Source organism: Burkholderia sp. GbtcB21, from assembly GCF_019091065.1.
In the GTDB taxonomy this organism is placed as follows: domain Bacteria; phylum Pseudomonadota; class Gammaproteobacteria; order Burkholderiales; family Burkholderiaceae; genus Burkholderia; species Burkholderia pyrrocinia_C.
Map to the genome: position 1 here is coordinate 1 of NZ_JAGXKA010000017.1, position 56,058 is coordinate 56,058.

General features: G+C 67.3%; 54 protein-coding genes and 4 pseudogenes (1 of these 58 only partly in view). 31 read left to right on the top strand and 27 right to left on the bottom strand.

Annotated features, from left to right (window positions below; translation table 11 throughout):
* The first annotated feature begins 159 nt into the window (after positions 1–159).
* The 7 genes from KVT39_RS29800 (at position 160) to KVT39_RS29830 (ending at position 8,082) form a co-directional block, all read left to right on the top strand.
* Positions 160–969 (top strand): hypothetical protein, encoded by an 810-nt coding sequence (locus KVT39_RS29800; RefSeq protein ID WP_175749596.1) that lies wholly within the window; start codon positions 160–162, stop codon positions 967–969.
* 109 nt (positions 970–1,078) lie between these two features.
* Positions 1,079–1,672, top strand: coding sequence for a hypothetical protein (locus tag KVT39_RS29805; RefSeq protein WP_175749595.1), 594 nt, complete (start codon positions 1,079–1,081; stop codon positions 1,670–1,672).
* Positions 1,673–1,705: 33 nt separating this feature from the next.
* Complete coding sequence (locus KVT39_RS29810; protein WP_217590816.1) at positions 1,706–3,001, top strand: hypothetical protein; 1,296 nt, start codon at positions 1,706–1,708, stop codon at positions 2,999–3,001.
* Positions 2,998–6,540 (top strand): ImcF-related family protein, encoded by a 3,543-nt coding sequence (locus KVT39_RS29815; protein WP_217590817.1) that lies wholly within the window; start codon positions 2,998–3,000, stop codon positions 6,538–6,540. The genes KVT39_RS29810 and KVT39_RS29815 overlap by 4 nt, the downstream gene beginning before the upstream one ends.
* Before the next feature lie 16 nt (positions 6,541–6,556).
* Entirely contained in the window at positions 6,557–7,072 is a 516-nt protein-coding gene (gene tssJ, locus KVT39_RS29820; RefSeq protein WP_217590818.1) for a type VI secretion system lipoprotein TssJ, read from the top strand.
* A gap of 321 nt (positions 7,073–7,393) precedes the next feature.
* Positions 7,394–7,618, top strand: coding sequence for a hypothetical protein (locus KVT39_RS29825; RefSeq protein ID WP_175749592.1), 225 nt, complete (start codon positions 7,394–7,396; stop codon positions 7,616–7,618).
* A gap of 176 nt (positions 7,619–7,794) precedes the next feature.
* The gene (locus KVT39_RS29830) at positions 7,795–8,082 is read left to right on the top strand and encodes a PAAR domain-containing protein (RefSeq protein WP_175749591.1); all 288 of its coding nucleotides are present in this window, start codon (positions 7,795–7,797) and stop codon (positions 8,080–8,082) included.
* A 79-nt stretch (positions 8,083–8,161) separates the two neighbouring features.
* Here the strand turns inward: KVT39_RS29830 and KVT39_RS29835 are convergent, their stop codons facing one another.
* The 3 genes from KVT39_RS29835 to KVT39_RS29845 are packed head-to-tail and all read right to left on the bottom strand — an operon-like array spanning position 8,162 to position 10,762.
* Entirely contained in the window at positions 8,162–8,341 is a 180-nt protein-coding gene (locus tag KVT39_RS29835; protein ID WP_034181658.1) for a hypothetical protein, read from the bottom strand.
* A complete protein-coding gene (gene cydB / locus KVT39_RS29840) occupies positions 8,313–9,320 on the bottom strand; it encodes a cytochrome d ubiquinol oxidase subunit II (RefSeq protein ID WP_034181659.1) in 1,008 nt (335 codons plus the stop codon). The genes KVT39_RS29835 and cydB overlap by 29 nt, the downstream gene beginning before the upstream one ends.
* Before the next feature lie 29 nt (positions 9,321–9,349).
* Positions 9,350–10,762: a cytochrome ubiquinol oxidase subunit I gene (locus KVT39_RS29845; RefSeq protein ID WP_217590819.1), complete on the bottom strand. Its 1,413-nt coding sequence runs from the start codon at positions 10,760–10,762 to the stop codon at positions 9,350–9,352.
* 485 nt (positions 10,763–11,247) lie between these two features.
* On the opposite strand from KVT39_RS29845, the gene ltaE reads away from it, so the two are divergent.
* Entirely contained in the window at positions 11,248–12,261 is a 1,014-nt protein-coding gene (gene ltaE / locus KVT39_RS29850; protein ID WP_217590820.1) for a low-specificity L-threonine aldolase, read from the top strand.
* Between the two features lie 31 nt (positions 12,262–12,292).
* Here the strand turns inward: ltaE and KVT39_RS29855 are convergent, their stop codons facing one another.
* Positions 12,293–13,195 (bottom strand): HTH-type transcriptional regulator ArgP, encoded by a 903-nt coding sequence (locus KVT39_RS29855; RefSeq protein WP_243712189.1) that lies wholly within the window; start codon positions 13,193–13,195, stop codon positions 12,293–12,295.
* A gap of 401 nt (positions 13,196–13,596) precedes the next feature.
* Between KVT39_RS29855 and KVT39_RS29860 the strand changes: the two genes are divergently transcribed.
* Positions 13,597–14,667 (top strand): rhodanese-like domain-containing protein, encoded by a 1,071-nt coding sequence (locus KVT39_RS29860; protein WP_034181824.1) that lies wholly within the window; start codon positions 13,597–13,599, stop codon positions 14,665–14,667.
* A 126-nt stretch (positions 14,668–14,793) separates the two neighbouring features.
* Positions 14,794–15,453: a glutathione S-transferase family protein gene (locus KVT39_RS29865; protein ID WP_034181666.1), complete on the top strand. Its 660-nt coding sequence runs from the start codon at positions 14,794–14,796 to the stop codon at positions 15,451–15,453.
* A gap of 100 nt (positions 15,454–15,553) precedes the next feature.
* On the opposite strand, the gene KVT39_RS29870 is transcribed toward KVT39_RS29865, so the two are convergent.
* Positions 15,554–16,246 carry a phosphatase PAP2 family protein gene (locus KVT39_RS29870; RefSeq protein ID WP_217590821.1) on the bottom strand — a complete coding sequence of 231 codons (693 nt, stop codon included), beginning with the start codon at positions 16,244–16,246 and terminating at the stop codon, positions 15,554–15,556.
* Positions 16,247–16,676: 430 nt separating this feature from the next.
* Positions 16,677–17,909, bottom strand: a complete 1,233-nt coding sequence (locus KVT39_RS29875) for an MFS transporter (RefSeq protein ID WP_217590822.1) — start codon at positions 17,907–17,909, stop codon at positions 16,677–16,679.
* A 101-nt stretch (positions 17,910–18,010) separates the two neighbouring features.
* Between KVT39_RS29875 and KVT39_RS29880 the strand changes: the two genes are divergently transcribed.
* Positions 18,011–18,994, top strand: a complete 984-nt coding sequence (locus KVT39_RS29880; RefSeq protein WP_217590823.1) for a LysR family transcriptional regulator — start codon at positions 18,011–18,013, stop codon at positions 18,992–18,994.
* 24 nt (positions 18,995–19,018) lie between these two features.
* Here KVT39_RS29880 and KVT39_RS29885 read toward each other — a convergent pair whose 3' ends face one another.
* From KVT39_RS29885 to KVT39_RS29910, 6 genes are all read right to left on the bottom strand, one after another.
* The gene (locus KVT39_RS29885; protein WP_200882407.1) at positions 19,019–19,735 is read right to left on the bottom strand and encodes a Crp/Fnr family transcriptional regulator; all 717 of its coding nucleotides are present in this window, start codon (positions 19,733–19,735) and stop codon (positions 19,019–19,021) included.
* Complete coding sequence (locus KVT39_RS29890; protein WP_034181670.1) at positions 19,728–20,366, bottom strand: 2-hydroxychromene-2-carboxylate isomerase; 639 nt, start codon at positions 20,364–20,366, stop codon at positions 19,728–19,730. The genes KVT39_RS29885 and KVT39_RS29890 overlap by 8 nt, the downstream gene beginning before the upstream one ends.
* Complete coding sequence (locus KVT39_RS29895) at positions 20,363–21,070, bottom strand: 3-oxoacid CoA-transferase subunit B (RefSeq protein WP_217590824.1); 708 nt, start codon at positions 21,068–21,070, stop codon at positions 20,363–20,365. The genes KVT39_RS29890 and KVT39_RS29895 overlap by 4 nt, the downstream gene beginning before the upstream one ends.
* A gap of 37 nt (positions 21,071–21,107) precedes the next feature.
* Complete coding sequence (locus KVT39_RS29900) at positions 21,108–21,881, bottom strand: CoA transferase subunit A (protein WP_034181672.1); 774 nt, start codon at positions 21,879–21,881, stop codon at positions 21,108–21,110.
* A 151-nt stretch (positions 21,882–22,032) separates the two neighbouring features.
* Complete coding sequence (locus KVT39_RS29905; RefSeq protein WP_105391099.1) at positions 22,033–22,671, bottom strand: 2-hydroxychromene-2-carboxylate isomerase; 639 nt, start codon at positions 22,669–22,671, stop codon at positions 22,033–22,035.
* A gap of 143 nt (positions 22,672–22,814) precedes the next feature.
* Complete coding sequence (locus KVT39_RS29910) at positions 22,815–23,633, bottom strand: IclR family transcriptional regulator (RefSeq protein ID WP_131945999.1); 819 nt, start codon at positions 23,631–23,633, stop codon at positions 22,815–22,817.
* A gap of 172 nt (positions 23,634–23,805) precedes the next feature.
* On the opposite strand from KVT39_RS29910, the gene KVT39_RS29915 reads away from it, so the two are divergent.
* From KVT39_RS29915 to KVT39_RS29930, 4 genes are all read left to right on the top strand, one after another.
* Positions 23,806–24,792 (top strand): hydroxymethylglutaryl-CoA lyase, encoded by a 987-nt coding sequence (locus tag KVT39_RS29915; protein ID WP_217590825.1) that lies wholly within the window; start codon positions 23,806–23,808, stop codon positions 24,790–24,792.
* Positions 24,789–26,081 carry a CaiB/BaiF CoA-transferase family protein gene (locus KVT39_RS29920; RefSeq protein ID WP_131946001.1) on the top strand — a complete coding sequence of 431 codons (1,293 nt, stop codon included), beginning with the start codon at positions 24,789–24,791 and terminating at the stop codon, positions 26,079–26,081. Before KVT39_RS29915 ends, KVT39_RS29920 begins: the two co-directional genes overlap by 4 nt.
* An 82-nt stretch (positions 26,082–26,163) precedes the next feature.
* Entirely contained in the window at positions 26,164–27,471 is a 1,308-nt protein-coding gene (locus tag KVT39_RS29925) for an MFS transporter (RefSeq protein WP_217590826.1), read from the top strand.
* 1 nt (position 27,472) lies between these two features.
* Complete coding sequence (locus KVT39_RS29930; RefSeq protein WP_217590827.1) at positions 27,473–28,603, top strand: amidohydrolase; 1,131 nt, start codon at positions 27,473–27,475, stop codon at positions 28,601–28,603.
* A 27-nt stretch (positions 28,604–28,630) separates the two neighbouring features.
* On the opposite strand, the gene KVT39_RS29935 is transcribed toward KVT39_RS29930, so the two are convergent.
* From KVT39_RS29935 to KVT39_RS29950, 5 genes and pseudogenes are all read right to left on the bottom strand, one after another.
* Complete coding sequence (locus KVT39_RS29935) at positions 28,631–29,107, bottom strand: SRPBCC family protein (RefSeq protein ID WP_034181826.1); 477 nt, start codon at positions 29,105–29,107, stop codon at positions 28,631–28,633.
* A gap of 143 nt (positions 29,108–29,250) precedes the next feature.
* Entirely contained in the window at positions 29,251–29,736 is a 486-nt protein-coding gene (locus KVT39_RS29940; protein WP_217590828.1) for an SRPBCC family protein, read from the bottom strand.
* A pseudogene (locus tag KVT39_RS38115) lies at positions 29,708–29,926 on the bottom strand (transcriptional regulator); the annotation flags it as partial. The pseudogene KVT39_RS38115 and the gene KVT39_RS29940, both read right to left, overlap by 29 nt.
* A gap of 18 nt (positions 29,927–29,944) precedes the next feature.
* A pseudogene (locus KVT39_RS38695) lies at positions 29,945–30,037 on the bottom strand (hypothetical protein); the annotation flags it as partial.
* Positions 30,038–30,190: 153 nt separating this feature from the next.
* Positions 30,191–30,340: pseudogene (locus KVT39_RS29950) on the bottom strand (ArsR/SmtB family transcription factor); the annotation flags it as partial.
* Between the two features lie 193 nt (positions 30,341–30,533).
* Here KVT39_RS29950 and KVT39_RS29955 point away from each other — a divergent pair.
* Together KVT39_RS29955 and KVT39_RS29960 are read left to right on the top strand one after the other, a co-directional pair.
* A complete protein-coding gene (locus KVT39_RS29955) occupies positions 30,534–31,064 on the top strand; it encodes a GNAT family N-acetyltransferase (protein ID WP_217590829.1) in 531 nt (176 codons plus the stop codon).
* Positions 31,065–31,308: 244 nt separating this feature from the next.
* A complete protein-coding gene (locus KVT39_RS29960) occupies positions 31,309–31,887 on the top strand; it encodes a hypothetical protein (protein ID WP_217590830.1) in 579 nt (192 codons plus the stop codon).
* A gap of 58 nt (positions 31,888–31,945) precedes the next feature.
* Here KVT39_RS29960 and KVT39_RS29965 read toward each other — a convergent pair whose 3' ends face one another.
* A complete protein-coding gene (locus KVT39_RS29965; protein ID WP_217590831.1) occupies positions 31,946–32,530 on the bottom strand; it encodes a TetR/AcrR family transcriptional regulator in 585 nt (194 codons plus the stop codon).
* 340 nt (positions 32,531–32,870) lie between these two features.
* Between KVT39_RS29965 and KVT39_RS29970 the strand changes: the two genes are divergently transcribed.
* Positions 32,871–33,575, top strand: a complete 705-nt coding sequence (locus tag KVT39_RS29970; RefSeq protein WP_217590832.1) for an SDR family oxidoreductase — start codon at positions 32,871–32,873, stop codon at positions 33,573–33,575.
* A gap of 46 nt (positions 33,576–33,621) precedes the next feature.
* Here the strand turns inward: KVT39_RS29970 and fabV are convergent, their stop codons facing one another.
* A complete protein-coding gene (gene fabV / locus KVT39_RS29975) occupies positions 33,622–34,824 on the bottom strand; it encodes an enoyl-ACP reductase FabV (RefSeq protein ID WP_217590833.1) in 1,203 nt (400 codons plus the stop codon).
* 160 nt (positions 34,825–34,984) lie between these two features.
* Here fabV and KVT39_RS29980 point away from each other — a divergent pair, with 160 nt between their 5' ends.
* The 6 genes from KVT39_RS29980 to KVT39_RS30005 all read left to right on the top strand — a co-directional run bounded on the left by KVT39_RS29980 (position 34,985) and on the right by KVT39_RS30005 (position 40,551).
* A complete protein-coding gene (locus KVT39_RS29980; RefSeq protein ID WP_034181686.1) occupies positions 34,985–35,518 on the top strand; it encodes a GbsR/MarR family transcriptional regulator in 534 nt (177 codons plus the stop codon).
* An 88-nt stretch (positions 35,519–35,606) separates the two neighbouring features.
* Positions 35,607–36,926 (top strand): SDR family oxidoreductase, encoded by a 1,320-nt coding sequence (locus KVT39_RS29985; protein ID WP_217590834.1) that lies wholly within the window; start codon positions 35,607–35,609, stop codon positions 36,924–36,926.
* Positions 36,923–37,393 (top strand): DUF2269 domain-containing protein, encoded by a 471-nt coding sequence (locus KVT39_RS29990; protein ID WP_034181687.1) that lies wholly within the window; start codon positions 36,923–36,925, stop codon positions 37,391–37,393. Before KVT39_RS29985 ends, KVT39_RS29990 begins: the two co-directional genes overlap by 4 nt.
* A gap of 96 nt (positions 37,394–37,489) precedes the next feature.
* Positions 37,490–38,359, top strand: coding sequence for a thiol-disulfide oxidoreductase DCC family protein (locus KVT39_RS29995; RefSeq protein WP_217590835.1), 870 nt, complete (start codon positions 37,490–37,492; stop codon positions 38,357–38,359).
* The gene (locus KVT39_RS30000) at positions 38,356–39,855 is read left to right on the top strand and encodes a TIGR01777 family oxidoreductase (protein WP_217590836.1); all 1,500 of its coding nucleotides are present in this window, start codon (positions 38,356–38,358) and stop codon (positions 39,853–39,855) included. Before KVT39_RS29995 ends, KVT39_RS30000 begins: the two co-directional genes overlap by 4 nt.
* A gap of 72 nt (positions 39,856–39,927) precedes the next feature.
* Complete coding sequence (locus tag KVT39_RS30005; RefSeq protein ID WP_217590837.1) at positions 39,928–40,551, top strand: glutathione S-transferase family protein; 624 nt, start codon at positions 39,928–39,930, stop codon at positions 40,549–40,551.
* 91 nt (positions 40,552–40,642) lie between these two features.
* On the opposite strand, the gene KVT39_RS30010 is transcribed toward KVT39_RS30005, so the two are convergent.
* Together KVT39_RS30010 and KVT39_RS30015 are read right to left on the bottom strand one after the other, a co-directional pair.
* On the bottom strand, positions 40,643–42,043 hold the full coding sequence (locus tag KVT39_RS30010) for a serine hydrolase (protein WP_217590838.1): 1,401 nt from the start codon (positions 42,041–42,043) through the stop codon (positions 40,643–40,645).
* A 191-nt stretch (positions 42,044–42,234) separates the two neighbouring features.
* Positions 42,235–43,416: a hypothetical protein gene (locus tag KVT39_RS30015; RefSeq protein WP_217590839.1), complete on the bottom strand. Its 1,182-nt coding sequence runs from the start codon at positions 43,414–43,416 to the stop codon at positions 42,235–42,237.
* 285 nt (positions 43,417–43,701) lie between these two features.
* Between KVT39_RS30015 and KVT39_RS30020 the strand changes: the two genes are divergently transcribed.
* The 5 genes from KVT39_RS30020 to KVT39_RS30040 all read left to right on the top strand — a co-directional run bounded on the left by KVT39_RS30020 (position 43,702) and on the right by KVT39_RS30040 (position 47,902).
* Positions 43,702–44,121, top strand: coding sequence for an HIT family protein (locus KVT39_RS30020; protein ID WP_034181692.1), 420 nt, complete (start codon positions 43,702–43,704; stop codon positions 44,119–44,121).
* Positions 44,122–44,379: 258 nt separating this feature from the next.
* The gene (locus KVT39_RS30025; protein ID WP_162836114.1) at positions 44,380–44,544 is read left to right on the top strand and encodes a hypothetical protein; all 165 of its coding nucleotides are present in this window, start codon (positions 44,380–44,382) and stop codon (positions 44,542–44,544) included.
* Between the two features lie 150 nt (positions 44,545–44,694).
* Positions 44,695–45,354 (top strand): isoprenylcysteine carboxylmethyltransferase family protein, encoded by a 660-nt coding sequence (locus tag KVT39_RS30030; protein WP_034181693.1) that lies wholly within the window; start codon positions 44,695–44,697, stop codon positions 45,352–45,354.
* A 378-nt stretch (positions 45,355–45,732) separates the two neighbouring features.
* Entirely contained in the window at positions 45,733–46,188 is a 456-nt protein-coding gene (locus KVT39_RS30035) for a hypothetical protein (RefSeq protein ID WP_034181694.1), read from the top strand.
* 877 nt (positions 46,189–47,065) lie between these two features.
* On the top strand, positions 47,066–47,902 hold the full coding sequence (locus tag KVT39_RS30040; protein WP_034181695.1) for a bifunctional allantoicase/(S)-ureidoglycine aminohydrolase: 837 nt from the start codon (positions 47,066–47,068) through the stop codon (positions 47,900–47,902).
* A gap of 86 nt (positions 47,903–47,988) precedes the next feature.
* On the opposite strand, the gene KVT39_RS30045 is transcribed toward KVT39_RS30040, so the two are convergent.
* Positions 47,989–48,783: an aminoglycoside phosphotransferase family protein gene (locus KVT39_RS30045; protein WP_217590840.1), complete on the bottom strand. Its 795-nt coding sequence runs from the start codon at positions 48,781–48,783 to the stop codon at positions 47,989–47,991.
* A 238-nt stretch (positions 48,784–49,021) separates the two neighbouring features.
* On the opposite strand from KVT39_RS30045, the gene KVT39_RS30050 reads away from it, so the two are divergent.
* Positions 49,022–51,139 carry a penicillin-binding protein 1A gene (locus KVT39_RS30050; protein WP_217590841.1) on the top strand — a complete coding sequence of 706 codons (2,118 nt, stop codon included), beginning with the start codon at positions 49,022–49,024 and terminating at the stop codon, positions 51,137–51,139.
* Positions 51,140–51,147: 8 nt separating this feature from the next.
* Positions 51,148–51,759, top strand: coding sequence for a trimeric intracellular cation channel family protein (locus tag KVT39_RS30055; RefSeq protein ID WP_217590842.1), 612 nt, complete (start codon positions 51,148–51,150; stop codon positions 51,757–51,759).
* Between the two features lie 21 nt (positions 51,760–51,780).
* Here KVT39_RS30055 and KVT39_RS30060 read toward each other — a convergent pair.
* From KVT39_RS30060 to KVT39_RS30080, 5 genes and pseudogenes are all read right to left on the bottom strand, one after another.
* Positions 51,781–52,165: pseudogene (locus KVT39_RS30060) on the bottom strand (VOC family protein).
* 105 nt (positions 52,166–52,270) lie between these two features.
* Positions 52,271–53,101, bottom strand: a complete 831-nt coding sequence (locus tag KVT39_RS30065; RefSeq protein ID WP_131949145.1) for a heme ABC transporter ATP-binding protein — start codon at positions 53,099–53,101, stop codon at positions 52,271–52,273.
* Between the two features lie 19 nt (positions 53,102–53,120).
* On the bottom strand, positions 53,121–54,209 hold the full coding sequence (locus KVT39_RS30070) for an iron ABC transporter permease (protein ID WP_217590843.1): 1,089 nt from the start codon (positions 54,207–54,209) through the stop codon (positions 53,121–53,123).
* 15 nt (positions 54,210–54,224) lie between these two features.
* The gene (locus KVT39_RS30075) at positions 54,225–55,142 is read right to left on the bottom strand and encodes a helical backbone metal receptor (protein WP_217590844.1); all 918 of its coding nucleotides are present in this window, start codon (positions 55,140–55,142) and stop codon (positions 54,225–54,227) included.
* Positions 55,139–56,058, bottom strand: partial view of a hemin-degrading factor gene (locus KVT39_RS30080; RefSeq protein WP_217590845.1) — the 3' portion only. The gene runs 172 nt beyond the window's last position; 920 of the gene's 1,092 nt are visible here — the last part of the coding sequence; its start codon lies beyond the right edge, outside the window; the stop codon is at positions 55,139–55,141. The genes KVT39_RS30075 and KVT39_RS30080 overlap by 4 nt, the downstream gene beginning before the upstream one ends.

A 56,058-nucleotide genomic window follows, 5' to 3' on the forward strand; every position in this document is an offset into this window, starting at 1 on the left:
TACCGGCGAACCGCTGTCTGGCGTTCAGTATCGTGTCCTCGAGCCGGACGGCACGATTCACAACGGCGTCACGGACGCCGCCGGCAAGACCAAGGTCATCAAGACCAGCTACGCGCAAAGTGTGTTGAAGCTGCAATTTCTGGCAAAGGACGAATAATAATGGCCGATATGTGGATCGATTTGGGTTCGGGCGTCTCGCATGCGGCCTCCGAAGCCAGCTACACGTTGCGGCACTTTCCGCGCCGACTCGACATGATTCGCATCATGCGGATTCCTTTTTATGGCACAAGCGGGGCCATGATGGAAGCAGAACCCGGTCACTACTGGCTGGAGATTGATCACGGTGATCCAAAGATCCAGGAAAGCTATGGCTGGTATCCGGCAACGGACATCACCAATTCCGGGACCACCGACAAGATCAAATCCGGTGTGTCGATGTTCTCCTCTTTCTTCGAGGTCGAAGGGTGTATTAACGGCGATTCGCCGGCAAGGCGAAAATCTCAGGAAAAAAATAAGCAAGGGCCACGTATCGCAGGAGGCGGGATTGGCACAGAGCCCTTTCCGTGGGATCCTCACCACGGCGCGCCTGACGTGCGCACAATTCGTCACCCGTATGTGGGGGTTGGGGACGATCGTTCCGAAGACGAAATCGTGACGGCGATTCGCGATTACACCGCCGGGTACAAGCAGACATCGAACGGGAGATGGACATTCAAGTTCGACGATCCGGCAGAAAACAACTGCCACACGTTTGTGTGGCAAACCCTGTACCACTGCGGGCTTATCGATGTCGACATTCTTGATTCGTCGGTCGACCCACATTTCGCCTCGATCTCGATGGGCGGGCAACACACAAGCGCTATTGGCAAGGTTGTCGGATACATCCAGCGCCCGGAGTTCGTTGACTACCTGTCGTCAAAAGCGAAGGTCATTCAAGGGGTGCTGAGCAAGTATGGGCAGGCTAGGTGACACTTTGACATCCCGATTCGCCGCGAGAGTAGGCATTGTGACCTTCGTCGTGGTCGCTGCATTGGGATACCCGATTCTCAATATGTGCAGGTTCACGGGCTATTGCTCGATGAACGGCCTCAAATGGATGTGGCATATGACACACAAGGACGAGTATGGATTGATCGGTCAGCACCTGGTGCCGGACAAGGAATATTACTTTGAGGTTCGAGCGGCATATTTTGATCGAGACTACCCGCAATATCCTCCTGTTTCTGCGACGCAGATCGAGCCTCAGGAAGAAGTGATAATTCGCGCAGTTCGATCGGATCAGAAGATTGACTGGGGTGTATATTTCAAGCGAACGCGTGATTCGTACCATCATTCCATCGATCTTTCGAGATATGGGGTAATTGTAAATGGAGATTATTTTTTTTCTATTGATGCAAATGGGTTGGTGGATAAGCGAATCACAATTGACGAGGCGTTGCGCATGCCGGCCTATGTCAAAGTAAAGGCATATCTACAGAAAGTAAAAGAAGTTGAGATCGTACGCCGCGTCGAGGAAAATAGAAATCGCTTTACGTACTGGACCACAACGGGCTATCGCAAGGAGATGATCGGGTTTGATATCCAAGATGGCAAGCGAGAAGATTGGCGCGAATGCTACGCGGAATCGAACGGCGATCACACGCCGTGTCCTGATGCGTCGAAAGAGCCCTGATACATTGCACCGCGACCCGCCTCGCTGATCCGTATGCCTGTTGATTTCTCGACATTGCCGCCTGAGGTAGTCTCAGACGCAAAACCGCCGCGGCCGATTGTCTGGTTTCTGCTGGCTATGATCATCATCGGCGGTGGTGTAGCGTTGGTGTTGTGGTTGTGGCCCAAGGGAAAGTCAACACACGATTGGCAGTTCTGGACGTGGGTGATCGCAGTGCCCTCGCTGGTGTATGCGTTGCTTTTCGCCGCGCGATGGCATCTTTACGAACAGGCGCTCGCGCAGGTTGAGGCGTTCAACCGCCAGCGCAAGAGCGTCGTCGTTCACAACACCGCGTTCGCGCAACGGCCGCTCGCGTTACTAGCATCCGCCTACGTTACTGCGATGGGCGAACGGGATGTCGCAAAACGTATTATCCAGCACGAGTCCATGCTGGGATTCCGGCCTGTTCGTGGGATCGGTTCATCGGTCAGTCATACGGCAATCGTCGCGCAGAAACGGGAAGGACGCGAAACCGAGCAACGCCGCACGCGCCGTGATGCTTTTCCTCTTACCAACGACGACCTTCTCGAGTTGTTTGGCAAGCTGATAACGCGTATGCAGCCGACGCTTGCGGCATTGCCGTCGCAAATCGTGCTGCCTGTTCAACTGGTCGTTACGGGGAGCGAATATCCGCTCGATATCGCCAAACAGTGGGAAACAGCATGGCGCGCTTTCGGTTTAGGGGAGTTCGTGCTCAGCTCCCAGTCTAATGAGCAGGGGCTGATGACATTGGACGCGTGGCTTGACGAATCCGATGGTGCGCGACGCAACCGAGTCGCGCTATATGTCAACGTTCAGTTTCGCGATGACCCGCCAGACAACGGTGCGGAAGCCGCGACTGCAATGCTGGTCGCATGGCCGGACATGGCCCATCGCCTGAAGCAACCTGTCCTAGCCTGGCTACACCGTCCTGTACGTTCGATAGCGGACGGATTCGGCATGACGCTTGGAACAGCGTTGATGTGGGGCGCGGTTTCGTTTGTGAACGAAACCCACGCATGGGCAAGCGGGCTCGAAGCCGATGGCCGGGAATGTCTGGCACATGCATTCAAACAGTCGGCGACAGAACCGACGAGCGGCGACGAAAACGCGGTGATGACAGCAAATATCGACACGTCACTGGGAATCACGGGACACGCTGCCGGTTGGCTTGCATGCGCATTAGCGGCTGAAAACTTTGCTGCTACGGATCGACCGCAATTGATCGCCACCCAAGATGGCAACGGTCTGGTTTATGCGGTCGTGCGCAAATCTTCCCTTCAACAACCAGAAGCCATGCAACAGTCATGAGTGAGCAGTCAACCCCTCGTCGAACCAAAGGCTTCCGCGCATTCGTCATTCTCTTGACGATTCTTGCCAGCGTACTGGCGCTGCTGATGGCTGACCAATGGCGCCTGTCCGGCAACGGGCGACTTGGATGGGCGTTTGCGCTAATTGCTGTCGTGGCCCTCATCCTGATCCTCATCGAGCCCTTGATCCATTCATCCTGGGACTGGATTTACGGACGCGCATTTCAGAGTGAGAAGCGTGGCCTTGAGCCGCAACGGAAAAATCTGAAGCGCGACGCGCGTCTTCAATACCTGTGTGACGAATTGCGGGCATCGCGCGGCTGGTTCTGGCGTTACCGTATGCCGTGGCTGATGGTATGTGGCGCGGACGATCTGACAGCTTCGGTGGCGCCCGGGTTGAAGCAGGCTGGTGTTCTTCCCGTCGGCAATGCAATTCTCGTTCACCCTGCGCCGGATGGCGTCGAGGTGTTTCAGTGGCGGAGGCAGATCCGGAAACTGCGCCGACGTCGGCCTGTCGACAGCGTAATTCAGGTCTTGCAATTGGACGGAGATGGCCGCCCTGACAGCGAACTGCCGCACACGCTCGCCACGCTGGCGACGGATTTCGGCTGGGCCGCGCCCGTCACGTTTCTGCATCCGGTGCAGGCTGAGGGCGAGCAGCCCGATACATTTGAGGTGATCGGTGCATTCGGCGGTACGTCACGCAAGGGCGGGGAACAGACGAGAGTGTTGCGCGATCAGCTTGCCATGATCGAAGTGAATACGGCCGATGTGGGAATCCGGTTGGGCTGTGCGCCCACGCGCATGACCTGGCTCTTGAAGGTGTCCGCCTACATCGGCCAGCAGCGCGAGCACATCGTCGCGGGATGGGAAGTGCTGATCGCGTCGCACCGGCTGCGTGCGCCACTATCTGGCGTCGTGTTCGTGCCAGTGTTTGGTACTGAAAAGCTGGAGAGACAGGCTCTTCAACGGGGCGCAACGGAAAACCTGCGATCGCCGACAACGACAGCTCCTGGAACGTGGCCCGATTTTGCGACGAGCCAACCGGTCGCGCTACTCCCCGTGTGGCATGCGATCGCCGGCCGGCGCGGCGTCGGCCGCCGGGTCGGGTTCTACTGGCCCAACGCGCTGGCGAAGCTCGTCGCGGTCGCAGCGATCGCGTGGTGTGTCTGGATGACCGTCTCCTTCATCGGCAACCGGCAGTTGATGCGGGAGGCGCGCGCCGCTGCGGACGCGGCAGTCGATGCTCGGCCACAGACAGCGCAGGCATGGCGCGCCCAAGTGGTGCTGCAGCAACTGATGGAAAAGCTCGAATACCGCCAGCAGCACGGCGCACCGTGGTACTTGCGCGGCGGCCTGTCGCGCAACGACGAAGTCCTCGCGGCACTCTGGCAGCCGTACCGGATTGCCGCGACCCGCAACCTGCAGGCACCGGTGGTGAAGTCAACCGAAGACCTGCTCAAGTTTGCGGGCGAGGCGCGCGCCGATGCGCTGCAATCGCAGGACGCGCGCAGCAGCACCTATAACGCGCTCAAGACCTATTTGATGCTCGCCGATCCGCGGCGCGCTGATCCTGCGTTCCTGAAACGCCTATTCGTGGCGCTGTGGCCGAAGCCGGTCGAGATTCCGGTTGGCGAGCGTGACGATACCGGCCGGCGGCTAGCCGGCTTTTACGCGGATCACCTGAAAGCGCATCCCGAATGGCGGATCGCGCTGGACGACGGCCTCGTGACGTCGACCCGCAACATGCTGGTCACGCAGATGGGTCTGGCTTCGGCCGACGATACGGTGTACCAGCGCATCCTCGACGAGGTCAAAGGCAAGTACGCGGACGCGTCGCTCGACACGCTGCTGAATCGCGCCGACGCCCACGGACTATTCACGACGTCGCAGACCGTGCCCGGCATTTACACGCGCGCCGCGTGGGACGGCATGATCGCCGCGGCGATCGACAAAGCGTCAAGCGAGCGCCGCGTGAGCAGCGACTGGGTGCTGACGGACGCGCAGTCGACACAATCGATCGACAACACGCCATCATCCTCCAACGGAGCTTCGTCCGGGGCACCTGGCGCGATTCGCGCTCAGGCGGCCATCGACGAAAAGCACGCGGCCGACGCACTGAAACAGCGGTTGATAACCCGTTACTTCGCGGAGTATACGGCTGCCTGGCAACGCATGCTCAACAGCCTCCGGTGGCAGCCGGCGTCGAACCTGACCGGTGCAATCGAACAGCTTGCCAGGCTGGCCGACGCGCAGACCTCGCCGCTGATCGCGCTGATGAAATCGGTGCAATATCAGGCACAGGCGGGTCGTCCGTCGCAGGCGCTGACCGACACGCTGGTGCGCAAGGCGCAAAGCCTGATCGGCAACGACGATTCAACAGCCGTATCTGCCGTCAACCCACTCGACAAGCCGTTCGGCCCGCTGCTCGCACTGATGGGCGACACCGGTGCCACACCGGTGAGCGGTAATGACAAGGGCAACGCGACGGCCGATATCGCACTGAACGGCGTGAGCCTGTCGCGCTATCTGACAGCGGCGACGACGATGCGTTTGAAGTTGCAGCAGATCGCAAGCGGCGCCGACGCGCAGGCGATGGCTCGCTCACTCGCGCAGGCGGTGTTCCAGGGCAAGCTGTCGGAACTGTCGCAGGCCCGCGACGACGCAGCGCTCACGGCCGCCAGTCTTGGCTCCGCGTGGTCGGGCTTTGGCGATGCCGCATTTGCGCAGCCGCTCGAGGCCGCGTGGCAGACGATCCTGCAGCCGGCCGCGGCGAGCCTGAACGACGCATGGCGCGCGAGCGTCGCCGCGCCGTTCAACGCGGCGATGAGCGGTCGGTACCCGTTCTTCGACACGCAGTCCGATGCGTCCTTCGCCGAGCTCGGCCGCTACGTGCGGCCCGATACCGGCCTGATTGCGCGCTTCGTCTCGACGCAACTGGCTGGCGTGCTGAAGCTCGAAGGTGATCACTGGATACCGAGCGAACTGGCGCCGCAGGCGCTGCAATTCGATCCAAAGTTCCTGGCCGGCATCAGGCTGCTGTCGACGGTCGGCGCGCAGCTTTATGCACGCGGCGACGCGGGCGAGCGCATCGACATGATGGCGCTGCCGGTGCCAAACGTGACACGCTCGGAGTTGTCGGTCGACGGCAAGCAGATCGTCTATTTCAACCAGCAGGAAAGCTGGACGCCGTTCACGTGGCCCGGCAATGGCTTGACCGGGCGCGCCAGCCTGACGTGGCAGACTGTCGATGTCGGCTTGCGGCAGGCGTTCGATGCGACGGGAGACTGGGCATTCCTGCGACTGCTGAGTAAGGCCGACGTCAAGCCACTTGACAGTACCCGCTACCAGCTTGCATGGAACGTGGCGAACGGCGAACCGCTGCGATACGTGCTGCGCACGCAGCTCGGCGCTGGCCCGCTTGATCTGCTCAAGCTGCGCGGTTTCCGGATGCCCGAGCTGATCTTCACGGTCGGCAAGACCGGCGTCATGCCGGCGTTCCCGTCCCTTCCCCCTTTGCCGCCTGAGTTTCAGCCATGAAAGGAGAGCAAACCTGATGAATGGCGTACGTACAACCCTGCGCCTGCTGGCTTGTCTTCCGCTGGTGGCACTGGTGTCGGCCTGCGGCGCATGGCAATCGGTAAAGGATACGACCGTCGACGCGACGCGTGCGGTGTTCATCGCCAAGGTCAAGCAAATGAACCTCGTGATCGTGAGCCGCAGTGCACTCAATCCGGATGAGCGCGGAGTGGCGCTGCCGGTCGTGATGCGCGTCTACCAGCTCAGGGATTCGAAGGCGTTCGAAACGGCCACCTATGCGCGTTTGCTCGACGGCACGAGCGATGCGCTGAAGGCAGATGTGCTCGCCGAGGCTGAAGTGATGCTCGGTCCAGATGCGACCGTCAAGCTGTCCGAACCGATGGCCGACGACGCGAAGTTTGTGGGTGTCGCAGTGTTCTTTCGCAATCAGTCGAACGCCGAGTGGCATGTGCTGGTTCCGAAGTCGCTATGGAAGAAAACTGATCCCGTCAAGCTTGTCGTGACGGGCAACCGGATGGAGCTGACGCAATGAAAAAGGTGCTCTTCGACCCGGAAATGGCCAGTGCCGTTGACGCCGCGCTTTGGGCGCATGTCGGTGGTTGGTCACCACGGTCTGCGTGTATCTGTTCGACACCCGTGTCGGATTGCGGCACGACCTCGTGTTCATTCCGGTTGACGTAGGCACGGATACACGTCCCGACCAGTGCGATCTTCCAGTCATGGTCCGGCTTATTTTTAACGACAAGAAGGATTCGTTGATGGCATATGTGGCCAATACGTCGGGGGAGGCCGAGTTAGAGGCCGACGATTTGAAGCCGGTGATGGAGATGTGCATCAAGGTTATGCCGGCGCCGTGCAGATCGACGAGATGCGCGGTGACGACACGATGGCGCGCCTGACGCGCTTCGGTAACCGAAAAGCCTTACGCCTCGAGCGTCGGCTCGCGAGCCGCTACAACCGGATCATCATCGGTCCGGCGCGCATCGAGCAGTGCCGGGCGGCGCAGTTTCACCGCACTGGCGACGCGGGCATCTGCGCATGCGGCCGCATGGGCCGCAAAACAGTCTGCGCAAGCTGATCTTCATCCCGCCACACTGATCCGGGTGAATCGGCTGGGGCACGACGCGCGGCGTGCTACGGAAGTCTGACCCGATATCCTTGGGAAGTGCTGCCGGATCGGGCATCCCGGCGCTGATCAACTGCGAACTGACCAATCCGCGGTGGCAGTGCAATGTAACTGTCTGGAGAAAGGGAATGAGGCGTTACGACATTCGGCGCGGCGATACGACGACGGGCAACGGCCGCGTTGAAACCCACCCGGAATCCGACACGATCGACGGGCTCCTGGTCGCTTATGAGCGTGACCGGGTGTGGTGCAACGCCTGCAAGACCATGGGATACATCGAGTGCGTCGGCCCACGCGTCGCCACGACGGGACCGGACGGACGGCAGCAGGCGCTCAGCGATGATCTGTGTCGTTGCAAATGCACCCCTAGCCCAAGACTGATTGCGTCGCAGACACGCTCGTACTGCGATGTGTAACCGTCGCGCGCGGTACACGGCCCCGTGTCTTCATTGGCAGACGGTCCATGCTCGAACCCGGGCCTGCCTGCAGCCGGCTTCACTTCACCGCAAACAGCGTCAGGTTCATGAAGATCTTGAACGCATAACCGAGCGTGACGGCGCCGACCACGCCGCCCGCCCACAGCACGACGAACCACATCCAGCCGCGCATCCGCGGCCGGGGCGCCTCGGGCGGGCGATCGGCGGAATCAGTGGTGGTAGTAATGCTGGTCTTCATGGCGCACCTTGCCTCGGAATACCCAATAACCCATCGTCGTGTAGGCGATGATGATCGGGAGGATAACCGCTGCGCCGACCAGCGTGAAGGTCTGGCTGGAACGCGGCGCCGCCGCTTCCCAGATCGTCATCGTCTGCGGAATCGCATACGGGAACAGCGTGACGAGCAGGCCGACGTAGCCGAGCAGCACGAGCGCCAGCGCGAGCACGAACGGCGTCATGTCGTGCCGGTCGCGCACCGCGCGACGCATCCACACTGCGCACCCGGCGACCAGGAACGGCACCGGCAGCAGGCGCCAGAACAGCCCCGTATCGAACCAGCGCTGCGCGATGGCCGGATCCTGCAGCGGCGTCCACAGGCTGACGACCGCGATGAAGCCGAGCAGCACGACGGTCAGCGGCCACACCACGCGATGCAGCCGGCGCTGCAGGTCGCCTTCGGTCTTCGCGACGAGCCAGCAGCAGCCGAGCAGCGCATAGGTCACGATCAGGCCGAGGCCCGTCAGCAGGCTGAACGGCGTGAGCCAGTCGAACGCGTCGCCCGCGAACACGCCGTCCTTCACGGTGATGCCCTGCAGGAACGCGCCGAGCGCGATCCCCTGGAACAACGTCGCGCCGGCCGAGCCGCCGATGAATGCGAGATCCCACAGCTGCTTGGTGCGTCGCGCCTTCGCGCGGATCTCGAACGACACGCCGCGGAAGATCAGGCAGACCAGCATGAAGATCAGCGGCAGGTACAGCGCCGACAGCACGGTCGAATAGACGATCGGGAACACCGCGAACAGCCCGGCGCCGCCGAGCACGAGCCAGGTCTCGTTGCCGTCCCACACGGGCGCGACCGTGTTCATCATCAGGTCGCGTTCCTTCTCGTCCGGGAAGAACGGGAAGACGATGCCGATGCCGAGGTCGAAGCCGTCGAGCACGACGTACATGAAGAGCCCCAATGCGATGATCGCGGCCCAGATTACGGTGACGTCCATAGGTTTTCTCGATTGCGGATGGGGTGGGCTCAGACGGTCTCGATCAACTCGTCGACGGCCGACATCGGGCGGCGCGCGGTGTGATCGGGGCGCGTGTCGGGCGTGTCGTCGTGCTTCGCGTCGGGCAGCGCGGGGCCGGCCTTCATCAGCTTCAGCATGTAGTACACGCCGGTGCCGAACACGAGGAAGTACACGATCACGAACGTCATCATCGACAGGCTGACCTGCTGCACCGACAGCGGCGACACGGCCTGCGCGGTGCGCATCACGCCATACACGACCCACGGCTGGCGGCCCGCTTCGGTCGTCACCCAGCCCGCGAGCAGCGACACGAAGCCGGTCGGGCCCATCACGAGCGCGAAGCGCTGGAACCACTTCGATTCATACAGGCGGCCGCGGCGGCGCAGCAGCCACGCGAGCGCGGCGAGGCCGATCATCGCAAAGCCGAGGCCGACCATGATCCGGAAGCTCCAGAACACGACGGTCGAGTTCGGACGGTCCTCAGGCGGGAATTCCTTCAGCCCGCGGATCTCGCCGTCCCAGCTGTGCGTGAGGATCAGGCTGCCGAGGTGCGGCACCTTCACCGCGTAGCGGGTCGCTTCCGCCTTCATGTCCGGAATGCCGAACAGGTTGAGCGGCGTGCCGCCCTTCTCGGTTTCCCACAGCCCTTCGATCGCGGCGATCTTCGCGGGCTGGTGCTTCAGCGTGTTGATGCCGTGCTGGTCGCCGATCAAGGCCTGCAGCGGCGCGAGTACGAGCAGCAGCCACAGCGCCATCGAGAACATCTTCTTTACGCCCTTGTCGCGGCGGCCCTTCAGCAGGTGCCACGCGCCCGTCGCGGCCACGACCAGCGCGGCGACGATGAACGCCGCGATCGCCATGTGGAACAGGCGGTACGGGAACGACGGGTTGAAGATGATCGCGAACCAGTCGGTCGGCACGACGCGGCCGTCGACGATCTCGAAGCCCTGCGGCGTCTGCATCCAGCTGTTCGACGCGAGGATCCAGAACGTCGAGATCAGCGTGCCGATCGCGACCATCAGCGTCGCGCCGAAGTGCGCGCGCGGGCTCACGCGGTTCCAGCCGAACAGCATGATGCCGAGGAAGCCGGCTTCGAGGAAGAACGCGGTCATCACCTCGTACATCAGCAGCGGGCCGGTGACCGAGCCGGCGAAGCTCGAGAAGCCCGACCAGTTGGTGCCGAACTGATAGCTCATCACCACGCCGGAGACGACGCCCATCCCGAACGCGACCGCGAAGATCTTCGACCAGAACAGACAGAGGGTCTTGTAGTACTGCTTGCCGGTCTTGAGCCAGCGATATTCGAGCACGGCGATGAAGCTGGCGAGGCCGATGCTCAGCGCCGGAAAGACGATGTGAAAGGAGACGGTGAACGCGAATTGCAGGCGGGCCAGATCGAGGGCCGAAAGTGCGGTGTCCATACCAGATGACCGAAGCTGACGATACCCGCCGGCGGGTGCCGGCGGACCCCGGCCGACAGGCGGCGGGGTTGGCTGGAGTATGTGCCGCGATGTTGCACCGCGAAATGCGCCAACTCGTCGCAGATGTCCAGCCTGCCGCGCGCGATTCCGGGATAAATCGTTGATTCGTATCAAGAAGGCCGTTCGCGGCGCGTGCGGCCGCGGCGTGGCGGTCTGACGCACGTGCGGCAATATGGCGCGTCGCGTCATCGGAACGGTTCGATCCGCACGCCCGTACCGTGCGGAACCCCCGGCGTGCCGCCGTGCGCGGCCGATCCGTTTCGACGCGTTAGCGTGTAACGCGGGCGACCGCGCGGGAGGGGCGTGGCGGGTGGGGGCCGCGGCTCGACCGTCGGCACGCGCTGCGTGAATTGCGTACACTCTGAGTCTCGTTTCGGCAGGGCCGGGCGCATCGGTTCCGGTCCGCGTTCACTCAGGGCACGAAGATGATCGATTTACGCAGCGATACCGTGACACGTCCGAGCCAGGCAATGCTGGCCGCGATGACTGCCGCCGAAGTCGGCGACGACGTATGGGGCGACGACCCGACCGTGCTGCGCCTGCAGGCGGCCGTGGCCGAGCGGACCGGCAAGGAGGCCGGCCTGTTCTTCCCGAGCGGCACGCAGAGCAACCTGGCCGCGCTGATGTCCCATTGCGAGCGCGGCGACGAGTACATCGTCGGCCAGCTCGCGCACACCTACAAGTACGAAGGCGGCGGCGCGGCCGTGCTGGGCAGCATCCAGCCGCAACCGATCGAGAACGCGCCGGACGGCACGCTGCCGCTCGCGAAGATCGCCGCGGCGATCAAGCCGATCGACAATCACTTTGCCCGCACGCGCTTGCTCGCGCTCGAGAACACGATCGGCGGCCAGGTCTTGCCGGAAGGCTATATGCAGGAAGCCGTCGCGTTCGCGCGCAGCCGCGGGCTGTCGACGCACCTCGACGGCGCGCGCGTATGCAACGCGGCCGTCGCGTCGGGGCGCCCGATCGCCGAGTTGTGCGCGCCGTTCGATACCGTATCGATCTGCTTCTCGAAAGGGCTCGGCGCACCGGTCGGCTCGGTGCTGGTCGGCAGCCGCGCGCTGATCGAGCGCGCGCAGCGCTGGCGCAAGGTGCTCGGCGGCGGGATGCGGCAGTCGGGCATTCTCGCGGCGGCGTGCCTGTATGCGCTCGACCACAACGTCGAGCGGCTCGCGGACGATCATGCGAACGCCGCGCATCTCGCGGCAGGCCTCGCGCGCATCGAATCCGTGAAGGTGCTGTCGCACGCGACGAACATGGTGTTCGCGCAATTTCCCGAAGCCGATTGCGCGCCGCTCGAGGCGTGGCTCAAGGAGCGCGGGATTCTCACGCAGATGCTGTACGCGTCGCGCTTCGTTACCCACTGTGATGTGTCGCGCGCGGACATCGATACGTTCGTCGGCGCGGTCGGTGCGTATTTCTCGCAGCGGCGCGCGTAACCGCCGCGAGCCGGGTCGTCACCGGCTCATGTCATTTCGGCAGCGGCGCGAGCAACCGGCGCGCCGCTTCGACCACCCGCGCGGACAGCGACGCCATCGTCGGCGACTGCACGGTCCACGCGTGCCAGTACAGCGTGACGTCGGTCGGATGCGCGGGCGCGAGATCGACGAGCCCCTGCGCGTCGAGCGGCGCGGTGCCGATCAGCGGCTCTGGCACCATCGCGTAGCCGAGCCCGTGCCGCACCGCCGCGAAGTGCGAATGGGTGCCCGGCACGTAATGGCACGGGTATGCACCTTCCGGCAACCCGAACTTCTCCTTCAGGAACGACGACTGCAGCGTGTCGCGCCGCGAATACGCGACGACGGGCGCGTTGCGTGCGCTCGTGCGGTTCAGCCCGCGCGGAAACCAGCGCGCCGCGAACGCGGCGGCCGCGAGCAGCCGGTAGCGCATCGTGCCGAGCGGCGTCGCGATGCAGCCGCGCATCGGCTTCGGCTCGGTCGTCACGCAGCCGACCGCCATTCCGCTTTCGAGCAGCGCGAACGTGTGGTCCTGATCCTCGACGATCAGCTCGAACAGGATCCGCTCGCCCGCGAGCACGGACGTCAGCGCGGGCAGGAACCACGTGCCGAGGCTGTCGGAATTCAGCGCGATCGTCACCGAGATCGGCGATTCGCGCTCGGTCGCGAGCGTGCTTTGCAGGTCGGCCTGCAGCAGCGCGACGCGCCGCAGGTGCTGCAGCACGCGCTGCCCGGCCACCGTCGGGCGGCACGGCCGCGTGCGCAGCACGAGCGGCGTGCCGAGGCTCGCCTCCAGCGCGCGGACCCGCTGCGTGACGGCGGATGCGGTCACGTGCAGGCGCACGGCCGCCTGCTCGAAGCTGCCCGTGTCGGCGACGGCCAGCAGCGCGGCGGCCTGCTTCGGATCGATCGTCAGCGACATGTCGACGGAATTCCTGTGAACGGGGACGAGAACAGGCCGTAGTGTAAGGCAGCGCGCGCCGCCGTCCGGACGCGGCGAATCGTCCCGCCGCGCGTCATTCGTCGTCGGAATCGGTTGCCGCGTATGGGATGCCGGCGGCGCGTGCATTTTGATCTACGCTATATGGATGTGTGAAACGCGGCAGGTGCGATGCCGGTTGCCCGGCGTCGATGTCATCATGCCGACGCCGGTGCCGGACGACGATGCGCAACAGACGCAGCCGCGAACTTCTGGGTCATGCGGCGCGGCAGGCATACGGACGGGGCGGCACTCGCATCCACTTGCCCGCGCGTCGACGACCCACGGCACGTGGTCCGCACAACACCAACCTGAACAGGCGACGGAGCGACTTCGCGATGATCTTCCGGCAACTTTTCGACCCGCAATCGTCGACATACACGTATCTGCTCGCCGACAGCGCGTCGCGCGAAGCGCTGCTGATCGACCCCGTATTCGAGCAGGTGCGCCGCGACGCGGCGCTGCTCGACGAGCTCGGATTGCGGCTCGTCGCGACCGTCGACACGCACGTGCATGCCGATCACGTGACGGGCGCATGGCTGCTGAAGCAGCGCACGGGCAGCGCGATCGCGATCTCGGCCGCGAGCGGCGCGCAGGGTGCCGACCGCTACCTGAACGACGGCGACCGCTGCGCATTCGGCTCGCGCTACCTGACCGTGCGCGCGACGCCCGGCCACACGAACGGCTGCATCAGCCTCGTGCTCGACGACGAATCGATGGCGTTCACCGGCGACTGCCTGCTGATCCGCGGCACGGGCCGCACCGACTTCCAGCAGGGCGACCCGCGCGCGCTGTATCGCGCGGTGCACGGCCGGCTCTTCACGTTGCCGGCCGCGTGCCTGCTGTATCCGGCGCACGACTATCGCGGGCTCACGGTGACGAGCGTCGGCGAGGAGCGGCGCTTCAATCCGCGCCTCGGCGGCGATCTCAGCGAAGACGATTTCGCCGGCTACATGCGCAACCTCGGGCTCGCGCACCCGCGCCAGATCGACGTCGCGGTGCCGGCGAACCTGCGGTGCGGCGTTGCCGCGAACGCGCCCGATGCGCAGGCGTCGCCCGACTGGGCGCCGCTCGTCTATACGTTCGCCGGCTTCTGGGAAATCGATCCGCAATGGCTCGAGGATCATCTGCCGGCGGTGCAGGTCGTCGACGTGCGCGAACCGGATGAATTCACGGGCCCGCTAGGCCACCTGCCCGGCGCGATGCCGATTCCGCTCGGCGAACTGGCCGCACGCACCGACGAGATCGCGCGCGACCGGCCGGTCGTGACCGTGTGCCGGGCCGGCGGGCGATCCGCGCAGGCGAACGTGATCCTGCAGAAAGCCGGCTTCGACACGGTCGCGAATCTCGGCGGCGGGATGCTGCGCTGGCGCGCCGAAGGGCGCGTCGTGATGGACGGCCGGTCGTAGCGCGTCGAGGCCGCGCAAAAAAAATTCCGGACCGATGTCGAAACGGCCGGTCGCCGTTCGTCGTCAAGGTATCCGAGATCATGTGGCGCCGCATGCCGCGGCGCCGATACCCTGAGAGGCCGCACGATGATGCCGACGCTTTACGCCCATCCGTTTTCGTCCTACTGCCAGAAAGTGCTGACCGCGCTGTACGAGAACGGCACGCCGTTCGAATATCGCGTGCTCGCGCACGACGATCCGAAGCCGATGCAGGAACTGACCGCGCTGTGGCCGCTGAAGCGTTTTCCGGTGCTGGTCGATGCGGGCCGCACCGTGGTCGAGGCGTCGATCATCATCGAGTATCTCGGCCTGAACCATCCGGGCCCCGTGCGCCTGCTGCCCGACGATCCGCACGCGGCGCTCGAGGTGCGGATGATGGATCGCTTCTTCGACAACTACGTATCGACGCCGCAGCAGAAGGTCGTGCACGACGCGCTGCGGCCGGAGGCCGAGCGCGATGCACGGGGTGTCGCCGATGCGCGCGCGATGCTTGAAACGTCATATGCGTGGCTGGACCAGAAGATGGCCGATCGCGAATGGGCGGCCGGCGACCGCTTCAGCCTCGCCGATTGCGGCGCGGCACCGTTCCTGTTCTACGCGGACTGGACGCACCGGATCGATCCGTCGTTCGCGAACGTGATCGCGTATCGGAAGCGTCTGCTTGCGCGGCCGTCGTTCGCGAGAGCGGTCGACGAGGCGCGGCCGTTTCGCTCGTTCTTTCCGCTCGGCGCGCCCGATCGAGATTGATTGGCGCGGCCGTCGCTCGGCGCGCAGCAGTCGCGCATGGCCGGCAGCGCGTGCCGGGGCGACGGAAGGAAAGCAGCGGCAGCATCGCGGCGCCCGCCCGTCACATCGTGTGCGTGGCCGACTGCGCGAGCGTCAGCAGTTCGTCGAACTGCGTGATCAACTCGAAGCACAGCAGGAACGCGAGCGTATAGGCCGGCGCGGGGAAGCGCCGGATCATCTCCAGCACCTGCGGCGCGAAGCGCGACCGGACCGCGTCGCGCGTCAGCAGCCACGCGATCGCGATGCCGATCGCGGCGCCCGCGATCAGGTCGGTCGGGTAGTGAAAGCCGAGATAGGCGCGCGGCACGCAGATGAACACGACGGAATACAGCAGCGCGAACACGCCGGCGCGGCGCGCGATGATGAAGATGCCGGTCGCGATCGCCATCCACAGCATCGCGTGATCGCTCGGAAACGAACTCCACGCCTGCAGCGTCGCCGCGCGCAGTTCGGCGGACGGGAAGTGCAGGTGCAGGTCGGGGTTGTAGATCGGCCGCACGCGGAACGGCAGCACCTGCGCGAGCAGCCGGCCGATCGCGAGCGCGATGAGCCCGCTCGCGACCGTCGCGATAACCAGTTCGCGTTGCCGCTCGCGGTTCGGGCCCGGCTGGAACCACAGCCAGCACAGCACGGGAATCAGTACGAAGCCCTTGAACGTGTACAGGCCGGCGATCACGCGGATCGCGTGATTCATCAGCGGGCCGAACGTTACGTGGGTGAGGAAGATCTGGATCGTGGTGTCGAAATTGTTCATGTTCTGTGACCCCGGCGGGCGCGCAGTGCATGACGTGCGGCCGGCAGGATCTGGAAGCGCGCTCGTACCGGAGCGCAACGGGGGGCAAGTATGTCACCCGTTATTTCGAAGAAAATGCAAAAAAATACCGGGAATCCCCTGATAAAACGGGGCTGCGCGGTGGGGCCGGATGGCGGAGTGCCGAGCGGCGGGGGCACGGTCGAATCGTCCGACGTTTGTGCATCGATGCGCGCGATCGCCGGAAAAATAATTGGTTGAACTGGACAATTCGGCAAGCCGGTGCGGACCTTGCGCCGGATGAACGAATGCGGGTGATGCCCTGTGCGAATCTGTCAGGCCACGCACCGCGCTGCATGCGCCGGTCGAAAATAAAAAGAAAAGGCGGGCAAGCCCTATGGGCCTGCCCGCCTCGGCTGCGCGACGTCGAATTTCAGTTGCGCCAGACCCGCACGGCGAGCGCGGCCAGCGACGTCGCGACGGCCAGCGCGGTCACCGCATTCCAGCCCAGTTGCGCGAGCAACGAACTGCCGATCGCGGCACCGGCCGCCATCCCGATGAACATGCCGACGAACAGCACCGCGTTGAGGCGGCTGCGCGACGCGGGATCGATCCGATAGACGATTGCCTGGTGCGCAATCAGCGTCGCCTGCACGCCGAGATCGAAGCCGATCGTCGCGACCGCGAGCAGCACGAGCTGCGCATGCGGCGACATCAGCGGCGCGGCGGCCATCGACGCGAATGACAGCGTCGCGATGCCGATACCGATGCGCGTGACGCGCTCGGGGCCGTGATGGTCGGCCAGACGGCCGGCGATGGGCGCAGCCAGCGCACCGGCGGCACCCGCGAGGCCGAACGCGCCCGCGGCCGCGCTGCCGAGGTGGAACGGCGCGCCGTGCAGCATCACCGCGAGCGTCGACCAGAACGCGCTGAACCCGATGGACAGCAGCCCCTGCGCGAGCGCGGCGCGACGCAGTGCCGGATGGTCGCGCCACAACGCGCCGAGCGAGCCGATCAGCGCGCGATACGGCAGGCGCGTGGTCGGTTCGAAGCGCGGCAGCCCGCGCGCGGCGACGACGCCGATCGCGGCGACGCTGGCGGCCGCGAGCGCGAACATCGCGCGCCAGCCGGCCGTCTCGGCGACGAAGCCGGCCACGACGCGCGACAGCAGGATGCCGAGCAGCAGCCCCGTCATCACCGTGCCGACGATGCGGCCGCGATGCGCGTCATGTGCGAGCGTCGCGGCGGCCGGCACGACGTCCTGCGCCATCGTCGCGGCGAGGCCGATCGCGAAGCTCGCCGCGAGCAGCAGCCCGAGCGACGGCGCGACGGCGGCGAGCAGCAGTGCGGCGACCAGCGCGGCGGCCTTGGTCACGATCACGCGGCGCCGGTCGAAGCGGTCGCCGAGCGGCGCGAGCAGCAGGATGCCGAGCGCATAGCCGAGCTGCGTGAGCGTCGGCACGAAGCCGATCGCACGCGCCGACGCGCCGAGATCGGCCCCGAGTGCGCCGAGCATCGGCTGCGCGTAGTAGAGCGGTGCGACGCCGAGGCCGGCAGCCGCCGCGAGCAGCAGCACGAGCCGGCGGTCGGGCATCGAATGGGAGGCCGGGCGGGCCGCGGTGTGCGCCACGCGGGGCGCGGCGTCGAGACGGGTCGGAGTGGACATGGCGTGCATCCTGGGTTGGATAACGGGATGGACGCGAGTGTGGCGGCACGCGGCCGGCGACGGTAGTGCCGCCTCGCGAAGATTTGTTATACGCTCCACGAATGAACGAAAGATCTCCCACTTCTCCCGCTGCTGGCGGCTCTCCACGCATTCAGACGGTGCCGGTGGACGGCGCCGGTTATCGTTTCGAGCTGATGGAAACCTTCGTGCGCATAGTCGAGGCCGGCAGCCTGTCGGCCGCTGCCGCGCAACTGCATACGACGCAGCCGACGATCAGCCGGCGGCTGCAGGCGCTCGAACGCTCGCTCGGCGTGCGGCTGCTGCAACGGACGACGCACACGATGCGGCTGACCGTCGACGGCGAGCGCTGTTTCAAGCGCGCGAAGGAGCTGCTGGCAAACTGGGCGGCGTTCGAGGCCGATCTGCGCGGCGCGCAGGAGGAGCCCGACGGGCTGCTGCGGGTCGCGGTGCCGCACGCATTCGGGCAGGAGCGTTTCATCGGGCCGCTCGCGCAGTTCCTGCACGACTATCCGCGCGTGTCGGTCGAGTGGCTGCTGCAGGACGAGGTGCGGGATTTCGTCGGCAGCGGCATCGATTGCGCGATCCAGGTCGGCGAGCCGACCGATCCGTCCGTCGTCGCGATCCGGCTGACGAAGGTGCCGCGTTTCGTGGTCGCCGCGCCGTCGGTACTGAACGGCGCCGACCTGCCGGCCGACCCCGACGCGCTGGCCGCGTTGCCGTGGCTCGCGTTGCGCACGTATTACCGCACCGAGCTGGCGCTGACGCACGCCGTCACCGGTGAGACGCGGCGCATCGCGATCCGCCCGCGCATCACGACCGCGAACCTGTATGCGCTGCGCAGTGCGGCGCTGCTGGGCGTCGGCGCGTGCGTCGGTTCTTCATGGATGCTGGCCGACCACCTTGCGCGCGGCGAACTCGTGCACCTCGCCCCCGAGTGGCAGGCCGCGCCGTTGCCGGTCTACCTGACCTATCCGCACGCGCAGTTCTATCCGTCGCGGCTCGTGCGGTTCGTCGCGATGATGCGCGAGGCCGTGCCGGGGCTGGTCGAAGGGCACGACGCATGACGCGCTCGGCGCGCCCGGCATGTATCACGCGCCGTAGCAACGCAAGCGCGCGAGATCGACGACGGTGATCCCGCCGTATTCGAGCCGCACGAGCCCTTCCTTCTGCAGCGTCTTCAGTGACTGGTTCGCGACCTGTCGCGTGATGCCGGACAGCAGGCCGAGTTCTTCCTGCGTGATATCGAGGTGATCGCCGCCGCCCGGATACAGCACCGGATTGAACAGCGACGCGAGGCAGCGCGCGAGCCGAGGCGTCGCATCGAGCAGCCGGTCGTATTCGAGCAGCGCCATGAAATGCGACAGCCGTTCGTTGAGCTGACGGACCAGGAAGCGGTTGAACGCGACGCTGTGCTCGACGAGCCACATGAAGGTCGGCCGTTCCATGAAGGCCATGCGCGTGTCGCGCAGCGCGACGATGTCGTAGCGGCGAGGCTCGTTCTTCAGCACGGTGCCCTCGCCGAACCAGCCGCCGGCCGGCACGCCGGTGAACGTGACGCTGCGCCCTTCCGGCGACACCGTGCCGATCTTGATCAGGCCGGTCACGACGCCGGTCCAGCTTTCGAGCACGGTGTTTTTCGGGCAGATGCACGCGCCGCGCGCGAACGTCTTCTCGACGATGCCCGCGCAGGCGCGCTCCGCCTCGTCGTCGGGCAGCTCGATCGACCACGCGGCGATATGCGCGAGCCGCGCGCGGCCGATGCCGGGGCGCGCGGTGCCGGTGCCGGGGACGGACGGCTCAGTCACGCCGGATGCCTTCGGGCAGCGCGCTGATGCGGCGTACTTCGGGCGAATCGAGCCACGCGCGCGACGCGACGCAATCGACGAACATCGCGGTCGCGTCCTCGCCCCAGAAAAGGTTGCCGTCGAGTCCGAACGTCGGCACGCCGAACACGCCGCGCGCAATCGCGTCGTCGGTATACGCGCGCAGTGCGTTCTTCACTTCCTGCGCATCGACGGCGGTCACGCCTTCGGGGAAGCCGACGGCGTCGCACAGCGCGGCGAAGCCCTCCGGCGACGCGACGTCATGCCCGTCGCGCCAGATATGGCGGAAGATGCGCCGGATCGCATCGAGCGAACCGCCCATCGCGATTGCGAGCCGCAGCGGCTTGATCGGATTGAACGGATGCGCGGGCGGCATCCGGTATGCGATGCCGAGCTGCCCGGCGCGGTAATGCGCGTAGCGATAGATGAACCCGCGCTTGGCGGCGATCTCGGTGGGGCCCTTTTGCCCGCAGTGCTTCAGCAACGCGCCGAGCACGACGGGGCGCGGCTCGACGCTCAGCGTCCGCGGCAGCCGGTCGAACTGCTCGAGCTGCAGATACGCGAACGGCGAACCGAAATCGAAATACCACGTGGCGGTTTGCTTGGGGCTCATCGCGCGAGTCCTTCCGGGGTTGCCGGCGCGGCCTGCACGTGCCGCGTCGGCGCCAGCGTGAACGGCGCGCCGGTCATGGCGCGGATTTCATCCAGTGTGGCATGCGACAGGATTTCGCGCAGCACCAGGCCGTCGTCCGTCACGTCGAACACAGCATGTTCGGTGACGATCACCTTCACGCAGCCGCTGCCGGTGAGCGGCAGCGTGCAGCGCGGCAGGATCTTCGGGCGGCCGTGCTTGTCGGTGTGCTGGAGCGCGGCGATTACCTTGCGCGTGCCGTGGCACAGGTCCATCGCGCCGCCGATCCCGGGCCACCATTTGCCGTCGCGCCGGCACGCCCAGTTCGCGAGGTTGCCCTGCGTGTCGACCTGCAGCGCGCCGAGGATCGTGACGTCGATGTAGCCGTTGCGCATCGCGCCGAGCGACGTCGCGAGATCCATCAGCGCCGCGCCGGGCGGCAACGTGATCGGTTCGCAGCCGGCGTTGGTGACGTCGCTGTCGAGTGCGTCGAGCGACGGCCGGCCGCCGAAGCCGAACGCGCCGTTCTCGGTATGGAAGATCACGCCGGCGTCGGCGTCGAGATAGTTCGCGGTCAGCGTGGGGATGCCGAGCCCCAGGTTGACGACTTCGCCCGCGCGCAACTCCTGCGCGCAGCGGGCAGCGATGCGTTGTTTCGGATGCGTGGGCAGCGCGGGGGCGGGCATGGCGGTCTCCTTCAAGGCGTGTGCGGGGGCGCGTCGATCAGGCGTGCGCTGCGTCGTCGGCGGTCGGCAGCCGGCCGAGCTTCGTCCATTGCCGGCGGTACAGCGCGTGCTGTTCGTCGAGCGTCAGCCCGTGCACGACCGCATCGACGAACACGCCGGGACAACCGACCCGCTCGGGCGGAATCGCGCCGACCTCGACGATCTCGTTGACTTCGACGATCGTATAGCGGCCCGCCATCGCGATGTCGCGCTGGTTCTGCAGCGACGTGCCGCGAAACTCGACGTTGCCGAACGTGTCGGCGCGCCAGCCCTTGATGATCGACACGTCCGCGGTGAGCGGCGGCTCGACGAAGCACGTGCGGCCGTCGATCTCGATCTTCCGCTTGGGCGCATCGAGGGCGGGGAACATGCCCGACTGGTCGAGGATGCCGACGCCGACCGGCACGAGCACGCCGCCCAGGCCCATAGCGCCGGCGCGCACCTTCTCGGCCCAGGTGCCCATCGGGAAGAACTCCGTCACGCGCACCGCGTCGGTCAGGTACGCGTGCGTCGACTCGTCGGTCGTGCCGACGTGCGTGCCGATGAATTCGGCGAGCTGGCCGGACGCGAACAGCCGCGCCTTGAGGAAGCCGCCGCGCAGGCCGGGCGTGTTGGCGATCAGCGTCAATCCGTTCACGTCGCGACGCAGCAATGCTTCGATGCAGACGGCGGCTTCGCCTGCGCCGACGAATTCGCCGAGCATCAGGCGGCTGCCGGAGTGCACGTGCGACAGCGCGTCGTCGACCGGTATCACCTTGTTCGCGTAGCGCATCGGCGTCTCCTCCCGGGTTGTGATGCCGCGAGTGTAGGCGGCGCGGTGGGCGGACGTTGTCTTGTGGATGACAATTGCGGCGGCGGATCGGCCGGCGCGCGGCGGAATCGGGCGGACGTCACGAAGCGCATCCGGCCCGCGGTCCGCAGGCTCAGCCGCGCCGGATTCCTTCGGGCAGCGCGCTGATGCGGCGCACCTCGGGCGAGTCGAGCCACGCGCGGGACGTAGCGCAGTCGGCGAACATGTCGGTCGCATCCTCGCCCCAGAACAGGTCGCCGTCGAGTTCGAAAGTCGGCACGCCGAATACGCCGAGCGCGATCGCACGATCGGTGTTCGCGCGCAGCGCGTCCTTCACCGGCTGTGCTTCGACGGCCGTTACGCCCTCGGGAAAACCGACGGCTTCGCACAGAGCGGCGAAGCCTTCCGGCGTCGACACGTCATGACCGTCGCGCCAGATATGCCGGAAGATCCGCCGGATCGCATCGAGCGAACTGCCCATCGCGATCGCGAGGCGCAGCGGCTTGATCGGGTTGAACGGGTGGGCCGGCGGCATCCGGAACGGGATGCCGAGCTTGTCCGCGCGATATTGCGCGTGGCGATAGGTGAAGACGCGTTTCGCCGCAATCTCCGCCGGCGCTTTCTGGCCCCAGTGCGCGAGCAGCGCGCCGAGCACGATCGGCCGCGGCTCGAACGCCGCGGCGGGCGGCAACCGGTCGAATTGTTCCTGCTGCAGGTAGGCGAACGGCGAGACGAAATCGAAATACCAGGTGGCGGTGCGCGCGGCGTTCATGGCGGATGCCCCTCTTGTGCATGGCCGGTTGACGGTTGCAAGCATGGTGCGCACACGGGCGGCGTGCGATGCGTGCATCGGCGGCCAGTGTCGCACGCGGCCGCCGTTTGCGCTGTCGCGCTTCCGGACGCGCGCGCGGCCGACTAGGCCCCCGCGGCGTCGTCCGCTGCCGACGCGAGCCGCGCGAGACTGTCGCGCACGGCGGCCGCGTCGTAGCGTGCGCCTGCGCCGCCGAGTGCGACGGTCGCCTTCTGCGCGAGCGGCAGCAGCATCGCGAGTGCCGCCGCCATCGTCGGCGCGGCGGCGAGCCGCGATTTCGGGCCCGACACGGTCAGCGCGCCGACGCATGCGCCGGCAGCATCGAACACGGGCGCGGACGCCGACGCCGTCTCGGGGTCGCGCTCGCCGTACGACGCGGCCCACAGTCGTTCGCGCACGTCGTTCCAGCGTGCGTCCTGCGTGTCGGTGAACGCCAGCAGCACCTTCCCGGACGCGCCCTGGCCAACCGGAAACTCCTCGCCGACGCGAATCGACACGCGCACTGCGCGTGCGGGCTCGACGCGGTAGAGCACCGAGCGCATGTCGCCCTGGCGCACATAGAACGACGCGGTTTCCCCGAGTTCGCGGCTCAGCGTCTCGAGCAGCGGCTCGACCACCGGGCCGACCCGGAACGAGCGCTGGTACAGCGCGGCGAGCCGCAGCGGCTCGTGCCCGACCGCGTACTGGCCGTCGTCGAGCTTGCGCATGAAGCCGCCATGTTCGAGCGCGGCGAGCAGACGCAGGATCGTGCTCTTGTACAACCCGGTGCGGCGCGACAGTTCGGCGAGCGACAGCCGGTCGTCGGTCGGTCCGAATGCACGGAGGATCGCGAACGCACGGTCGAGCACGGCGACGCCGCTGGAGGCTTCCTCGGCCGACGAATCGGGCCCGTCGCCGGCGTGATCTGCTTGAGTCGTAGGCACTGCCTGCTTCCTTCGGATGATGGTCGGTCGACTATATCGTTCTGTCTGGTAGAACTCAAGTTCCAGAAAATCGCAATTTTGCGGGTATACCCCGCTTACAGCCCATTCGGCACGCGCCTAAAGTTCTATCAAACAGAACGATGTTCTTTCAGATAGAACGATGAGGTATCGAATGAGCGTTTCCGAATATCCGAAGGTGCTGGTCAGCGAGGTCGGGCCGCGCGATGGCCTGCAGAGCATCAGGACCGTGATGCCGACGGCCGGCAAGCTGCGCTGGATCACCGCGCTGGCCGCGGCCGGCCTGCGCGAGATCGAGGTGGGGTCGTTCGTGCCGGCCAGGCTGTTGCCGCAGATGGCCGATGTGCGCGAAGTCGTCGCGCATGCTCTGGCGATTCCCGGGCTGCACGTCGCCGCACTTGCGCCGAACCTGCGCGGCGCCGAGGGCGCATTCGACGCGGGCGCACACAAGCTGACGCTGCCGGTATCGGTGACGGAAGCGCATTCGCTGGCGAACATCCGCAAGACGCCCGCGCAGATGATCGACGAGGTGCGCGCGATCGTCGCGCTGCGCGATGCGCGGTTTCCGTCGGTGCAGATCGAGGCGGGCGTGTCGGTCGCGTTCGGCTGCACGATCGCGGGCGCCGTCAGCGACGACGAGACGATCGCGATGGCCGTCGCGATGGCCGAGTGCGGCGTCGACGAAATCGGGTTGTCCGATACGAGCGGTTATGCGAACCCGGCGCAGGTGCGCCGGCTGTTTGCGCGCCTGCGGCGCGAAGTCGGCGACAAGGCGGGCGGCGCGCATTTCCACAACACGCGCGGGCAGGGGCTTGCGAACGTCGTCGCGGCGCTCGATGCGGGCGTGACGACGATCGACGCGAGCCAGGGCGGCCTCGGCGGCTGCCCGTATGCGCCGGGCGCGACCGGCAACATCGTCACCGAGGATCTCGTGTTCCTGCTCGAATCGATGGGAGTCGACACGGGCGTCGACGTCGACGCGCTGCTCGCCGCGCGCGCGATCCTGCACGACGCGCTGCCGTCCGAGGCGCTGTACGGCCACGTGCCGGACGCCGGATTGCCGAAGGGCTTCCGCTATGCGGACGGCCGCGCTCCGACGGCCGCTCAACCGGAAGGATGCCTGACGGGAGTCGCGCAATGAACGGCCGGCTACCTGCTGCGGCACTGCCGTACCAAGGCGTGCGCGTGATCGAGATGACGCACATGGTGATGGGCCCGACCTGCGGCATGCTGCTCGCGGATCTCGGCGCGGAAGTCATCAAGATCGAACCGATCGCGGGCGACAGCACGCGTGCGCTGCGCGGCTCCGGCGCGGGCTTCTTCGGGATGTTCAACCGTAACAAGAAGAGCCTCGCGGTCGACGTGAAGGATCCGCGCGGGCTGGAAATCGTGCTGCGGCTCGTCGGAACGGCGGACGTCTTCAGCGAGAACTTCAAGAGCGGCACGATGGATCGGCTCGGCCTCGGTTATCCCGCGCTGTCCTCGCTGAATCCGCGCATCGTGTACGTGTCGCACAAGGGCTTCCTGCCGGGGCCGTACGAGCATCGCACCGCGCTCGACGAAGTCGTGCAGATGATGGGCGGCCTGGCCTACATGACGGGCCCCGAGGGCCGGCCGCTGCGCGCGGGCTCGAGCGTGAACGACATCATGGGCGGCATGTTCGGCGCGATCGGCGCGATGGCCGCGCTCGCGCAGCGCGAGCGCACCGGCCGCGGCCAGCAGGTGCAGAGTTCGCTGTTCGAGAACAACGTGTTCCTCGTCGCGCAGCACATGATGCAGTTCGCGGTGACGGGGCAGGCCGCGTCGCCGATGCCGAGCCGGATTTCCGCGTGGGCCGTCTACGACGTGTTCCCCGTGAAGGACGGCGAGCAGATCTTTCTCGCGGTCGTGTCGGATACGCAGTGGGCGCTGTTCTGCGATGCGTTCGGCTTTGCGGCGCTGAAGGACGATCCGCGCCTCGCGACCAACAACCTGCGCGTGCAGGCGCGCGAGTGGCTGCTGCCCGAACTGCGCTCGCGGCTCGCGCCGCATTCGGCCGCGGAGATCGGCGCGATCTTCGAATCGATCGGCCTGCCGTACGCGCCGATCACGAAGCCGCAGGACCTGTTCGACGATCCGCATCTGCTGGCGACCGGCGGCCTCGAAGCGGTGACGCTGCCGGCCGACGCGAGCTGCGCAGGCCGGCCGGTCGACACACGCACCGCGCTGCTGCCGCTGACGCTCGCGGGCGAGCGGCTGCGGCTGCGCTCGGCGCCGCCCGCACTCGGCCAGGACACGCACGCGTTGCTCGGCGAGCTCGGCTATGCGCCGGACGACGCGCGTGCGCTGATCGAAGCGGGCGTCGTCGCAGGACAGTACGGCGCGGACGGTGCAGCGCACGGCGACGGGCCGGGCGGCGCGCCTTCGCCGAACGAAGTGGCGAGCGCATAGCGCGGCCGCGATTCATCGAACGAACAAAGGCACCCGGCCGCGCAACGCGCGGGCGCGGATTGCCGCATCCACGGAGACAACCATGACATCCGCTTCCCCGGCGCTGGCCGCCGATCGCGAGACCGATGCATCGGTCGAGCAACGGGCCGTGCGCAAGGCCGCATGGCGTTTCATCCCGCTGCTCGCGCTGGCTTACTTCTTCAACTACCTCGATCGCACGAGCGTCGGGTTCGCGGCGCTCACGATGAACCGCGATCTCGGGCTGACCGCGACGCAGTTCGGCTGGGGCGCGGGGATCATGTTCGCGGGCTACTGCGTGTTCGAGGTGCCGAGCAATCTCGCGCTGTACCGTTTCGGCGCGCGCCGCTGGCTCGCCCGCATCATGATCACGTGGGGGCTGATGGCGGCCGCGACCGCGCTCGCGACCGGGCCGACGAGCTTCTACGCGATCCGGCTGCTGCTGGGCATCGGCGAGGCCGGATTCTTTCCGGGCGTGATCTTCTTCCTCGCCGTGTGGTTTCCGGCGAGCTACCGCACGCGTGTGCTCGCATGGTTCACCGTGTCGACGCCGCTGTCGTCGCTGATCGGCGGCCCGTTGTCGACGTGGCTGCTGCAGCTCGACGGCGCGCTCGGGCTTGCCGGCTGGAAGTGGATGTTCATCGTCGAAGGGCTGCCTGCGTGCGCGCTCGGTTTTATCGTGCTGAAGCTGCTGTCCGATTCGCCGGCGGATGCCGCGTGGCTGTCGGACGACGAGCGTACCGCGCTGCAGCGCGCGTTCGAGCGCGAAGGCGCGGCCGCCGGACGGAAGAAGCAATTCGGCGTCGCGCTGCGCGACGTGCGCGTGTACGTGCTCGCGCTGATCTCGTTCGGCTTCACGATGGGTTCGTACGGGATCGGCATCTGGCTGCCGCAGATGCTGAAGGCGCACGGCATGTCGACGATGCAGACCGGCTGGTTGTCCGCGGTGCCGTACTTCTTCGCGACGGTCGCGCTGCTGTGGTGGGCGAAGCGTGTGGATCGTCGCGGCGGCCCTGTCGCGAACCTCGCAATCGGGCTGTTCATCGGCGCGGTGGCGCTCGGCGTGTCGACGCATTTCCTGACGCTCGGTCCCGCGCTCGTCGGCATCACGCTCGCGCTGATCGGCACGATTGCCGGCCGCACGATCTTCTACACGCTGCCTTCGCGCTTCCTGTCCGGCCAGGCCGCGGCCGGCGGGCTCGCGCTGATCAACTCGATCGGCGCGCTCGGCGGCTTCGCGGGTCCTTATCTCGTCGGCTACCTGAAGGACAGCTTCGGCACCTTCACGGCCGGCATGCTCGGCCTCGCGATCGTCCTCGCGATCACGACGCTGCTCACGTTGTCGCTGTACGCGTTCGACCGGGGCGAATGACATGGACACGACGATTTCGATCAAGCGACGCCGGCTGCTCGGCGCGGCCGCCGCGTCGCTCGCGCTGCCCGCGTTCGCCGATACGCACGCACCGGCCCAAGATGGAGCTTCCCGCATGACGACGCAAGGCAACTATCTCGCGGTCCGCCCCGACTGGCTCGCGTCGGCGCTCGAACCCGCGCTCGAGCCCGACCTGCCGATCGTCGACGCGCATCATCATTTCTATGAACGGCCGGGCTGGATCTACATGCTCGACGATTATCTGCAGGACGCGCGCTCGGGCCACAACATCCAGGCGTCCGTCTACATGCAGGCGCAGACGCGCTATCGCGATTCCGGCCCCACCGAACTGAAGCCGGTAGGCGAGACGGCCTATGTCGCCGGCGTGACCGAGCCGCTGCAGCACGGCCGTCCGGCCGTCGCGAAAGGCATCGTCGGCCACGCGGACCTGCGGCTCGGCGAACGCGTGCGCGACGTGCTGGAAGCGCATCTCGAAGCGGGGCGCGGGCGGTTTCGCGGGGTTCGGCACCTGACCACGTGGGATGCCGATCCGACGCTCGCGAATCCGCTGTCGGCGGTGCCGCGCGGGCTGCTGCTCGATTCCGCGTACCGGGCCGGCGTCGCGCAGCTCGCGCCGCTCGGGCTATCGTATGATGCGTGGCTGTTCTTTCCGCAACTGCCCGAGCTGTTCGATCTTGCGAAGGCGAACCCCGATACGCGGATCGTCGTCAATCACTGCGGCGGCGTCGTAAGGATCGCGAGCTATGCGGACAAGCGGCCGGAGGTGTTCGAGCGCTGGCGGGTGTCGATGCGCGAACTCGCGCAGCTGCCGAACGTGTACGTGAAAGTCGGCGGGCTCGGGATGCGCATCAACGGGTTCGATTTCGAGAAGGGCGCGCGGCCGCCGTCTTCCGCGCAGCTCGCCGACGCGTGGAAGCCGTGGATGCTGACCTGTATCGAAGCATTCGGCGCGGAGCGCTGCATGTTCGAGAGCAATTTCCCGGTCGACAAGGGTTCGTATTCGTACGTGAACGGCTGGAACGCGTTCAAGCGGCTGACCGCGCATGCGAGCCCGGACGAGCGCGATGCGCTGTTCCGCGGCACGGTCACGCGCGCTTACCGGCTCGGCTGACACGCGTCACGGCATGCCCGCGCGTGCTCACCCTGCCTCGACCAGCGCCGCGAGCTTCGCCAGCGCCATGCGCCAGCCGGTCTCGTTGTCGGCGACCGGCACGCCGGGCGGTATCCCGTCGTGCACGGCGTCCACGCGCGTGCCGTCCGCTTCGTCGGACAGCGTGATCGTGATCGTCATTGCGCCGCGCAGCATCGGATCGTCGGTCTCGAACACGTCGATCTCGACGATCTGCTGGTCCGGCACGAGCGTGACGAAGCGGCCGTGGTAGGTATCGGTGCGCGCGGTGGTCTTGCCGGTGTCGGCCGACGGCGCGTCGTAGCTCAGCGACACGCGCAGCGCGCCGCCTTCGCGCGCGTCGTACGCATGCACGCGGCACGTCATGCCGTCGGGCACCTTCCATTGCTCGACCGCGTGCGGATCGAGCAGCGCGCGGTAGACGCGTCCGCGCGGTGCGTTCAGGTGCCGGCTGACCCGGGTCGAATGCGTGTGCGTATGCAACATGTCGCCTCCCGCGGAGCGCGCGCGACGGTGCACGCCGGATGCCGGCGTGTCGTCGTGCTTCCTTCAGGAATCGTAGGCGCGAGCGGGGCGGCTTGCAATGACCGCGCACTCGCCCGCATTCAGCCGTTCAGCCGTTCAGCCGTTCAGCGCAGCGTGGCCGCGAATGCGTCGAGTTGCGTGATGCAGGCGTTCCAGCCCTCGAAGAAGCCGAGCGCTTCGTGGCGCTCGCGCGTCGCGGCATCGGGGTGCATCACGCGCGCCTCGTAGCGGCTGCCCGCAGCGTCGTCGGCCATCGTAATGATTGCCGTGAAGCCCAGCCACGGCACCTGAGGCCGCCAGCCGCCCGCGAGCATCGACGTGAACGCGATGCGCGCTTCTGGCACGATTTCGAGGAAGCAGCCGGGATTGTCGCTCGTGCCGCCATCGGGGCCGCGCATAAACGTATGGAAGGCGCCGCCCGGCCGCAGGTCGAACGCGCGCACCTCGGTGGTCCACGGTTTCGGGCACCACCATTCCTTCAACAGTTCGGGGTCGGTCCACGCATGCCACAGCGCGTGGCGCGGCGCGTGCAGCGTGCGCGTGATGACGAGATCGTGGGCTTCAGCGGGTTCGACGTGGCTTGCTGACATCTTGCTCCTCCTGGTGACGGCGTTCGACGAATTCGACGAGACGATCGGATCGCGCTTCCCACAGCGCACGCTGCGCGGCGAGCCATTCCTCGGCCTCGGTCAGCCGGCTGGCGACCAGCGCGCAGGTGCGCGAGCGGCCGGTTTTCCGGGTCTGGACGAGGCCGCTGCGCTCGAGCACGGCGACATGCTTCTTGACGTCCTCCTCCGTCTAAAGGCGGAGGATTCCCACACCTGGCGATGCACGTCCGCATCGGAGAATGTTCAATGCAGCGTTGATATCGCGATCATGCTCGACACCACAGTTCGGCTCTGTTTGTTAAGCAGTCCGTTGAGTGACTTCACCCGGTAGCGGTAGACAAGAATCATACCGGTGATGCTAACCCGTGGAAGAAGCGGCCTGTCAACAGCACTCCTTTCTTTCCCACCATCAATGGCCGGGTTTACCGGAGCAAATCCTGACGAACGACGGCAGCGCGGTGTCGAACGGCGCTGCCAGTTCAGAGATGGTGCGCCCGCCGCCGCCGAGTGCGCTGACTATCGCGCAGCGTGTCGGATCGGCCAGTGCTTGGAATACGTCGTCGATACCGGGTTGAAAGTTTGCCATGCGGCGAAGCAAAGGCGATGCAGCGGGAATTTTCGTCGCGTACGATGATGGGGCGGTAACATGCGCCGACCGGGCGCCGCGTTGCCGAAAGCCTGCCGCCGTCGCGTGAGCCGCGACGATCGGCCGGTGTTCCTTTTGATCCCGGCATACGCCGCGCTCACGCGGTGCGGCACGCCTGACCACCGGAGATGGCATGACCGAACCTGTTACCGTCCGCCGCGTCGGCGCGAGCGATGCGAGGGCCTGCGTCGATGCGCTGGCCGACGTGCTGATCGATTGCGTCGAGGGCGGCGCGTCCGTCAGCTTCATGTTGCCGATCGAGCGGCCGACCGCCGTCGCATTCTGGACGCGCGTGGCCGACGGCGTGGAGAACGGTGAACGCATCCTGCTCGTCGCCGAGGACGCTGCCGGCAGGATCGTCGGCACCGTGCAGGTCGTGACCGCGCAGCCCGAGAACCAGCCGCATCGCGCGGACATCGCGAAGATGCTCGTGTCGCGGCACGCGCGCCGGCAGGGTGTCGCCGCGCGGCTGATGGCGGCGGCCGACGCTGCTGCGCGCGACGCCGGCAAGACCGTGCTCGTGCTCGACACCGTGACGGGCGGCGACGCCGAGCGGCTGTACGAGCGGGCCGGCTGGCAGCGCGTCGGCGTCGTGCCGAACTACGCGCTGATGCCCGACGGCGCGCTCTGTGCGACGACGTTTTTCCACAAGCAGCTCGCGTAGCGGTGCGCGTTGGCGCCGCTCATCGGCATCCGCCATGCATCGCTGAGAGCTGAGAGCTGAGAGCTGAGAGCTGAGAGCTGAGAGTCGAGAGTCGAGAGTCGAGAGTCGAGAGTCGAGAGTCGAGAGTCGAGAGCAGGGCGGTGCCTGAAGCCGGTCAGAAAGAAAAACAGGGTCGGCAACCATGCCGGTCCGATATATTCACGCAGGTAGAACTCCAACAAAACGCCACGGAACCGCCGCCTCGATGAAACGCTCGCATGTCGCTTTCGCCCTCACGGGCCTGCTCGTCGCACTGCCGATTGCCGCGTACGCGCTCGTCAAGCCGTTGCGCATCGTCGCGCCCGCGCTGATCCCCGGCGTGTCCTGCCCACGCGCCGACATCTGCACGGACGATGCAGCGAAGCTCGGCGACGCACAGCAGCTCTATCGCGACGGCTATGCGCGCGCGGCGGCGGCCGTCGGCGGGTTCCGCGCCGCGCCGCGCGTCGTGTTCTGTTCGACGCGCGCGTGCGCCGACGCATTCGGCCTCGGCCAGCGCGCGGCGCTGACGCTCGGCAATTTCGGCGTGGCCGTGGCGCCGCGCGGCTGGCAGACCTACTTTCTCGCGCACGAGCTGATCCATCACCGCCAGGCCGAAGTGCTCGGCAACCTGGCCGTCGCGACCAAGCCGCGCTGGCTGATCGAAGGGATGGCGTATTCGCTCAGCGAAGATCCGCGCCATCCACTGACGGAGCCGTTCGAATCGTGGCGCACGCGTTTTGACGTGTGGCATGCGGCGCTGGGCGGGCAGCCGCTGTGGGATGCCGCGCGGGCGGTCGAATAGCGCAGGAACGCACGAACGCAGGAACGCACGAACGCACGAACGCACGAAGCGCGCTTCGTTACACCGGCGCAACCCGACCGCCGCGTCCGTCGATGAGCGTATCCCGTCCCGCGTCGAGAATCTCGTCGGCCAGCACGGGATCGGTGCCGGCGATCGCACGCGACAGCACGAGCGCCCCGACCATCTGGCTGAAGACCGCGAGCGCGTCGCGACGCGTCTGCTCCGGCGTTGCGCCTTCGGTCGCCACCATCCGTTCCAGCCGGTCGAGATACACGGCGAGGCCGTGCGCGTAGCACGCGCGCGCCGCCTCGGTCAGTCGCGGCGCGTCGCCCGCGAAGCCGGACAGCGGGCACCCGGCCTCGACATTGTCGCGATGCGCCGCCGACAGATACGACGCCACCTGCGCGGCGAGACTGCCGGCGTTCGGCGAATCCGCGCGGTCCTGCATCGCCTTTTCCATCACCTCGGCGACCAGCGCATCCTTCGACTTGAAGTGGTTGTAGAAGCCGCCCTGCGTGAAGCCGGCTTCCTTCATCAGCTCCGTCAGCCCCACGGCGTCGACGCCGCGTACGCGGAACAGCCGCTCGGCGGCCGCGACGATCGCGCTCCGGTTCTCGGCAGCCTGCTGTCTTGACACGCCCATCGATCCCTCCCCGATTCTGCTGATCGCGTCGATTGAAAAACACAATGGCGATCACAATTGACATGCCCGGGCGGCACGAACACAATGCACCGCAAAGACAATGGTGATCGACATTGATATCGAGTGTAGCCGACTTGGCGGGCAGTGCGAAGCCACGGCCGGAACACGGATGGAAGTTGGTCGAGGTCTTTGGCGCCGCAGGGTGACGGGCAGCGGACGGCTCGCCGTCTGCCTCCGGCGGCGCAGCGATTCGGTACGCAATGGCAGCCTCGTTTTCCACCGGATCTCACGCGCGCGACGAGCCGGCGCGCAGGCGATTCATCATGTGAAAGGAACGATCATGAAGATCGAAGGTGCAGTCGTTTTCGTGACAGGTGCAAACCGCGGGCTCGGGCTCGAGTTTGCGAAGCAGGCGCTCGCGAGAGGCGCGCGGAAGGTCTATGCGGCGGCGCGTGATCCGGCCACCGTGACGCTGCCGGGCGTCGTGCCCGTGAAGCTCGACGTGACCGATCCGGCGGCCGTCGCCGCGGCGGCCGACGCGGCGCGCGACGTCACGCTGCTGATCAACAACGCAGGCATTGCGCGGCTCGGCAGCCTGACGGACGACGGCGCGCCCGACGCGCTGCGCGATCACTTCGAAACCAACGTGTTCGGGATGCTGGCGATGTCGCGGGCGTTTGCTGAAACCCTCGCCAGCCATGGCGGCGGCGCGATCCTGAACATCCTGTCGGTCGCGAGTTGGGTGAACCGGCCGATCCTGTCGGGCTACGGCGTGTCGAAATCGGCCGCGTGGGCGCTGACCAACGGGCTGCGCCATTCGCTGCGCGAACAGCACACGCAGGTCGTCGGGCTGCATGCCGGCTTCATCGACACCGACCTGACGCGCGGCCTCGACGTGCCGAAGGCCACGCCGGACGACGTCGTGCGCCAGGCCTACGACGCGATCGAAGCGGGTGCGGAGGAAGTGTCGACCGACGAGTTCACGCGGCAGGTGAAGGCCACGCTGTCGTCGGGCGTCTATCTGGAAGAACCGGCGCCGCGTTGATGCCGCCGGGAAGTTCGACCCGCCGCCCGCGCGGCGGGTCCGGCCGTCAGACCGTCGTGTCGATGATGCCCGGGATCTTCACGTCCGGGTTCACGTCCGCGTCGTAGTCGACGCCGGCGATCTCGAAGCCGAACAGCCGCAGGAAGTCGGTCTTGTAGCCGGCGAAGTCGGTCAGCTCGTACAGGTTCTCGTTCGTCACCCGGTCCCACAGCGCGACGACCTTCGCCTGCACCTGCGGATCGAGTTCCTTGTAGTCCGCGCGCAGGCGGCCTTCTTCGTCGATATGCGGCGTCGTGCCGTACAGGCTGTCCTTGAGGAGCCCGTACACCTGCTCGATGCAGCCTTCGTGCGTGCCGGTTTCCTTCATCACCTTGAACAGCAGCGACAGGTACAGCGGCATCATCGGGATCGCCGAGCTGGCCTGCGTGACGACGGCCTTCAGCACCGACACGCGTGCATCGCCGCCGTGCGCGGCCAGCTTGTCGCGGATCGACAGCACCTTCTTGTCGAGATCCTTCTTCGCTTCGCCGATCGAGCCGTTCCAGTAGATGTCGTGCGTGATCTGCTCGCCGAGATACGTGAACGCGGTCGTCTTCGCGCCGTCGGCCAGCACGCCGGCTTCATCCAGCGCGTCGATCCACATCTGCCAGTCCTCGCCGCCCATCACGGCGACGGTGCCGTCGATCTCTTCCTGCGTGGCGGCCTCGAGCACGGTCTCCTGGATCACTTCCTTGTCGGTGTTGATCCCGCGGAACGACACCGACTTGCCGATCGGCTTGAGCGTCGAGCTGATCGTTTCGCCCGTCTTCGGGTGCGTGCGGCGCGGCGCCGCGAGGCTGTAGACGACGAGATCGACCTTGCCGAGATCCTGCTTGATGGTGTCGATCGTGACCTGCTTGACCTTGTCCGAGAATGCGTCGCCGTTGATGCTGCGCGCATAGAGCCCCTTTTCGGCGGCGAATTTCTCGAACGCGGCGCTGTTGTACCAGCCGGCCGTGCCGGGCTTCGATTCGCTGCCGGCACGCTCGAAGAACACGCCGAGCGTGTCCGCGCCCGAGCCGAATGCGGCCGAGATCCGGGCGGCGAGGCCGTAGCCGGTCGACGCGCCGATCACGAGCACCTTCTTCGGGCCGTTGGCGATCGGGCCGTGCGAAGTCACGTAGTCGATCTGTTCCTTGACGTTGGCTTCGCAGCCGACGGGATGAGTCGTCACGCAGATGAAGCCACGCACGCGCGGTTTGATGATCATTGGAACCTCTTGTCAGAAAGGCGGAAACGGCCTGAAATCGGAAAAATCCCGCGCATTGTAAAGGAAGCGGCCGATCGCGGGCGCACGCGGCCGGAAGGTGCCGGATCATCCGGTTATTTCTCTCTTGACAGAAATAACTGAAATGAATAAATTTCCCGACATGGAACTCACACCGATTGCCGAACGATTCATTCTCCACTGGGGCGAAATGGGCTCGCGGTGGGGCGTCAACCGAACCGTCTCGCAGATTCACGCGCTGCTCTACCTGGCCGGCCGGCCGGTCGCGGCCGACGAGATCGCCGAGACGCTCAACGTCGCGCGCTCCAACGTCAGCACGAGCCTGAAGGAGCTTCAGGCGTGGCGGCTCGCGAAGGTCGTGCACGTGCTGGGCGACCGCCGCGACCATTTCGAGACGTCGACCGACATCTGGGAACTGTTCAAGCTGATCGTCGAAGGGCGGCGGCAGCGCGAGATCGAGCCGACGCTCACGGTGCTGCGCGATTGCCTGACGAGCCCGGAGATCGCCAACGAGAGCCGCGAGACCGAACAGCGCATCCGCGACACGCTGCAGTTCGTCGAGACGCTGACGACCTGGTCGGACGAGATGCTGCGGCTCAAGCCCGATACGCTGATGAAGGCGCTCGGCATCGGCGCGAAGATCAGCCAGACGGTCAGGCGCAAGTCGCCGAAGTAAGCGGTAGCGGAAGTGCGGGCAGGCAGCCCGCTTTTTTCGGGGTTGTTATTTCTGTCTATACAGAAATAACTGTAAAGAGAGGATGAAAATGAACGCAGTCTTGCCGTCTACCTGCCAGAGCGACCGCACCGGGGAACGCAGCATGACCGTCCTCGTTTGCGGCGCGAACGGCTTCATCGGGCGGGCACTGTGCGCGCAGCTCGAAGCCGGCGGCCATCGCGTGCTGCGCGGCGTGCGCGATGCGGCCGGCCCGCGCGACGTCGGGATCGACTTCGCGAAGGACGTCGATCCCGACGCGTGGCTGGCGCGGCTGGAGGGCGTCGACGTGGTGATCAATGCGGTCGGCATCCTCGCCGATCGACGCGGCGCGACGCTCGACGCCGTGCATTGCGCCGCGCCGTGCGCACTTTTCACCGCGTGCTGCCGTGCGCGCGTGCGGCGCGTGATCCAGATCTCGGCGCTCGGTGTCGAGCGCGGCGATACGCGGTACTTCGCGAGCAAGCACGCAGCCGACCGCTTCCTGCAGACGCTGCCGATCGACTCCCGGATCGTGCGTCCCGCGCTGGTCTACGGCGCGGCCGGTACGTCGGCGCGGTTTTTCCGGATGCTCACGAGCCTGCCCGTGCATGTATTGCCGGCGGGCGGCCATCAGCGGCTGCGCCCCGTGCATGTCGACGATCTCGCCGAACTCGTCGCGCGGCTCGTCGCGCAGTCGTTTGATTCGCCGGCGGCCGGCAACCAGGTGATCGACGTGGTCGGCAACGACGAAGTCGAATACCGCGAGATGCTGGCCCGCTACCGCGCCGCGCTGGGGTTTCCGCCGGCCGCCGGCGTGACGCTGCCGGGCCCGCTGGTCGGCGCGGCGGCCGCGCTGCTCGGCATGCTGCCGGGCGCGATGTTGACGCGCGACACGTGGACGATGCTGCGCGGCGGAAACACCGGCGATCCGGCGGCCGCGACTGCCGTGCTCGGCCGGCCGCCGCGCGGAATCGGCGGTTTCATCGGCGCGGACGCGGCCGCGCTGCGGAACGACGCGCTCGCGATGTGGCGGCGCCCGTTGCTGCTGGGTGCACTCGCGATCGTGTGGATCTGGACGGCCATCGCAAGCGCGTTCATTCATCCGCTGCACGCGAGCCTCGCGTTGCTTGCGCATGCGCACCTGACGGGGCTGCCTGCGCTGGTCGCGCTCTATGCGGCAAGCGCGCTGGATTTCGCGTTCGGCATCGCGACCGTCGCCGCGCCGTCGCGCCGCCTGTGGGTTGCACAAGCCGTGCTGATCGTCGCGTATTCGGCCGTCATCGCGGTCACGATGCCGGGCCTGCTGGCCGAACCGTTCGGCCCCGTGCTCAAGAACGTGCCGATTCTCGCGATCCTGTTGATCCTGTTTTCAGAAGAAGAACACGCATGAATACCTATCTCGTCGTCAAGGCGCTGCATATCCTGTCCTCGGTGCTGCTGGTCGGCACGGGGTTCGGCACCGCGTTTTATCTGTTCTTCGCGAACCGCACGCGCTCGGTGCCCGCGATCGCGGCCGTGTCGCGGCTCGTGGTGCGCGCGGACTGGTGGTTCACGACACCGGCCGTGATCTTCCAGCCGGCGTCCGGGCTGTGGCTCGCGCATACGGCCGGCTGGCCATGGCATACGCCGTGGCTCGTCGCGTCGATCGTGCTGTATGCGATCGCCGGCGCGTGCTGGCTGCCGGTCGTGTGGCTGCAAGTCGAACTCGCCGCGATGGCGAAGCTCGCTTACGTGAACGGCGACGCCGCGTTGCCGGAGCGCTACTGGCGCTATGCGAAGCGCTGGGAGCTGCTCGGCTATCCGGCGTTCTTCGCGATGTTGTCCGTCTACTTCCTGATGGTGCTCAAGCCGATGTAGGGCCGTCGCCGCCGCGCGGAGCGGCGGTGCGGCGCACCTGAAAGCAGTCAATCGATCGATTCATGATGCTTGCGATAACAAGAAGGAGTGCAAATCATGGACTCAAGTGAACTGGTGCTGTACTTCGACGGACGGTGTCCGTTATGCGTCGCGGAAATTCGGCGTCTCGCGGCCAGGAATACGCGACACCGGCTGGCGTTCGTCGATATCGCCGAGCCGGGTTTCGATCCGGCGCCGCTGGGCGTCGACCTGCCCGCGCTGAATCGCGAGCTGCATGCGCGCCTGCCCGACGGACGCATGCTGACCGGCATGGACAGCATCCTGGCCGCCTATACGCTGGTCGGGCGCCGCTGGCTCGTCTGGCCGCTTCGCGTGCCGGCCATGCGCGACGCGTTCGCGCCGCTGTATCGCCGCATCGCACGCAACCGGCACGCCGTCTCCAGTTGGCTCGGCTATCACGCCGAAGCGCACTGCGAAGGGCCGGCGTGTCGCATCGGCAAGGCCGCTGAAAACACGACGGCAGATCGCCCTGCGTCCGACAACGCGCGCCGCATCGTCGTGCGCTGGATGTATGCCGCGGCGATCGTCCACCTGCTCGTCGGCATGGCCGTTCCATGGCTTGCCGGTGCACCGTTCGTCGATGCGTATCACCGCGGCATCGAGCTGCATTTCTGGGCCGGTGCGGCACCGGAACCGGCGCGTGCGCAGCAGATATGGTGGATGTCGCTGATCGGCGCGACGGTGCAGTGCGCGTCGGTCTGGATGCTCGCGCTCGTCCACCTCGGCAACCGGTTGCGCAGGCGGGAAACGTGGGGATGGCTGCTGGCCGGCGTGTTGATCTGGGCGCCGCAGGACATGCTGTTTTCATTGCAGGCCCGTGTATGGGGTCACGTGGCGATCGACGCGGCCGCACTCGTCGCGATGATTCCGCCGCTTGTCTGGCTGTTGACGAGGGATACCGCATGAACACCTTGCCTGCCTTCGACTGGGCGCTCAACCTGCTGATCGTGCAGGGCGCGATGGGCGCATTCGATACGCTTTATCACCACGAACTCACGCAGGACCTGCCGCACAGCCCGCGCGCGCGGCTCGAGCTGGCGATTCATGCGGTGCGTTCCGTGCTCTACGGCCTCGTGTTCGCATCGATCGCGAACGTCGCGTTTCACGGCGCCTGGGTCGCGGCGATCGCGGCGGTGGTGCTCGTCGAAGTGGTGCTGACGTTGTGGGATTTCGTCGTCGAGGACCAAAGTCGCAAGCTGCCGGCGACCGAGCGCGTGCTGCACACGCTGCTGGCCGTCAACGGCGGCGCGCTGTTCGGGATGCTCGCGATGCAACTGGCCGTCTGGGCGCACGAAGCGACCGCGCTGCACGCGCTCGATCTCGGCTGGCGCGGCTGGCTGCTCAGCCTGTTCGCCGTCGGCGTGACGGTATCGGGTATCCGTGACGGGATTGCCGCGTGCCGGATCGCGCGACACGCTCCGGTCGCCAATCCGTTCGCGGGACAGCCGCCCGGCAACGTGCTCGTCACCGGCGGGACCGGCTTTATCGGCGAAACCCTCGTGAACCAACTGCTCGATGCGGGGCATACGGTCACGTTGCTGGCGCGCGATCCGCTGCGCGCGGCCTACCAGTTCCAGGGCCGCGTGCGCAGCGTGACGTCCGTCGAACAGTTGCAGCCGCACGAGCGCTTCGACACGGTCGTCAATCTCGCGGGGGCGCCGGTGTTGGGCGCACGCTGGAGCAAGCGTCGGCAGGCGCTGCTGCTCGCCAGCCGCGTCGGCGTCACGCAGTCGCTGATGCGCTGGGTCGAGACCGCCGAGGTCAAGCCGCGCACATGGATCCAGGCATCCGCGATCGGCTACTACGGCGTGCGGCCGGCCGACGAGCGGCTCGACGAGCGCAGCAGCGCCGGCACCGGCTTCATGTCCGAGCTGTGCCGGCAGTGGGAGCTGTCCGCGCAGCCGCTCGAGCACCATGGGGTGCGCGCGGTGGTGCTGCGGCTGGGCGTCGTGTTCGGCCCCGGCGGCGCGTTGCGCCCGATGCTGCTGCCGCATTACTTCGGGATGGGCGGGCGCTTCGGCGACGGCGCGCAGGTCATGAGCTGGATTCACCGGGACGACGTACTGCGGATCGTCGCGCGCGCGATGTCGAACGCGGGCATGCACGGCGTCTACAACGCGGTGGCGCCCGGGGCATTGACCCAGCGCGAGTTCGTGCAGGTCGTGACGAAGGTGCTGCGCCGCCCCGCATGGCTGCACGTGCCGGCCGCGCCGCTGCGCTGCGCGATGGGCGAGATGGCCGAGCTGCTGCTGGACGGGCAGCGGGTGATGCCGGCGCGACTGCATCAGGACGGCTTCATGTTCCGGTTCCCGACGGTCGAGCACGCGCTGCGCAACCTGACGAACCGGCCGCACGCCGATTTCGCGGGCCCGGCCTGTTGTTTTCCGCAACGTCGTGTATAAATTCGACGTGACCGCGTTCGGGACGTGTCGTGCGTCCCGAACGCTCCGCATCTGACCTCACAAGGAGACTGCATGCTGCACATCCTCGGCAAGATCCCGTCCATCAACGTCCGCAAGGTGCTGTGGCTGTGCACCGAGCTGAACCTGCCGTTCGAACAGGAAGACTGGGGTGCGGGCTTTCGCACGACCAACGATCCGGACTATCTCGCGCTGAATCCGAATGCGCTCGTGCCCGTCATCAAGGACGACGATTTCGTGCTCTGGGAATCGAACACGATCATCCGCTACCTCGCGAACCGCTATGGCGGCGACGCGCTCTATCCGGCCGAGCCGCAGGCGCGCGCGCGGGTCGATCAATGGATCGACTGGCAGGGCGCGGACCTGAACCGTTCGTGGGTGGGCGCGTTCCTCGGCCTCGTGCGGAAATCGCCCGATCATCAGGACCCGGACGCCATCGCGCAGTCGATCGCGGGCTGGACGAAGCACATGCGCGTGCTGAACGCGCAGCTCGAATCGACCGGCGCGTTCGTGGCCGGCCGCACCTTCACGCTCGCGGACATTCCGATCGGCCTGTCGGTGAACCGCTGGTTCGGCACGCCGTTCGAGCATCCGGATTTCCCGGCGGTGTCGCGCTATATCGAGCGTCTCGCGACGCGCGAAGGCTTCAAGACCTACGCCGGCAGCGCGAATCCGTGACGCATCGCAGGTAGCGCGCGGCGCGGCGGCGTTGCAATCGCCGCCGCGTCATCGCCGGCGTGCATGGGCCAGCGGGCTCGCAGGCCTGGCGTCACGCGCCGGGCGCCGGCACCGCGTCGAGCACGCGCGCGAGAAACGCGTCGTGGTTCCACGCGGATTCCGGCCGCGACAGCCCGAGCCGCACGACCACCAGCTGACGGCTCGGCACCACGCTGACGAACTGGCCTTCATGGCCGACCGCATGAAACGCGTCGGCCGGCATCGCGTTCGCATGCGGATCGAGATCGTTGAACGGCTCCGGCACCTTGACCCACAGATGCGCGCCGAATTCCCGGCGCGGCGACTGCGGCGTCGCGCGCGTCAGGTAGCGCACCCAGCCCGCCGGCAGCAGCCGCTGCCCGTTCCACTCGCCGTCCTGCAGCAGAAGTTGCCCGAAGCGCGCCCAGTCGCGCGCGCTCGCATACATGTACGACGAGCTGCCGAGCGTGCCGGACGCATCGGGCTCGAACACCGCGCTGCGCATCCCGAGCGGCGCGAACAGCGCGCGGCGCGGAAACGCGAGGTAGTCATCGTCGCTGCCGCCCATCGCTTCGCGCATCACGCGGGCGATGATCGCGCTCGTGCCGCTCGAGTAGTACCACTGCGTGCCGGGTGTCGCGGCGAGCGGTTTCGCCGACGCGAACCGTGCGGTATCGGGCTGCGTGAACAGCATCACGGCGACATCGGACAGCGGGTCGTCGTAGTCCTCGTTGAATTGCAGGCCGCTCGTCATCCGCAGCAGTTCGTCGAGCGTGATGGCCGCGCGCGGGTCGCCGCTGGCGCGCCATTCGGGCAGCAGCGCCGACGCGTCGGGCGACAGCTTGTGCTGCGCGACGAGCATGCCGACCAGCGCGGCCGTCACGGTCTTCGTCATCGACCAGCCGGGCAGCGGCGTGTCGGCCGTGAAGCCGGGCGCATAACGTTCGGCGATCACCTGGCCGCGCCACATCACGACGACCGCGCGCGTGCGCCGCGGCCGTGCCGGATCGGGTTCGTCGAATGCGCGGTCGAGCGCGGTCTGCAGCTTGTGCGCGTCGATGCCGGCGGGCGGCGCGGCGGGTGCAGGCTGCGCGGGCGGCGGGTCGGGGAGAACGGGCAACGCGGCGGGCAATGTGGCAGACGACGGCCCGAGCGCGAGCGTGCAGCCGAGCCCGGGCCGGAAGTCGGCTTCGCGCCCGGCGAAGCCGGCGAAGGTCGCCACCGCACGATGATGGTCGGGATCGAGCGACGGACGCACCAGTTTCAGCAGCGGATGCACGCCGGCCATGATGTCGACGTCGATCACGGACGCGGCCGGGCGGCCCGACACGAACACGCCGGAACACAGCGCCTTCGCCGCATAGCCGGTGGCGATCGGCGCGAGCCGCGACAGCATGTATCCGGCATAGCCGACTGCGGCCAGCAGCACGAGGGCCGCGCCCCGTCGGATCAACGTCTTGATGGGTGTCGTCATGCGCGAGCGTCCTCGGTTGTCTGCAGGCGGGCGATGAACCGGCAGTGTCGCAGGTTCGGGCAAGCGGTGGCAATCGCGGGTGCTTGCGACGCCGGGTGGCGTCGGTCGGGCGGAGGTTGCCCGGCGTGTGTGAATCGTATGTGTCGATCGCGCATATGGACGGGCCGCATGCGGCCCGTCCACGTGGTGCGTCATTGCGCGTTGTTGTTGTCGTTGTCCAAACGCAGTGTCCAGACCGTCGCGGTATTCGTGTTGTCGTCGACGGCCGCGAATTGCGGCTGGCCTTTGCTGCCTCGCCCGAATGCAAGGCCGAATGCCGCGCCCGGCACGATATCGACCTGCATCTGCGCGACGAAGCGCCCGTCCACCGTGAATTCGACGATCTCGCTCGGTTGCAGCGGGTCCGGATTGACTGCGTCGCCGTTCGCGGTCACGAGATGGCCGTTCGGCGCGAGCGCCAGCGCGAGCGGGCCGTGCAGGTGCTTCGTGTCGAAGTAGATCATTCGTCCAACGCCGCCGTTGCGATTCGTCGACGCGGCGTTCTGGATCGCGAACACCGCGTTGTCGCCGGTGGACGCGACATACAGGACGTCGATGTTCGGGTCGTACGCAAGGCCGGTCGGGCCGACGACGAGTGCATTCGGATCGGTCCGGTTCACGTAGCCCGACGCGATGATGCGCGAACCCGGCAGCATCGTGACGCCGTCGTTGCCGATCGCCAGTTCGATCCGCGCGACCGTGCCGTTCAGTACGTTCGACACGAACGCGGTCAAGCGCTGGCCGCGATCGATCACGGTCATGTCCCACGGCCCGTCGAGCAGCGTGGCGCTGACCAGTTGCGTGACGAGATTGCCCGCCGGATTGATGACGAGCAGCGAGCCCGGCGCGGCCACGGTCTTGCCGTCCGGTGTCGGCACGTTGCCGACCAGCACGAAGCCGCTGCGCAGCACCGCGAGCGCAGTCGTCAGGCCGAGATTGCGGCCCTGGAAGAACGTCGCCGGCGTATTGCCGGGCGACAGCTTCACGATCGTCGTGCCGGTGCCTTGCAGGTTCGACGCCGCGTTGAAGTTCGACACGACGACGTCACCCGGTTTCAGCGTGCTCCAGGTCGGCACGCCGCGTGGCACGAACGCGATGCCGTACGGATTGAGATCGCCGTTGGCGGGCACGGTCGATGCAGTGACCGACGAAGGCGGCAGGATGATGTCGTTGCCGCCGGCCCACGCGAACGTCGACGACAAGGCGGCCAGCCCGGCGGCGCAAGCCGCACGGCATAACGTGCGCGCGATCACGTGCGACGCGCGCGCGAACGCCGGCGGGTGCGCGGCGAAGAAGGGCGGGGCGGGGGAACGACAGGTGGGGAGAGGATCCATGGCATGACTCCGGTTGATGAACGCGAGCAGTCATCCCGGCTGCCGGCCAGCGCAGCCGACGGGTGTCCGGCACGGGTTCGCGATCTTGCCGCGCGAACCCGCGCTCGAAATAAACGGATGGCGACGGCTGCTTATTCCATCCGGCTGTGCACGTTGCATGCGCGCCGGCATCGATTGTTCGCTGCAATGGCGACACGGCCTGACAAGTTGAAATCCTGCGCGCCGAAGGCCGATAATCGTCCGGCATCGAACGCTCACCCACTTCAACCGTTATCGGAAAACGCCATGTCCTACGACAACAACAACCCGTTCGCCAGGATCCTGCGCGGCGAACTGCCGTGCGTGAAGGTCGCGGAAGACGACGCGACCCTCGCGATCATGGATCTGATGCCGCAGGCCGACGGCCACGTGCTCGTGATCCCGAAGGAGCCGGCCGCGCAGATCTTCGAGCTGTCCGGCGACGCGGCCGCGGCCGGCATCCGCATGACGCAGCGCGTCGCGGCAGCCGTGCGCGCGGCGCTCGAGCCGGACGGCGTGTTCATCGGCCAGTTCAACGGCGCGGCGGCGGGCCAGACGGTCCCGCACGTGCACTTCCACGTGATCCCGCGCTGGGAAGGCGCCGAGTTGCGGATGCACGCACGCGACATCGCCGACGCGGCGACGCTCGAATCGATCGCGCAGCGCATTCGCGCGCGTTTCGTGTAACGGATCGACGGCACGCGGCGCGGCACGGCGGCTGAGAATCGGCCGGCCGCCGCGCCGCCATCGCCTGTTTCGGCGGTCACGCGAAGTAACACGTGTAACCGCCGGCGAAACTCGGCTCGGCAAGCCCGGCGCTAGACTCCGCGCATTACTTCATCGAGCGACAGGAAGAGCGGATCGCCTCTTCGTGCCGGCCGCCGCCCCTCGCGGCGGCATGGTCTTCGCAAGGTGTCATTCGTCTTTCGCGCCGGGAATCGAGCCATGTCCAGACTTCTCATCACGCTTGCCCTGATCGGCGGCCTGTCCGGCTGCTACGTCGCGCCGCCGTACGGTTACGCGCCCGCGCCTGCCTACTACGGTTACGCGCCGGCGTATTACGCGCCGCCCGTCAGCGTCGGGATCGGCGGCAACTTCCGCATCCGCTGATCGGGTACCCGGCGCGGGCCTTGCCCGCACCGGTTCGCTGCGCTTCGCCGGAAGATTCGCGCGGATTCGCGCGCCGCATGACGACGGCACGCTGCGCATCGTGCGCGCGGTTCCTATACTTCACAGGAAAGAGCATCCTGTGAGGCAGCCATGTCCGTCACACGCAAGGCCGTTGTCCTGTCGGGCGTAGCCACGCTCGTCTATCTCGGGCTCGCCGTGCTCGGTTTCGGCGGGTTCGCCGCCTTTTTCTCGCATCCGCCGCTGATCGTCATCGTCGTCGCGACACTCGCGATGGCCGTCGTCGTGATGTTCACCGAAGGCAACCTGAGCGCCGGCGAGCGCGAGAACCGCGACAACCGCTGGGTGCTTGCGGCATTCGCGGTGAGCGGCTTCCTGCTCGCGTATCTGCCCGCGCTGACCGACCGGCTCGACGTCTGGACCTTCGGCGGCGATGCGGTGCGATGGTTCGGCGTCGCGCTGTACATCGCGGGCGGTGCGCTGCGCATCTGGCCCGTGTTCGTGCTCGGCAAGCGCTTCAGCGGGCTCGTCGCGATCCAGCCGGGCCATACGCTCATGACCGACGGCATCTATCGCCGCATCCGCAATCCGAGCTATCTCGGCCTGCTCGTCAATTCGGTCGGCTGGGCGCTCGCGTTCCGCTCGGGCGTCGGCGTGCTGCTGGTCGCGCTGATGACGGTGCCGCTCGTCGCGCGCATCCGCTCCGAGGAAGCGCTGCTGCGTTCGCAATTCGGCGCCGAATACGACGCGTATTGCGCGCGGACCTGGCGGCTGCTGCCCGGCGTGTACTGACCCCTCATCCCATCCCCTGACCATCGTTTCGGCGCGCGCTCACGACACGTGCCCGATGTGTTGCCACGTGTGTCTCGAACGTGCGACGTTGCACGTGGCCAGCCTGCCGTTCCACAGGGCCGGACCCTCGCGGAAGTCAATGCCGGCAAGGGTTTCAGGTGATTTCGGGAAGAGCGTTCGACGTCCGTTATTCGTAAACAACTTGTTACCAGAATGTCCACGGCAGGGGTGTGGGACCGATGCTATTCTTCGCCGCAAGCTCAATGAAATGAATTGGTCCGGGGTTCGGCACAATGCCTGAACCGACATCGATCGATTCAGATCGTCGTACCGAGCGGACCTTCGATAACCAGATTGCGAACAAGGAAGAATACGGGAATGTGGAAGAAAATCGCCCCCGCTCTCGTCGTCGCCGCGCTGACCGGCACGACTGCACTGCCGGCACTGGCCGGTGACTTGAACAACGCGCTTGGCGGCGCGCTCGGCGGGGTTGCCGGCGCAGCGGTCGGCGGCGCGGTCGGCGGCAGCACCGGCTCGGTAATCGGCGGCGCCATCGGCGGCGGCGCGGGTGGCGCGGTGACGTCGAACCGTCGCGAGCGCACCGGCGCGATCATCGGCGGCGCACTCGGCGGCGGCGCAGGTACCGCGGCAGGCAACGCGATGGGCGGCCGCACCGGCGGCCTGCTGGGCGCGGCGGTCGGCGGCGGCGCGGGCGCGGCGCTCGGCGGCAACATGTCGCGCAGCTCGTACGAACGCGATTACGGCGATCGCGGTTATCGCGGCGATCGCGGCTATCGTCGCCACAAGCATCATCACCACCGCGACTGGGACTGATCGCCGCTGGCGCGGCACGGTGCGCGATCTGCGCACCTTCGCGCCGACGGCGTCGGCACCCGACGCGAGAATCGGCCCGGCGGCCTGCCGGGCCGCAATCGCCGGCTAGCCCGGCGACCCTTTCCGGCTCCATCAGCCGCTGCCATACGCCCGATCGACGGGCCGGCAATTTCTCTCCTCGCCGTATTCCCCGCTTCCCGACTACATAGCCTGCCGCGCCTGAATGCGCCGGCACAAGATCGGCGAACGCCATTACGCAGATTCCGTTCGACACGTTTGCCGGTTCCAGCCTGACGATGGCTCGCGACCGGGGCGGAGTGCTTCGCGGCCACGCGTGCATTGACCATCCTCGATCTGCGTAACCAGATGTATCGCGGCCCGCGCGTGCAACCAGTGTTGCCGCGATCGGATGCGTCGCATCCCCAACGTCCGGGCGATCGCTCGCGTCACCCCCGACCGTCAGGATTTCCCTGATACGCAGACCCCCGCGCCACGCCGCTTCACCGCGCATCGCACGCACCGGCGGGTAGTGGGAAATCGAATGGATAGCATCGCAACATTTAATTGGTCGATCGCGCTCGGCTTCGCTATCGTCAGCGATGCCCGCGTACGGAATCGAACCGAGCCATCCGCCGCGTCTCGCCTCGCCGCATGATCGCGAGCGCCGCGGCCCGGCCGCCGGACCCACCGGCATCGGTCGCCGCGTCCGATCAACCGGACGGATCCGTCGCGAAGCCTGGCCGACCGAACGAAGGCGCGTGCGCTTTCAAGCCACCCCGGCAACGATGTCCCGCCGCCGCAAGCGCGCCCCACGCGCATGCGTGCCGCCCGACGCCGTTTGCGCCCGGGGCCGGACCAACCCATTGCCTGGATGCATATGTCTAAGACAACGTATTACGCGCCGCACGGCGGCCACCCGCCGCAGACCGATCTGCTGACCGATCGCGCGATGTTCACCGAAGCGTACGCGGTGATCCCGAAGGGGGTGATGCGCGACATCGTCACGAGCTGGCTGCCGTTCTGGACGAACACGCGCCTGTGGGTGATCGCCCGCCCGCTGTCGGGTTTCGCCGAAACCTTCTCGCAGTACATCGTCGAAGTGAACCCGGGCGGCGGCAGCGACAAGCCGGAGCAGGACAAGAACGCCGAAGCCGTGCTGTTCGTCGTCGAAGGCGAGGCCGAGCTGACGCTGCAGGGCTCGAAGCACGTGCTGAAGCCGGGCGGCTACGCGTTCATTCCGCCGGGCGCGGACTGGACGCTGCACAACGTCAGCGATGCCGCGGTGCGCTTCCACTGGGTCCGCAAGCATTACCAGGCCGTCGACGGCATCCCGCTCCCCGAAGCCTTCGTGACCAACGAGCAGGACGTCGAACCGATCCCGATGCCGGGCACCAACGGCGCGTGGGTGACGACGCGCTTCGTCGACATGAGCGACATGCGCCACGACATGCACGTGAACATCGTGACGTTCGAGCCGGGCGGCGTGATTCCGTTTGCTGAAACGCATGTGATGGAGCATGGCCTGTACGTGCTCGAAGGCAAGGCCGTCTATCGCCTGAACCAGGACTGGGTCGAGGTGGAAGCGGGCGACTTCATGTGGCTGCGCGCGTTCTGCCCGCAGGCATGCTATTCGGGCGGCCCTGGCCGCTTCCGCTACCTGCTGTACAAGGATGTGAACCGTCACATGAACTTGACGCTGAATCCCGCGCGCTAAGCGCCGCGCCAGTAGTCGAATACGAAAGCCCGCCGGTGCATGCCGGCGGGCTTTTTTCATGGACGGTGCGGCCGGCGTCGTGCTCGCTACAGACCGAGCGCGGTCGCGGCCAGCGCCGCGACCTGCAGCTGTGTATCGGGCGGCATGCCGTCTTCCATCAGCCATACGGCCGACAGGCCCGCCCACGCGAGAATCCACTGCAGCAGCCGGCGGCGGTCGAGCTGCGCGGCGTCGGCCACGCATGCGACGCGTTGCTCGAAGCGCATCGGGTCGACCGCGATGTCGTGCGCGGGATTGCAGAACAGGTTCGCGTAGTCGAACGCGCGATCGCCGCGCAGCCCCTTCGGGTCGATCGCGAGCCAGCCGCGTGCGCCGAAATGCAGGATGTTGCCGTGATGGATGTCGCCGTGCAGGACGACTTCGTCGACGGGCTGCGCCGACAGCAGCGCGCGCGCCGTTGCGGCCGATCGGCGCAGCACGTCGTTGGCCGCAGCATCCGACAGCAGTGCATGGAACCAGTCGTGCAGCGGCACGACCGCCGGCGGCTCCGGCGCACGATGCGCATGCAGCCGCGCGACGACGTCGCACGCGATGCGCATCGCATCGTCGTCGTGACCCGAAGCCGAAAAGCCGGCCAGCGACGGTGCCGGCTGCGCGCGTTCGAGCAGGATCGCGTCGCTGTCGTGCTGCCACACCTGCGCGGCGCCTTGCCCGTTCCACCAGGTCATCAGCGCATTGCCGCGACGCTCTTCGTCGCACGTGGCGACCTTCAGCATCGCCGGCCGCGCGTGCCAGAGAACGGGCAGCAGGCCGCTGCTCGCGGTCAGGATCGGGCCGCCGTCGGGAACGAGGCCCCACAGGCCGATGTATCGATCGAACATCACGCGATGGTACAGGCGAACCGGACCGCATGCCGCGCGGTTTGTCCGACGGTGCGCCGCAGGCCGGCAAGCGTTGCGCGAACGGCTGCGGCGCGCTTTCCTAAATAAAATTCAGCCTGCCAAACTTTGGCTAAAGAATGTTCCGGTTTCGCGCCATCCCTTCGACAATGCGCGCCTTCTGCGATCGGCAGGCGCCTGTCGCGCACCGGCCGTCGCGGCATCGAAGAAGGAGCCCGACATGACCGAACACACCGCTTCCCCTCCGCCGCAATCCGCGCCGCCGCGCCGCCGACGCGTGTGGCGCACGCTCGCGGGCGCGCTGCTCGGCCTGACGCTCGCGTGCGCGGGCATCGGCGCATGGACCATCCAGCGCATCTGGACGCAGTTGCCGTCCGTCGAGCATCTGGCCGTCTATCGTCCCGCGCTGCCGCTGCGGATTTTCTCGCGCGACGGCGATTTGCTGGCCGAATACGGCATCGAGCGGCGCGAGTTCGTGCCGCTCGAACGTATCCCGCCGCTGATGCGGCAGGCGCTGCTCGCGGCCGAGGACGCGAAGTTCTACCAGCACGGCGCGGTCGATGTCGGCGGCCTCGCGCGCGCGACGTTCGCGAACGTCGTGACGGGGCAGCCTGGGCAGGGCGGCAGCACGATCACGATGCAGGTCGCGCGCAACTTCTACCTGACGCGCGACAAGGTGCTGAGCCGCAAGCTCGCCGAGATCCTGATGGCGGCCAAGCTCGAACGCGAGTACAGCAAGGACAAGCTGCTCGAGCTGTACATGAACGAGATCTACCTGGGCGAGCGCGCGTACGGTTTCGCGGCGGCCGCGAACGTGTATTTCGGCAAGCCGCTCGACGCGCTGAGCGCGGGCGAGGCGGCCGTGCTCGCGGGGCTGCCGAAGGCGCCGTCCGCGTTCAACCCGGTCGTCAATCCGGCGCGCGCAACGGCGCGGCGCAACTATGTGCTCGGCCGGATGCACGCGCTCGGCCAGCTCGACGACGCGATGTACCGCGCGGCCGTCGACGCGCCGATCGCGCTCGCGACCACGCCGCCGCCCGGGATCGTCGCCGCGCCGTACGTTGCCGAGCGCGCGCGCCGCATGATGGTCGAGCGCTTTCACGACGATGCCTATACGCTGGGCCTCGACGTGACGACGACGGTGTCGATGCGCGACCAGCGCGCGGCCGAAGCATCGCTCGAGCGCACGCTGAGCCGGCAGCCACGCGCGAAGCGCGATGCGCGCAACGGGCTCGAAGGCGCGCTCGTATCGCTCGATGCGGCCACCGGCGACATGCTCGCGCTCGTCGGCGGCGCGGATTTCAATCGCAACGTGTTCGACCATGCGCTGCAGGCATATCGCCAGCCTGGCTCGAGCTTCAAGCCGTTCGTCTATTCGGCGGCGCTGGAGAAGGGCTACTTTCCCGGCGTGCTCGTCGACGATACGCAGCGCACGCTTACCCATGAGGAAACCGGCGCGCGACCGTGGCGTCCGCGCAATTTCGGCAATCGCTACGAGGGCTTCATCCCGGTGCGGCGCGGGCTCGTGCGCTCGAAGAACCTGGTCGCGGTCAGCCTGATGCAGGCTACCGACGCGCGTTACGTGCAGCAGCACGCGGTGCACTTCGGCTTCGACGCGCAGCGCAATCCGGCGTCGCTGCCGCTCGCGCTTGGCGCGGGCGCGGTGACGCCGCTCGAACTCGCGAGCGCGTACGGCGTGTTCGCGAACGGCGGGACGCGGATGGAGCCGCGCCTGATCCTGTCGGTGAAGCAGCGTCACGGCGGCGCGATGTACGAGGCGACCGCGCCGGCAGGCGAGCGTGTCGTGTCGGCGCGCAACGCGTTCGTGATGGACAGCATGCTGCGCGACGTCGTGCGGGCCGGCACCGCGCGCGGCGCGCTGGCGCTGCACCGCGACGACGCGGCCGGCAAGACGGGCACGTCGAACGGATCGAAGGACGTGTGGTTTGCCGGCTACTCGTCGGGCATCGTCGCGGTCGCGTGGCTCGGCTACGACACGCCGCGTCCGATGGGGCGCGCGACCGGCGCGACGCTGGCGCTGCCGGTCTGGTTCGACTACATGAAGACGGCCGTCGACGGGCGCACGCCGGTCGATGCTTCGCCGCCGCAGGACGTCGCGCTCGTCGATGGCGACTTCGTCTACGCCGAATACACGCGCGGCACGTGCACGGCCGACGTGCCGTCGTACATCCGCAGCCGCTTCGCATGCGGCGGCGCGGCGGTGCAGGGCGCGTCGGACGCGCCTGCCGACAGCGGCAAGCCCGACGAGCCGATGCCCGCCGCGGTCGATGCGGCCGAGCGCGAACGCGTGCTCGACCTGTTCCGGACCGACGACTGACGCGCGCGATGCATACGCTCTATCTGATTGCGATCGTCGCGGAAGCGATGTCGGGGGCGCTGATGGGCATGCGGCGCGGGATGGACCGCTTCGGGCTCGCGCTCGTCGGCGCGGTGACGGCGCTCGGCGGCGGCACCGTGCGCGACGTGCTGCTCGGCCACTATCCGCTCGGCTGGATCGCACATCCCGAATACCTCGTGATCACGCTCGTCGCGGCGACCGTCGCATCGTGGGTTGCCCGGCATGTCGCGCGGATGAAGACGCTGTTCGTCACCGTCGACGCGATCGGCCTCGCGGCGTTCACGATCATCGGCTGCGACATCGGCGCGTCGACCGGCACGGCGCCGATCATCGTCGTGCTGGCCGGCGCGATCACGGGCGTGTGCGGCGGGATGCTGCGCGACCTGCTGTGCAACGAGATGCCGCTGATCCTGCGCGAGGAGCTGTACGCGAGCGTCGCATGCGTCACGGGCACGCTGTATGTCGGGATCCAGCATCTCGGCATCGATGCGGGCTTTGCGACGGTGATCGCGCTGGCGGCCGGATTCTCGATGCGAATGCTCGCGGTGCGGCTCGGGTGGAAGATGCGGACCTTCGGTGCGGCGGATGTCGAGCATTGAGCACGGTCCGCACGCCGAAGTTCAGTCCGGCTGCATCACCTGAAAGACGTTGCCCTCCGGATCGAGGCCGTCATACATCGCGGTACGCGAAGCCGTCGTAGCGCTTGAGATCGCGCACGGTCACGCCATCGCGGGCGAGCCGGTCGCGGTGCGCGTCGATATCGGCATCGATCGAGAAGACGAGCTTCATGGTGCTTGCATCGGCATTCGCATGCACGGACGAGGCTGCCTGGCGAAACGCCGGGCCCGCCCGATGCAGCGCCAGTTTGATTGCACCCGCGTCGAGCACGACCCATTCACCGGCGATTTCCTCGATGACGGGAAGGTCGAAATACCGCTGGTAGAACGTCTTCAGCAATGCGACGTCGCGGACGTACAGGATGATGCGGGTCATCGGAAGCGGCATGTGGGTCTCCTCGAAGGCGATGCACGAATGATGTCGATTGAAAGTCGCTGTTGAAGGCAGCGCAGGACATCGAGCGACACGACGGCCGTGCAGTAAGCGTCTGCGCTACGCAGGCACCATCACCGGCGGCGTACCGTCGCCGGTTTCCACCATCTTCACCGCGAATCCGTAGCACTGCGCGATATGCGCGGGCGTCATCACGTCGCGCGGCATGCCGTGCGCGACGATCGTACCGTCGGCGAGCATCGCGATCGTATCCGCGTGTCGCGCGGCGAGGTTCGGGTCGTGCACGATCGCGAGCACGCCGAGCCGCCATTCGCGTGCGACCGCGCGCACGGTATCGAGCAAGCGGTGCTGATGCGCGAGATCGAGCGCGGCGGTCGGCTCGTCGAGCAGCAGGTAGCGCGGGCCGTTTGCCGCACCGTCGTCGTCCGGCCACAGCTGCGCGAGCACGCGCGCGAACTGCACGCGTGCGAGTTCGCCGCCCGACAGCGTCGTGACATCGCGACCGACGAGCGCTTCGGCACCCGCGCGTTCGAGCGCGCGCCACGCGATGTCGCGATCTCGGTGCGCGATCACGTGCCGCGCGCCGCTGCGCCGCGCATGCGGATAACGGCCGAGCAGCACGATTTCGTCGACGCTGAACGGGAAGGCCGGCTGCGCGGCCTGCGGCAGCACCGCGCGCAGGCAAGCGAGCCTTGGCGCGTCGATGCGAGCGAGCGCTTCGCCGTTCAGCGTGACGTTGCCCGTCACGCGCACGCCGTTCGGTGCGACGCTGCCGGTCAGTTCGCCGGCGAAGGTCTTCAGCAGCGTGCTCTTGCCCGCGCCGTTGCGACCGAGCAGCGCGGTCACGCGACCGGGCTCGATCGACAGCGACAGGTCGCGAAGGATGGCGTTGTGTCGGCGGGCGACGTCGAGATGGTGGGCGGTCAGCATGGTCGTCGTGATGGGATAGTTACCCGCCGAGCGCGCCGCGGCTTTTCCACAGCAGCGCGAGGAAGAACGGCGCGCCGAGCAGCGCGGTCAGCACGCCGAGCGGGATTTCGGCGGGCGCGGCGACCGTGCGCGCGGCGAGATCGGCGGCGAGCGTCAGCAGCGCGCCGAGCAGCGCGGCGCCGGGCAGCACGACGCGCTGGTCGGGGCCGCACGCGAGTCGCACGCAATGCGGCGCGACGAGCCCGATGAAGCCGATGATGCCCGCGCACGACACGAGCGCGCCGACCGCGAGCGCGACCGCGACGAGCACGCGCCGCTTCAGCCGCTGCACGGGCACGCCGAGATGCAGCGCCTCGGTTTCGCCAAGCTGCAGTGCGTTCAATGCATTGCGTTCCCGTGCGAGCAGCGCGCAGCCGATCGCGACGCACGGCGCGACGGCCGCCAGCGCGGACCATTGCGCGCCGCCGAGGCTGCCGAGGCTCCAGAAGGTCAGCGAGCGCAGCTGCGCGTCGTCGGCGACGAACGTGAGCAATCCGATCGCCGCGCCGACCAGCGCGTTGATCGCGATGCCGGCGAGCAGCAGCAGCGGCAGTGCGAGCCGGCCGCGCGATGCGGCGAGCCGGTAGACGAGCGCCGCGACCGCGAGCGCGCCTGCGAAGGCCGCGACGGGCAAGGCGGCGGCGCTCACGTGCGCGGCAAAGAGGGCGGGGCCGAGCACGATCGTCGTCGTCGCGCCGAGTGCGGCGCCGCTCGACACGCCGACGAGCCCCGGATCCGCGAGCGGATTGCGGAACAGCGCCTGCATCGCGGCGCCGGTCGCGCCGAAGCCGCCGCCGACCAGCAGCGCGAGCGCGACACGCGGTGCGCGGATGTCGAGCAGTACCGCGCGTGCCTGCTGCGCGGCTGCATCGCCGGTCAGCGCGGCCCACGCCTCCGCGAGCGGAATGCGGTACGCGCCGACGCACAGCGCGACGACGGACATTGCGCACACGAGGCACGCGAGCGCGGCCAGCGCGAACGGCGCGAAGCGGCGCGACGTGCCGATGCGCGCGGCACCGGAGCGCGACGCGGGCGACGGTGCAGGGAAAGTCGAACCGTGAGCGGGCATCGGGGCGGTCCGGAATCAGGCGAGCGCATCCGACAGGCGTCGGTGCAGGGTCATGACGGCGAGCGGCAGGCGCGGGCCGAACCCGAGCAGGAACAGTGCATCGAGCGACACGACGCGCTGCGCGCGGCCGGCCGGCGTCGCGCCGAAGCCGGGCGTGGCGAGCAGCGCGGCGCGGCCGCCGACGGCCGCGAGCCCTTCGTCGGAGATCAGCACGACGTCGGGTGCGGCGGCCGCGAGCGCCTCGGTCGTCAGCGGCTTGTAGTGATCGAAGCCCTGCATCGCGTTGCGCGCGCCCGCATAGCGGATCATCGCGTCGGCGGCCGTGCGCTGGCCGGCGACGAGCGCCTGGTTGCCGGTATGGTTCAGCACGAACAGCACGCGCGGCGGCTGAGTGCCGCCGGGGGCGCATACGGCGACCGCGTCGCGCGCGGCCTGCCAGTCGCGATCGAAGCGCTGCAGCAGCACGGCGCCCGCATCGCGCACGTCGAGCGCCTGCGAGACGCCGGTGATCTTCGCGCGCACCGACTCGACGTCGTGGCGTTCGTCGAACGTCGTCACCGCGACGCCGGCGTTTTTCACCTGAGCGATCGTGTTGGGCGGGCCGGCTTCGGCCGACGCGAGCACGAGATCGGGCCGCAGCGACAGCAGCCCCTCGGCCGACAGCGCGCGCTGATAGCCGACTTTCGGCAGGCGCTTCGCGGCGTCGGGATACGTGCAGGTCGTGTCGGCGCCGACGAGCCGGTAGCGCGGCGTCTCGGCGCCGCCGAGCGCGAACGCGGTTTCCGCGAGCGCGCCGCCGATCACGACCACGCGTTTCGGCGCGACCTGCGCAGCTTGTGCGAGCACGCTGCCCGGCAGCGCGCCCGCGAGCGCGCCGGCCGCCGCGCTCGCCAGCACCGCGCGGCGCCGCGGATCGAACGATCGTGCGCTCACCGTGCATCCCCGCGTGCAGCCGGCGGCAGCGTCGCGACGAGCGCGCGCCAGTCGTCGCGTTCGACCTTGCCGGGCTTGCGCTCGCCGAACAGCAGCGCGACGTGGTCGCCTTGGCGGTCGAACAGTTCGAGCGACGTGACGATGCCGTCGCTCGTCGGCTTCTTCACGACCCATGCGGCGGCGATCAGGTCCTCGCGCACGTGCAGGTTGAAGCCCGGGTCGAGCACGTTGATCCACGCACCGACTTCGCGCACGTTCGCGACGGGGCCTGTATGGATCTGGATCATCCCCGCGTTGCCGACGAATACCATGATCGGTTGGCCGCTTTGCGCGGCCCGCTCGAGCACGTGGCGCAGCGCACGCGCGGTTTCGACCGGATACGCGTATTGCGGATCGGCGAGGCGCAGCGCCTGCATGCGGCTCACGCCGAAGCGCTGCGTGATGCCGAAGAACTGGTGCGTATCGGTCATCGCGTCCCACGCGGCGCGAAAGCCCGCGATGTCGATCTCGGTGTCGGCGCGCTCGGGCGTCTTCGGCGCGGCGGGAGCGACGTCGAGGCCCGGCTCCTGCGACGGTGCGCGCCAGCGTTCGACGAATGCGTCGTACGCGGCGTGGTCGCTGTGCGCGCGCAGGTAGACCTTGTGGATCGCGCGGCCCTGCGCGTCGAAGAACTGCAGGCTCTTCAGCGGGCCGTGCGCGGTCTCGTCGCGCACCGCGAACGCCGACACCCAGTGGCGATAGAAGATCCGCAGGTCGATGTCGCCGAGCGCGAGGCCGACAGGGCCGTCATGGCTCATCTGCGCATATTCGCCGTCCTTTTCGTGGACGGCCGTGTCGTTGCGCGTGAGCGCCATCACGCGGCCGAGGCGCGGCATTTCCTCGAACATCGCCGGAAAGCGCGCGTCGAGCCGCACGA

Bases quoted from the DNA above. Each gene is read 5' to 3' on its own strand.
- KVT39_RS29800 (WP_175749596.1), top strand. From the start codon at position 160: ATGGCCGATATGTGGATCGATTTGGGTTCGGGCGTCTCGCATGCGGCC.
- KVT39_RS29805 (WP_175749595.1), top strand. From the start codon at position 1,079: ATGAACGGCCTCAAATGGATGTGGCATATGACACACAAGGACGAGTAT.
- KVT39_RS29810 (WP_217590816.1), top strand. From the start codon at position 1,706: ATGCCTGTTGATTTCTCGACATTGCCGCCTGAGGTAGTCTCAGACGCA.
- KVT39_RS29815 (WP_217590817.1), top strand. From the start codon at position 2,998: ATGAGTGAGCAGTCAACCCCTCGTCGAACCAAAGGCTTCCGCGCATTC.
- tssJ (WP_217590818.1), top strand. From the start codon at position 6,557: ATGAATGGCGTACGTACAACCCTGCGCCTGCTGGCTTGTCTTCCGCTG.
- KVT39_RS29830 (WP_175749591.1), top strand. From the start codon at position 7,795: ATGAGGCGTTACGACATTCGGCGCGGCGATACGACGACGGGCAACGGC.
- KVT39_RS29835 (WP_034181658.1), bottom strand. From the start codon at position 8,341: ATGAAGACCAGCATTACTACCACCACTGATTCCGCCGATCGCCCGCCC.
- cydB (WP_034181659.1), bottom strand. From the start codon at position 9,320: ATGGACGTCACCGTAATCTGGGCCGCGATCATCGCATTGGGGCTCTTC.
- KVT39_RS29845 (WP_217590819.1), bottom strand. From the start codon at position 10,762: ATGGACACCGCACTTTCGGCCCTCGATCTGGCCCGCCTGCAATTCGCG.
- ltaE (WP_217590820.1), top strand. From the start codon at position 11,248: ATGATCGATTTACGCAGCGATACCGTGACACGTCCGAGCCAGGCAATG.
- KVT39_RS29860 (WP_034181824.1), top strand. From the start codon at position 13,597: ATGATCTTCCGGCAACTTTTCGACCCGCAATCGTCGACATACACGTAT.
- KVT39_RS29865 (WP_034181666.1), top strand. From the start codon at position 14,794: ATGATGCCGACGCTTTACGCCCATCCGTTTTCGTCCTACTGCCAGAAA.
- KVT39_RS29870 (WP_217590821.1), bottom strand. From the start codon at position 16,246: ATGAACAATTTCGACACCACGATCCAGATCTTCCTCACCCACGTAACG.
- KVT39_RS29875 (WP_217590822.1), bottom strand. From the start codon at position 17,909: ATGTCCACTCCGACCCGTCTCGACGCCGCGCCCCGCGTGGCGCACACC.
- KVT39_RS29880 (WP_217590823.1), top strand. From the start codon at position 18,011: ATGAACGAAAGATCTCCCACTTCTCCCGCTGCTGGCGGCTCTCCACGC.
- KVT39_RS29890 (WP_034181670.1), bottom strand. From the start codon at position 20,366: ATGAGCCCCAAGCAAACCGCCACGTGGTATTTCGATTTCGGTTCGCCG.
- KVT39_RS29895 (WP_217590824.1), bottom strand. From the start codon at position 21,070: ATGCCCGCCCCCGCGCTGCCCACGCATCCGAAACAACGCATCGCTGCC.
- KVT39_RS29900 (WP_034181672.1), bottom strand. From the start codon at position 21,881: ATGCGCTACGCGAACAAGGTGATACCGGTCGACGACGCGCTGTCGCAC.
- KVT39_RS29905 (WP_105391099.1), bottom strand. From the start codon at position 22,671: ATGAACGCCGCGCGCACCGCCACCTGGTATTTCGATTTCGTCTCGCCG.
- KVT39_RS29915 (WP_217590825.1), top strand. From the start codon at position 23,806: ATGAGCGTTTCCGAATATCCGAAGGTGCTGGTCAGCGAGGTCGGGCCG.
- KVT39_RS29920 (WP_131946001.1), top strand. From the start codon at position 24,789: ATGAACGGCCGGCTACCTGCTGCGGCACTGCCGTACCAAGGCGTGCGC.
- KVT39_RS29925 (WP_217590826.1), top strand. From the start codon at position 26,164: ATGACATCCGCTTCCCCGGCGCTGGCCGCCGATCGCGAGACCGATGCA.
- KVT39_RS29930 (WP_217590827.1), top strand. From the start codon at position 27,473: ATGGACACGACGATTTCGATCAAGCGACGCCGGCTGCTCGGCGCGGCC.
- KVT39_RS29935 (WP_034181826.1), bottom strand. From the start codon at position 29,107: ATGTTGCATACGCACACGCATTCGACCCGGGTCAGCCGGCACCTGAAC.
- KVT39_RS29940 (WP_217590828.1), bottom strand. From the start codon at position 29,736: ATGTCAGCAAGCCACGTCGAACCCGCTGAAGCCCACGATCTCGTCATC.
- KVT39_RS29955 (WP_217590829.1), top strand. From the start codon at position 30,534: ATGACCGAACCTGTTACCGTCCGCCGCGTCGGCGCGAGCGATGCGAGG.
- KVT39_RS29960 (WP_217590830.1), top strand. From the start codon at position 31,309: ATGAAACGCTCGCATGTCGCTTTCGCCCTCACGGGCCTGCTCGTCGCA.
- KVT39_RS29965 (WP_217590831.1), bottom strand. From the start codon at position 32,530: ATGGGCGTGTCAAGACAGCAGGCTGCCGAGAACCGGAGCGCGATCGTC.
- KVT39_RS29970 (WP_217590832.1), top strand. From the start codon at position 32,871: ATGAAGATCGAAGGTGCAGTCGTTTTCGTGACAGGTGCAAACCGCGGG.
- fabV (WP_217590833.1), bottom strand. From the start codon at position 34,824: ATGATCATCAAACCGCGCGTGCGTGGCTTCATCTGCGTGACGACTCAT.
- KVT39_RS29980 (WP_034181686.1), top strand. From the start codon at position 34,985: ATGGAACTCACACCGATTGCCGAACGATTCATTCTCCACTGGGGCGAA.
- KVT39_RS29985 (WP_217590834.1), top strand. From the start codon at position 35,607: ATGAACGCAGTCTTGCCGTCTACCTGCCAGAGCGACCGCACCGGGGAA.
- KVT39_RS29990 (WP_034181687.1), top strand. From the start codon at position 36,923: ATGAATACCTATCTCGTCGTCAAGGCGCTGCATATCCTGTCCTCGGTG.
- KVT39_RS29995 (WP_217590835.1), top strand. From the start codon at position 37,490: ATGGACTCAAGTGAACTGGTGCTGTACTTCGACGGACGGTGTCCGTTA.
- KVT39_RS30000 (WP_217590836.1), top strand. From the start codon at position 38,356: ATGAACACCTTGCCTGCCTTCGACTGGGCGCTCAACCTGCTGATCGTG.
- KVT39_RS30005 (WP_217590837.1), top strand. From the start codon at position 39,928: ATGCTGCACATCCTCGGCAAGATCCCGTCCATCAACGTCCGCAAGGTG.
- KVT39_RS30010 (WP_217590838.1), bottom strand. From the start codon at position 42,043: ATGACGACACCCATCAAGACGTTGATCCGACGGGGCGCGGCCCTCGTG.
- KVT39_RS30015 (WP_217590839.1), bottom strand. From the start codon at position 43,416: ATGGATCCTCTCCCCACCTGTCGTTCCCCCGCCCCGCCCTTCTTCGCC.
- KVT39_RS30020 (WP_034181692.1), top strand. From the start codon at position 43,702: ATGTCCTACGACAACAACAACCCGTTCGCCAGGATCCTGCGCGGCGAA.
- KVT39_RS30025 (WP_162836114.1), top strand. From the start codon at position 44,380: ATGTCCAGACTTCTCATCACGCTTGCCCTGATCGGCGGCCTGTCCGGC.
- KVT39_RS30030 (WP_034181693.1), top strand. From the start codon at position 44,695: ATGTCCGTCACACGCAAGGCCGTTGTCCTGTCGGGCGTAGCCACGCTC.
- KVT39_RS30035 (WP_034181694.1), top strand. From the start codon at position 45,733: ATGTGGAAGAAAATCGCCCCCGCTCTCGTCGTCGCCGCGCTGACCGGC.
- KVT39_RS30040 (WP_034181695.1), top strand. From the start codon at position 47,066: ATGTCTAAGACAACGTATTACGCGCCGCACGGCGGCCACCCGCCGCAG.
- KVT39_RS30045 (WP_217590840.1), bottom strand. From the start codon at position 48,783: ATGTTCGATCGATACATCGGCCTGTGGGGCCTCGTTCCCGACGGCGGC.
- KVT39_RS30050 (WP_217590841.1), top strand. From the start codon at position 49,022: ATGACCGAACACACCGCTTCCCCTCCGCCGCAATCCGCGCCGCCGCGC.
- KVT39_RS30055 (WP_217590842.1), top strand. From the start codon at position 51,148: ATGCATACGCTCTATCTGATTGCGATCGTCGCGGAAGCGATGTCGGGG.
- KVT39_RS30065 (WP_131949145.1), bottom strand. From the start codon at position 53,101: ATGCTGACCGCCCACCATCTCGACGTCGCCCGCCGACACAACGCCATC.
- KVT39_RS30070 (WP_217590843.1), bottom strand. From the start codon at position 54,209: ATGCCCGCTCACGGTTCGACTTTCCCTGCACCGTCGCCCGCGTCGCGC.